This is a genomic window from Variovorax sp. J22R115 (assembly GCF_030317005.1).
In the GTDB taxonomy this organism is placed as follows: Bacteria; Pseudomonadota; Gammaproteobacteria; order Burkholderiales; family Burkholderiaceae_C; genus Variovorax.
Genome location: NZ_JASZYM010000006.1, coordinates 109829 through 165034 on the forward strand (window position 1 = coordinate 109829; position 55206 = coordinate 165034).

57 protein-coding genes (2 of these 57 only partly in view) are annotated in these 55206 nt (G+C 65.4%); 30 read left to right on the forward strand and 27 right to left on the reverse strand.

All coding sequences use genetic code 11. The annotated features are described in order from the left end of the window. The 4 genes from QTI04_RS12175 to QTI04_RS12190 all read left to right on the forward strand — a co-directional run. A protein-coding gene (locus QTI04_RS12175) for a phospholipase D family protein (RefSeq protein ID WP_286615899.1) crosses the window boundary here: on the forward strand, nt 1-402 show its 3' portion. 198 nt of this gene lie to the left of the window's left edge; 402 of the gene's 600 nt are visible here — the last part of the coding sequence; its start codon lies off the left edge, out of view; it ends in the stop codon at nt 400-402. A 13-nt stretch (nt 403-415) separates the two neighbouring features. Beyond that, nucleotides 416-1123: a TraX family protein gene (locus tag QTI04_RS12180; RefSeq protein ID WP_286615900.1), complete on the forward strand. Its 708-nt coding sequence runs from the start codon at nt 416-418 to the stop codon at nt 1121-1123. An 89-nt stretch (nt 1124-1212) separates the two neighbouring features. Further along, nucleotides 1213-1692: a hypothetical protein gene (locus QTI04_RS12185; protein WP_286615902.1), complete on the forward strand. Its 480-nt coding sequence runs from the start codon at nt 1213-1215 to the stop codon at nt 1690-1692. Further along, on the forward strand, nt 1689-2813 hold the full coding sequence (locus tag QTI04_RS12190) for a zeta toxin family protein (RefSeq protein WP_286615903.1): 1125 nt from the start codon (nt 1689-1691) through the stop codon (nt 2811-2813). Before QTI04_RS12185 ends, QTI04_RS12190 begins: the two co-directional genes overlap by 4 nt. 208 nt (nt 2814-3021) lie before the next feature. On the opposite strand, the gene QTI04_RS12195 is transcribed toward QTI04_RS12190, so the two are convergent. From QTI04_RS12195 to QTI04_RS12220, 6 genes are read right to left on the reverse strand one after another with little or no spacing between them, the layout of a single operon-like run. Further along, nucleotides 3022-7197, reverse strand: a complete 4176-nt coding sequence (locus tag QTI04_RS12195) for a PilC/PilY family type IV pilus protein (RefSeq protein ID WP_286615904.1) — start codon at nt 7195-7197, stop codon at nt 3022-3024. A gap of 17 nt (nt 7198-7214) precedes the next feature. After that, entirely contained in the window at nt 7215-7829 is a 615-nt protein-coding gene (locus QTI04_RS12200) for a hypothetical protein (protein WP_286615906.1), read from the reverse strand. Then, nucleotides 7826-9028, reverse strand: coding sequence for a PilW family protein (locus QTI04_RS12205; RefSeq protein ID WP_286615907.1), 1203 nt, complete (start codon nt 9026-9028; stop codon nt 7826-7828). Before QTI04_RS12205 ends, QTI04_RS12200 begins: the two co-directional genes overlap by 4 nt. Continuing rightward, nucleotides 9025-9417, reverse strand: a complete 393-nt coding sequence (gene pilV, locus QTI04_RS12210; protein ID WP_286615908.1) for a type IV pilus modification protein PilV — start codon at nt 9415-9417, stop codon at nt 9025-9027. The genes QTI04_RS12205 and pilV overlap by 4 nt, the downstream gene beginning before the upstream one ends. Further along, complete coding sequence (locus tag QTI04_RS12215; protein WP_286615909.1) at nt 9414-10040, reverse strand: prepilin-type N-terminal cleavage/methylation domain-containing protein; 627 nt, start codon at nt 10038-10040, stop codon at nt 9414-9416. The genes pilV and QTI04_RS12215 overlap by 4 nt, the downstream gene beginning before the upstream one ends. Then, nucleotides 10034-10501: a type IV pilin protein gene (locus tag QTI04_RS12220; RefSeq protein ID WP_286615911.1), complete on the reverse strand. Its 468-nt coding sequence runs from the start codon at nt 10499-10501 to the stop codon at nt 10034-10036. Before QTI04_RS12220 ends, QTI04_RS12215 begins: the two co-directional genes overlap by 7 nt. 628 nt (nt 10502-11129) lie before the next feature. Between QTI04_RS12220 and QTI04_RS12225 the strand changes: the two genes are divergently transcribed. Both QTI04_RS12225 and QTI04_RS12230 read left to right on the forward strand, forming a co-directional pair. Beyond that, nucleotides 11130-11483: an alpha/beta hydrolase gene (locus QTI04_RS12225; RefSeq protein ID WP_286615913.1), complete on the forward strand. Its 354-nt coding sequence runs from the start codon at nt 11130-11132 to the stop codon at nt 11481-11483. Between the two features lie 134 nt (nt 11484-11617). After that, nucleotides 11618-12955 carry an MFS family transporter gene (locus QTI04_RS12230; protein ID WP_286615914.1) on the forward strand — a complete coding sequence of 446 codons (1338 nt, stop codon included), beginning with the start codon at nt 11618-11620 and terminating at the stop codon, nt 12953-12955. A 23-nt stretch (nt 12956-12978) separates the two neighbouring features. On the opposite strand, the gene QTI04_RS12235 is transcribed toward QTI04_RS12230, so the two are convergent. After that, a complete protein-coding gene (locus QTI04_RS12235; RefSeq protein WP_286615916.1) occupies nt 12979-13710 on the reverse strand; it encodes a FadR/GntR family transcriptional regulator in 732 nt (243 codons plus the stop codon). Nucleotides 13711-13836: 126 nt separating this feature from the next. On the opposite strand from QTI04_RS12235, the gene QTI04_RS12240 reads away from it, so the two are divergent. The 4 genes from QTI04_RS12240 to QTI04_RS12255 all read left to right on the forward strand — a co-directional run bounded on the left by QTI04_RS12240 (nt 13837) and on the right by QTI04_RS12255 (nt 18213). After that, entirely contained in the window at nt 13837-15033 is a 1197-nt protein-coding gene (locus tag QTI04_RS12240) for a mandelate racemase/muconate lactonizing enzyme family protein (RefSeq protein WP_286615918.1), read from the forward strand. A 41-nt stretch (nt 15034-15074) separates the two neighbouring features. Beyond that, complete coding sequence (locus QTI04_RS12245; protein WP_286615920.1) at nt 15075-16031, forward strand: 2-hydroxyacid dehydrogenase; 957 nt, start codon at nt 15075-15077, stop codon at nt 16029-16031. Nucleotides 16032-16090: 59 nt separating this feature from the next. Beyond that, the gene (locus QTI04_RS12250) at nt 16091-17110 is read left to right on the forward strand and encodes a tripartite tricarboxylate transporter substrate binding protein (protein WP_286603149.1); all 1020 of its coding nucleotides are present in this window, start codon (nt 16091-16093) and stop codon (nt 17108-17110) included. A gap of 122 nt (nt 17111-17232) precedes the next feature. After that, nucleotides 17233-18213: a tripartite tricarboxylate transporter substrate binding protein gene (locus QTI04_RS12255; protein ID WP_286615922.1), complete on the forward strand. Its 981-nt coding sequence runs from the start codon at nt 17233-17235 to the stop codon at nt 18211-18213. A gap of 122 nt (nt 18214-18335) precedes the next feature. Here the strand turns inward: QTI04_RS12255 and QTI04_RS12260 are convergent, their stop codons facing one another. From QTI04_RS12260 to QTI04_RS12270, 3 genes are read right to left on the reverse strand one after another with little or no spacing between them, the layout of a single operon-like run. Continuing rightward, on the reverse strand, nt 18336-19088 hold the full coding sequence (locus tag QTI04_RS12260) for a GntR family transcriptional regulator (RefSeq protein ID WP_286603147.1): 753 nt from the start codon (nt 19086-19088) through the stop codon (nt 18336-18338). Nucleotides 19089-19140: 52 nt separating this feature from the next. Continuing rightward, nucleotides 19141-20133: a CoA ester lyase gene (locus tag QTI04_RS12265; protein ID WP_286603145.1), complete on the reverse strand. Its 993-nt coding sequence runs from the start codon at nt 20131-20133 to the stop codon at nt 19141-19143. A gap of 15 nt (nt 20134-20148) precedes the next feature. Then, the gene (locus QTI04_RS12270) at nt 20149-21213 is read right to left on the reverse strand and encodes a MaoC family dehydratase (RefSeq protein ID WP_286615924.1); all 1065 of its coding nucleotides are present in this window, start codon (nt 21211-21213) and stop codon (nt 20149-20151) included. A gap of 172 nt (nt 21214-21385) precedes the next feature. On the opposite strand from QTI04_RS12270, the gene QTI04_RS12275 reads away from it, so the two are divergent. Both QTI04_RS12275 and QTI04_RS12280 read left to right on the forward strand, forming a co-directional pair. Then, nucleotides 21386-22603 (forward strand): CaiB/BaiF CoA-transferase family protein, encoded by a 1218-nt coding sequence (locus QTI04_RS12275; protein WP_286615926.1) that lies wholly within the window; start codon nt 21386-21388, stop codon nt 22601-22603. A gap of 2 nt (nt 22604-22605) precedes the next feature. After that, complete coding sequence (locus QTI04_RS12280) at nt 22606-23673, forward strand: tripartite tricarboxylate transporter substrate-binding protein (RefSeq protein ID WP_336621884.1); 1068 nt, start codon at nt 22606-22608, stop codon at nt 23671-23673. Nucleotides 23674-23773: 100 nt separating this feature from the next. On the opposite strand, the gene QTI04_RS12285 is transcribed toward QTI04_RS12280, so the two are convergent. Beyond that, nucleotides 23774-24796 (reverse strand): fatty acid desaturase family protein, encoded by a 1023-nt coding sequence (locus QTI04_RS12285; RefSeq protein WP_286615927.1) that lies wholly within the window; start codon nt 24794-24796, stop codon nt 23774-23776. Nucleotides 24797-24858: 62 nt separating this feature from the next. Here QTI04_RS12285 and QTI04_RS12290 point away from each other — a divergent pair, with 62 nt between their 5' ends. Further along, entirely contained in the window at nt 24859-25890 is a 1032-nt protein-coding gene (locus QTI04_RS12290; protein WP_286615928.1) for a GlxA family transcriptional regulator, read from the forward strand. A gap of 405 nt (nt 25891-26295) precedes the next feature. Beyond that, complete coding sequence (locus tag QTI04_RS12295; RefSeq protein WP_286615929.1) at nt 26296-27930, forward strand: AMP-binding protein; 1635 nt, start codon at nt 26296-26298, stop codon at nt 27928-27930. 170 nt (nt 27931-28100) lie between these two features. Here QTI04_RS12295 and QTI04_RS12300 read toward each other — a convergent pair whose 3' ends face one another. Together QTI04_RS12300 and QTI04_RS12305 are read right to left on the reverse strand one after the other, a co-directional pair. Continuing rightward, the gene (locus tag QTI04_RS12300; protein WP_286616116.1) at nt 28101-28850 is read right to left on the reverse strand and encodes a Mut7-C RNAse domain-containing protein; all 750 of its coding nucleotides are present in this window, start codon (nt 28848-28850) and stop codon (nt 28101-28103) included. Between the two features lie 33 nt (nt 28851-28883). After that, nucleotides 28884-29363 (reverse strand): aminoacyl-tRNA deacylase, encoded by a 480-nt coding sequence (locus QTI04_RS12305; protein ID WP_286615930.1) that lies wholly within the window; start codon nt 29361-29363, stop codon nt 28884-28886. 161 nt (nt 29364-29524) lie between these two features. Between QTI04_RS12305 and QTI04_RS12310 the strand changes: the two genes are divergently transcribed. Both QTI04_RS12310 and QTI04_RS12315 read left to right on the forward strand, forming a co-directional pair. Then, nucleotides 29525-31108 carry an MFS transporter gene (locus QTI04_RS12310; protein WP_286615931.1) on the forward strand — a complete coding sequence of 528 codons (1584 nt, stop codon included), beginning with the start codon at nt 29525-29527 and terminating at the stop codon, nt 31106-31108. A gap of 115 nt (nt 31109-31223) precedes the next feature. After that, on the forward strand, nt 31224-31775 hold the full coding sequence (locus tag QTI04_RS12315; RefSeq protein WP_286603129.1) for an Rrf2 family transcriptional regulator: 552 nt from the start codon (nt 31224-31226) through the stop codon (nt 31773-31775). A gap of 47 nt (nt 31776-31822) precedes the next feature. Here the strand turns inward: QTI04_RS12315 and QTI04_RS12320 are convergent, their stop codons facing one another. Continuing rightward, nucleotides 31823-33043, reverse strand: a complete 1221-nt coding sequence (locus QTI04_RS12320) for an NnrS family protein (protein ID WP_286615932.1) — start codon at nt 33041-33043, stop codon at nt 31823-31825. Further along, nucleotides 33036-33440 carry a group III truncated hemoglobin gene (locus QTI04_RS12325; protein WP_286603125.1) on the reverse strand — a complete coding sequence of 135 codons (405 nt, stop codon included), beginning with the start codon at nt 33438-33440 and terminating at the stop codon, nt 33036-33038. The genes QTI04_RS12320 and QTI04_RS12325 overlap by 8 nt, the downstream gene beginning before the upstream one ends. A 167-nt stretch (nt 33441-33607) precedes the next feature. On the opposite strand from QTI04_RS12325, the gene QTI04_RS12330 reads away from it, so the two are divergent. Continuing rightward, complete coding sequence (locus tag QTI04_RS12330; RefSeq protein ID WP_286615933.1) at nt 33608-33937, forward strand: cupin domain-containing protein; 330 nt, start codon at nt 33608-33610, stop codon at nt 33935-33937. A 106-nt stretch (nt 33938-34043) separates the two neighbouring features. Here the strand turns inward: QTI04_RS12330 and QTI04_RS12335 are convergent, their stop codons facing one another. Continuing rightward, nucleotides 34044-34679: a tripartite tricarboxylate transporter permease gene (locus tag QTI04_RS12335; RefSeq protein ID WP_286616117.1), complete on the reverse strand. Its 636-nt coding sequence runs from the start codon at nt 34677-34679 to the stop codon at nt 34044-34046. Here QTI04_RS12335 and QTI04_RS12340 point away from each other — a divergent pair. Then, nucleotides 34623-34745 (forward strand): hypothetical protein, encoded by a 123-nt coding sequence (locus QTI04_RS12340; protein WP_286616129.1) that lies wholly within the window; start codon nt 34623-34625, stop codon nt 34743-34745. The genes QTI04_RS12335 and QTI04_RS12340 overlap by 57 nt on opposite strands. A gap of 557 nt (nt 34746-35302) precedes the next feature. On the opposite strand, the gene QTI04_RS12345 is transcribed toward QTI04_RS12340, so the two are convergent. Together QTI04_RS12345 and QTI04_RS12350 are read right to left on the reverse strand one after the other, a co-directional pair. Further along, nucleotides 35303-35548 carry a hypothetical protein gene (locus QTI04_RS12345; RefSeq protein ID WP_286615934.1) on the reverse strand — a complete coding sequence of 82 codons (246 nt, stop codon included), beginning with the start codon at nt 35546-35548 and terminating at the stop codon, nt 35303-35305. 474 nt (nt 35549-36022) lie between these two features. Next, a complete protein-coding gene (locus QTI04_RS12350; protein WP_286603118.1) occupies nt 36023-36184 on the reverse strand; it encodes a DUF1059 domain-containing protein in 162 nt (53 codons plus the stop codon). A gap of 347 nt (nt 36185-36531) precedes the next feature. Between QTI04_RS12350 and QTI04_RS12355 the strand changes: the two genes are divergently transcribed. Then, nucleotides 36532-37536 (forward strand): BTAD domain-containing putative transcriptional regulator, encoded by a 1005-nt coding sequence (locus QTI04_RS12355; RefSeq protein WP_286615935.1) that lies wholly within the window; start codon nt 36532-36534, stop codon nt 37534-37536. A 948-nt stretch (nt 37537-38484) separates the two neighbouring features. On the opposite strand, the gene QTI04_RS12360 is transcribed toward QTI04_RS12355, so the two are convergent. Next, nucleotides 38485-38871 carry a hypothetical protein gene (locus QTI04_RS12360; RefSeq protein ID WP_286615936.1) on the reverse strand — a complete coding sequence of 129 codons (387 nt, stop codon included), beginning with the start codon at nt 38869-38871 and terminating at the stop codon, nt 38485-38487. A 520-nt stretch (nt 38872-39391) separates the two neighbouring features. Between QTI04_RS12360 and QTI04_RS12365 the strand changes: the two genes are divergently transcribed. Further along, entirely contained in the window at nt 39392-40285 is an 894-nt protein-coding gene (locus QTI04_RS12365) for an ABC transporter substrate-binding protein (protein WP_286615937.1), read from the forward strand. A gap of 449 nt (nt 40286-40734) precedes the next feature. Next, the gene (locus QTI04_RS12370) at nt 40735-41478 is read left to right on the forward strand and encodes a redoxin domain-containing protein (protein ID WP_286615938.1); all 744 of its coding nucleotides are present in this window, start codon (nt 40735-40737) and stop codon (nt 41476-41478) included. A 759-nt stretch (nt 41479-42237) separates the two neighbouring features. On the opposite strand, the gene QTI04_RS12375 is transcribed toward QTI04_RS12370, so the two are convergent. After that, nucleotides 42238-42855: a hypothetical protein gene (locus QTI04_RS12375; RefSeq protein ID WP_286615939.1), complete on the reverse strand. Its 618-nt coding sequence runs from the start codon at nt 42853-42855 to the stop codon at nt 42238-42240. A 667-nt stretch (nt 42856-43522) separates the two neighbouring features. On the opposite strand from QTI04_RS12375, the gene QTI04_RS12380 reads away from it, so the two are divergent. The 5 genes from QTI04_RS12380 (at nt 43523) to QTI04_RS12400 (ending at nt 45540) form a co-directional block, all read left to right on the forward strand. Then, a complete protein-coding gene (locus QTI04_RS12380; protein ID WP_286602643.1) occupies nt 43523-43921 on the forward strand; it encodes a hypothetical protein in 399 nt (132 codons plus the stop codon). A 53-nt stretch (nt 43922-43974) separates the two neighbouring features. Continuing rightward, nucleotides 43975-44172, forward strand: coding sequence for a hypothetical protein (locus tag QTI04_RS12385; protein ID WP_286615940.1), 198 nt, complete (start codon nt 43975-43977; stop codon nt 44170-44172). Nucleotides 44173-44262: 90 nt separating this feature from the next. After that, the gene (locus QTI04_RS12390) at nt 44263-44508 is read left to right on the forward strand and encodes a hypothetical protein (RefSeq protein ID WP_286602638.1); all 246 of its coding nucleotides are present in this window, start codon (nt 44263-44265) and stop codon (nt 44506-44508) included. A 3-nt stretch (nt 44509-44511) separates the two neighbouring features. After that, nucleotides 44512-45060, forward strand: coding sequence for a hypothetical protein (locus tag QTI04_RS12395; protein WP_286615941.1), 549 nt, complete (start codon nt 44512-44514; stop codon nt 45058-45060). A 213-nt stretch (nt 45061-45273) separates the two neighbouring features. Then, nucleotides 45274-45540, forward strand: a complete 267-nt coding sequence (locus tag QTI04_RS12400) for a hypothetical protein (RefSeq protein WP_286602636.1) — start codon at nt 45274-45276, stop codon at nt 45538-45540. Here QTI04_RS12400 and QTI04_RS12405 read toward each other — a convergent pair. Then, complete coding sequence (locus QTI04_RS12405; protein ID WP_286615942.1) at nt 45537-45815, reverse strand: hypothetical protein; 279 nt, start codon at nt 45813-45815, stop codon at nt 45537-45539. The genes QTI04_RS12400 and QTI04_RS12405 overlap by 4 nt on opposite strands. Before the next feature lie 931 nt (nt 45816-46746). Here QTI04_RS12405 and QTI04_RS12410 point away from each other — a divergent pair. The 4 genes from QTI04_RS12410 (at nt 46747) to QTI04_RS12425 (ending at nt 49823) form a co-directional block, all read left to right on the forward strand. Continuing rightward, nucleotides 46747-47112 (forward strand): hypothetical protein, encoded by a 366-nt coding sequence (locus QTI04_RS12410; protein ID WP_286615943.1) that lies wholly within the window; start codon nt 46747-46749, stop codon nt 47110-47112. A gap of 392 nt (nt 47113-47504) precedes the next feature. After that, nucleotides 47505-48203, forward strand: a complete 699-nt coding sequence (locus QTI04_RS12415; protein WP_286615944.1) for an HAD-IA family hydrolase — start codon at nt 47505-47507, stop codon at nt 48201-48203. Continuing rightward, nucleotides 48200-49390: a M20 aminoacylase family protein gene (locus tag QTI04_RS12420; protein WP_286615945.1), complete on the forward strand. Its 1191-nt coding sequence runs from the start codon at nt 48200-48202 to the stop codon at nt 49388-49390. Before QTI04_RS12415 ends, QTI04_RS12420 begins: the two co-directional genes overlap by 4 nt. A gap of 79 nt (nt 49391-49469) precedes the next feature. Beyond that, nucleotides 49470-49823 carry a cupin domain-containing protein gene (locus tag QTI04_RS12425; RefSeq protein WP_286616118.1) on the forward strand — a complete coding sequence of 118 codons (354 nt, stop codon included), beginning with the start codon at nt 49470-49472 and terminating at the stop codon, nt 49821-49823. 19 nt (nt 49824-49842) lie between these two features. On the opposite strand, the gene QTI04_RS12430 is transcribed toward QTI04_RS12425, so the two are convergent. From QTI04_RS12430 to QTI04_RS12455, 6 genes are all read right to left on the reverse strand, one after another. Beyond that, a complete protein-coding gene (locus tag QTI04_RS12430; RefSeq protein WP_286615946.1) occupies nt 49843-51000 on the reverse strand; it encodes an FAD-binding oxidoreductase in 1158 nt (385 codons plus the stop codon). Continuing rightward, complete coding sequence (locus QTI04_RS12435) at nt 50997-52397, reverse strand: NAD(P)/FAD-dependent oxidoreductase (protein ID WP_286615947.1); 1401 nt, start codon at nt 52395-52397, stop codon at nt 50997-50999. The genes QTI04_RS12430 and QTI04_RS12435 overlap by 4 nt, the downstream gene beginning before the upstream one ends. Then, complete coding sequence (locus QTI04_RS12440) at nt 52394-52774, reverse strand: (2Fe-2S)-binding protein (protein WP_286615948.1); 381 nt, start codon at nt 52772-52774, stop codon at nt 52394-52396. Before QTI04_RS12440 ends, QTI04_RS12435 begins: the two co-directional genes overlap by 4 nt. Nucleotides 52775-52793: 19 nt before the next feature. Further along, the gene (locus QTI04_RS12445) at nt 52794-53288 is read right to left on the reverse strand and encodes an Lrp/AsnC family transcriptional regulator (RefSeq protein WP_286571728.1); all 495 of its coding nucleotides are present in this window, start codon (nt 53286-53288) and stop codon (nt 52794-52796) included. A 76-nt stretch (nt 53289-53364) separates the two neighbouring features. After that, complete coding sequence (locus QTI04_RS12450) at nt 53365-54768, reverse strand: aspartate aminotransferase family protein (protein ID WP_286616119.1); 1404 nt, start codon at nt 54766-54768, stop codon at nt 53365-53367. 182 nt (nt 54769-54950) lie between these two features. Next, on the reverse strand, nt 54951-55206 hold the final stretch of the coding sequence (locus tag QTI04_RS12455) for an aminotransferase class V-fold PLP-dependent enzyme (protein ID WP_286615949.1). The gene runs 932 nt beyond the window's last position; 256 of the gene's 1188 nt are visible here — the last part of the coding sequence; its start codon lies beyond the right edge, outside the window; its stop codon occupies nt 54951-54953.

The window sequence follows — 55206 nt, forward strand, 5'->3', positions numbered from 1 at the left end:
GAGACGATTCGCGGCGCGCGCACTTCCATCGTGGTGGCGGCCTATGCCTTCACGAGCCGTCCGATCGCCGTGGCCCTGCGCGACGCCCAGCGACGGGGCGTCCAGGTGCGGGTCGTTGTGGACGCAGGAGAAGCGCGCCACGGCGACACGGCGGCGCGCTTCCTGGCCAACGAGCGGGTCGCGGTGCGGCTGAACGCACGCTATGCACTGCAGCACAACAAGTTCATGGTCGTCGATGGGCGCACCGTGCAGACCGGCAGCTTCAACTACACGGCGTCCGCGGCGCAACGCAACGCGGAGAACGTGCTCGTGCTGCGCAACACCCCGGATGTCGCGGCGCAGTACGAAGCGCAGTGGCGTCGCCTGTGGGAGGAAGGCATCGATCTGCCGCCGGCGTACTGAGCGGAGGACGACATTGAACAAGACCCTGTCTCGGAACCCGTCGCCAGCGGATCAGCACCACGCCGGTCTGGCGATCGCCGGCGGCACCCTGGAAGCCCTGAAATGGGTGGCGCTCGCGTGCATGGCGCTCGATCATGTCAACAAGTACCTGTGGGGTCAGAGATTTGGGGTCGCGTTCGAACTCGGGAGACTCGCGATGCCGCTGTTCGGCTTCGTGCTGATGTACAACCTCGCCCGCCCGGGTGCCTGCCGGGACGGCCTGCATGCGCGGGTCGCACGGCGGTTGCTGGTGGCGGGCGCCTTGGCCGCACCGGCGTCGGTGGCGCTCATCGGCGGGTGGCCGCTGAACATCCTCTTCACGCTGCTGGCGGCCACCTGCATCGTCTGGCTGATCGAACGCGGCGGTGCGGTGCGGCGGGCATGGGCCGTGCTCGTTTTCGTGGCGGCGGGCGCGGTGGTCGAATTCTGGTGGTTCGGGCTGCTGAGTTGCCTCGGCGCGTGGGCCTTCTGCCGCAAACCGTCAGGGCTGCGGCTCGCGGCGTGGACGGCGGCCCTGTCGACGCTGTGGATCGTGAACCGAAGCTTTGCCGCGCTCGCCTGCCTGCCGCTCGTGTGGACGGCCTGCCGGGTGGAGATCCCGGTTCCCCGTCACCGCTGGGCCTTCTATGCCTTCTACCCCGCGCACTTGAGCGCCATCGCGCTGTGGGTTGAACTGAACTGAGAGGCGGCGCCATGGCCTTTCCGTGTTTCGCTGCGGGTCCTTGAGGGCGAGGCGGTGCACGCGCGCCGCCTGCTATAACTCGCGTCGCCATGGAAAACCCGATCATTCGTTTCCGCATCGACCCGCACATTGCGAAAGAGGTTCATCGGATGGCGGCGGAGATCGGGATGGAGCTGCCCGACGTCATGCGCGCGATGCTGACCAAGGCGGTGCGCAATCGGAGCTTCTCGATCGATCGCGAGCGGGACGCGCCGACGCGACTCGCCAGCGACCCGGTGGCGGGCGCCTACGAGCCTCGCTACTGGGATCCGCTGAAGCCGGCCCTGGAGGCGGAACTCGCACTCGCCCTGCTTCACCGCATCATCGCGAGGCTCACGACATCACTCGACGAGGGTCTGAGCCTCGAGCAGCCCGACCTTGCGGAATTGGAGCGCGTGCGCGACGAGCGCGATGCGGCGTGCCAGCGCCTGGCCGACTTCGATCCCAACGACCGCGGGGCCGTGCAGGGCATCCTGGCCCGGTTCGGCGCGTCGCTGCCGATCTCCGACCCTGACGGACCAGTGGAATGACCCGGCCCGAACGTCTCGGCGCGCAGGAGCGCGATCGCATCTACGTTCGCCGGATTCGGCCCGACCTGTTCGCAGGCAGCAGCGCCGCGACCACGCCCGTCGCGCTGATCGTGGCGGGCCAGCCCGGCGCAGGGGTGCCGACCGCGGCGTCCCGGCTGCGGCGTGAGCTTCTGAAGACGGCCGGGCCGGCAGTCCACCTTTGCGCCGATCGTCTGCGCGCCTACCACCCTGCCGATCGGACCGTCGAGGGCCCCAACGCATCGTGGCTGGAACTCGACGTCGCCGACTGGTTCGATCGCGCGATGCAGGACGCCCGCCAGCATCGCGTCCACCTGCTCATCGAGAACGAACTCGACGATGGCAAGGCGTCGTTGCCCAACCTGGCGGTCGCGCTGCGCAAGGCGGCGTACGTGGTGCAGACCGTGTTCGTCAGCACGGATCCGGCATGGAGCCGCATCCTGCTGCTCGCGCGCCACGACCTCGGACGCGGGCGCGGGTTGCCGTGCGCCGTCACGACGATACTGAAGCACGATGCTGCGGTCGCCCAGGTGCGCCTGGTCATGGGACAGCTCGAGGACCGCCGGGCGGTAGATGGACTGCGAATCATCGACGTCAAGGGCTTGCAGTTCTATGAGAACCGGCTGATCGACGGCGAGTGGGTGCGTGCCGCGCGCGCGCAGGCGACGCTGGACGTGGAGCGCGACCGCGTGCCCCCGCCGCGGGAGCTCGTGCAACTCGCCATGCGCTGGGAGACCCTGGTCCGGCGCCTGGTCAACGATCCCGCGGTGCCGCGCGACCTGGCGAGTCAGGTGCTGCGATGGCGAGATGAGGAGGTCGCGCGGTGCGACGCCACGCCGCCCGGTGCCCAGATGCTCCAGTGGGCGCGCGAGGGCGCCGCGTTCCGTGCGATGGAGCGGCGCGAATTCGAGAAGGAGTTCCCGCATCACGGTCGCGCGGTGAAATCGCTCGGTCTCGCGATCCTTGAAGCCGAGAAGTATCCGCAGCACGAAGGCACACGCCTGGTGCTTCACGCCCGCGAGAACATCGCCCAGCGCATCGAACGCGGGGACATGGCAAGAATCGCCGCCAGGGACAAGCCGCAGGAGCCACCGACGCGTTGACCCCAGGGTCGCGCGCGACGCTCCGGGCCAGTGCCGTGGTGACGGTGCAGGCAGCCGGTTTGCAGGTGAGCTGGAAGCTCGGGCCTATCAAGCCAGGCGCCGCAAGGCGGCCGCACGAAAGTGCCCGATCAGGAAAGCAGTCCATCGCGAGGCAGCGCGGCCCGCGACGCTGGTCGCGAACGCGCTCTGATCCGCCGCGCCGCGCCCGTCAATCGATCGTCGGCACCTCCCGCCAGTTCAAGAGGCGCACCCCCGGGTCGCCGCCGGGCTTGGTGTCGAACTTGCGGCGCTTGCCTTCCACGTCGCCCCCGATGACCTGGGCCTTGCCATCCACCCCGAGGAACTTCAGGTCGGTGATCGCGGCGGCGTTGAACGCGAGCGCCATCGGGGTCCCCTCCGGCGTCACCAAGGCCGATGCCCCGCTGCCGAACTTGATCGCATAGATGTTGCTCTGGCCCGCGGGACTGCACGCAGTGCCCGTGGTCAGCAGGGACGCGAAGGCCACGACGCCGTCGTGGGACGTCGCGTTCGAGATCATCCGCCAGCCGACGTTGTCCGTGCTGCCGAGTTCGATGTACCAGCCTGTCTTGCCCGTGAAGTTGATCGGCGTGGTGCTGACCAGGTCAGCGTTCGTGATGGACTTGAGGCCGGAACGCGACATGCCCGTGGTGGCGCCGAACAGGTTCGCCGTGCCGTCCTCGAACGCGTAGAAGGCCTGCGCCGCGCCAGACTTGATGTCGACCGTGTCCAGCAACTGGCCCGTGCCGAACATCACGTAGCGCTTGCGCGACTTGGGATCGATCTCGACCAGCGGTTGCGAGGTGATCGGCTGCGGATTGGAGGCGCCGTCGGTGACGCTCGCAAGCTTCACCGGCGCGGGGTAGGACCCCGTGGCACTGCGCTCGGCGCTGACGTCAAAGCGCCACACCTGCCCGTCGAGGTCGCCCGCATAGATCGCATCGGCCGTGCCATCCGTGAAGTCCTTGATGTAGGCGGTCGCCTGCGCCAGGCCAGCCGACGCGGTGGGCGTTCGCACCGACTCGAGCAGCGCGCCGTTGCGCGGGTTGACCAGGTACAGGTAGCCGTAGCCGTTGCTGTTGTTGTAGCCCGAGGTCAGCACCACCACCCAGCCGTACTTCTTGGTCTTGATGACATTGGGCGCGCCGTAGCTGTAGCCCATGGTGGTGTCGGTGAACTCCCAGAGCACCTTGTCCTTGACGATCGCCTCGGTGGTCATGCTGTCCGGGTCGGTGATGTCGATCGCGAAGAAGCTCTTGCCGCCCTTGCCGAGTCCGCCGATCAGCACGGAACGCCAGTCCGAGTTGTCCTTGCTGGTGGTGGTGAAGCTACCTCCCGCGTTGTTGAAGTCGATGTCGAAGGCTTGCGGCGTGGCGTTCACATAGAAGTGATGCTCATAGTTGGGGTTCCCGAGCTGGACCAGGCCATTGAGCGTCGACTGGCCCGTGGGTCCGGCGTACAGCGCGCTGGGCACATAGGCAAACTGCTCGGTGCCGGCCGACGCGTCGGTGAGGCCACCCTTGAAGGCATGCAGCATGCCGTCGTTCGCGCCCACATAGACCATCGTGGTGCGCGACGCCTTGGCAGCCTTGAAGGCCGCGTAGCCCGGGTTGATCGACTCCGAGTACCGCATCATCGGCGGGGCCACCGGCGTCACCTTGGCGTCCACGATGTCGCCCAGCAGCGCGTTGCGATGGCGATAGGGCAGTGCGCTGAGGGCCGAGGTCTTTTCCTTGCTGCGATCCCCGCGCAGGTAGTTGAGGAAGTCGGCGCGGTCGTCGCCGTTGGGCGAGTCCCACGGCGTGTTGAGCAGGTCGAACTGAGCGGTCGTCAGGGTTTCCTTGCGGAAGGGCTGGCCGACACGCGCGACGGGGTCCCATGTCACGACGCGACGCTTCACATCCCATCCGGTTCCGGCCAGCTGTGCTTCAAAGGCGCCCGCGCTGGTCCAGCGTGCTTCCACGCTGGGCGAACCGTCCTTGCCGAAAGTCATCTTGCCGGCGCTCAGCACGCCGGTCCAGCCATCGGAGTCGTACTGTGAGGCGTAGGAGTCCGCGCCCGACGACGACACCTGCACGGTCGACAGCGAGAACGACGTGGTGTACGCCTTGATGGCATTCGCGATGCTGGCGAAGGCGCGCGTCAGGCCGTCGACCATCGTGTCGGGCCGACCCGCGGTGAAGTAGTTGTCGGGGCGTGGCTGGACGGTGTTGGTCCGGGTGTCGGTGAGGGTGTCCGCGCTGGTCGCCCACCAGTTCTGCTGGATGTCCGGCGGCTCGGCGGCATAGGGCTTGAAGTCGTCCGGTACCTTGAGACCGCCGAACTTCGCGGCGAGATAGAACTGGTTGTTGGCCTGGAAGTCCTGCTCCAGCACGTCGACCCAGTAGGTCTGCACCGTTTGCATGCCCTTCGTCTGGGGCGAACCCGTGTCGTCCGGACGGATGTCCACGGTGTTCGCGTCGTAGGCCAGGCCCGCGATGTACGCGGAGTTGTTGCGGCCGCTGTAGTCGCTGCTGCTGCCGATGCTGCCCACGCCCTGGAGCGCGCCGACCTTGTTGGTGGCCGTCACCGCGTTGACGAGGTCCGGGTCCGAAGTGAACTCTGCAGGCGCTCCCGGCTCGCGGACCCTGAAGTCCGAGTTGCCAGGGACGTTCTTGTCGACGTGGGTGTAGATGTCCCCGATGCCCAGCACGAAGTTCCGCTGGCACGAGTACTGGATCGGGTCCTTCTTCTTCCAGTCGGTGATCACCGGAAAGCCGTCGAGCAACCGCCTCTTCGTGGCCGTGTCGGTGGAATTCAGGTTGCTCCACGCCGAGACGTTCCCAAGGTACTTGAAGTAGCGCAGGACCGCGTAGTACATCTCGCTGACCGGGTCGTAGTCCTTGTAGTTGCCCGGAAGCAGCTGGCCGAACTTGTTCAGGTAGTTCACGACGCCGCTGTCCGAGATGGCGATGCCAGTCAGGCCGGCCGTCGCATCGGCATCTTCCTTGTTGGGGTTCTGGATGAATCTGCCGGTGGTGGGATCCCATTCGTTCTCGGGATTGGTCGTGTCGGGCAAGCCGGGAACGGGCTCTTTCGGGCCGACGAACTTCTGGCGCGCGCGCATGACGCCGCCGTCGCGCTGGTCGCTGCTGTCGTTCAGGTAGCCGAAGGCGCTGAAGCGCATGCGTTGCGAGTACTGCTGGATCAGCCCCTCGGGCTTCCAGTTCGAGCCGTACGGCTTGCAGTTGCTCTCGACACCGCCCGGAGCCGATGGATCGCACACCTGGTTGCGCATCGTGAAGTCGGCGCTGGAGGACGCGCCGATGTCGGAAGTGAACGACTTGACGCTGGCCGCGGAGGGCCGCCGCCATCCGAACTGCATGACGGCGCCGCCGGCGTTTTCGTAGTACTCGATCTTGACGTCGAAGGGCTGGCCGGCTGTCAGCGGGACCGTGGCATCGTAGTCCGTCGGACCCTGGTCCTTCCAGCCATCGATGACCTGCGTGCCGTTGATCCACAGGCGCACGCCGTCGTCGCCCCTGACCCGGAAGATGTAGTCGCCGGTCTCGGGCGCCACGTAGCTGCCCGTGAAGCGCGCGGAGAAACTATCGGCGTTGATCCCGGCGACGGGACGATCGCTGCCCCAATCGTGGTCGGCGCTGTCGTTGCTCACGGTCACGGGCGTGCCCGACAGATCCTTGCTGTTGAAGTAGTCGGCCCGGAGCGCGCCCGCCGTGGTCACCAGGCGCATCGCGAAGCCGCGATTGCGCACCTGGACCGTGAGCCTGGAAGCGGCGTCGTACGGCGTTGCGCCCGCGATCTCGCTCGGCGTGAGGTCGCGGTCGTCGAACAGGCCGCGATCCCCGTGCCAGCCCTTTTCGAGGATGGTGGTTTCGACACCGTCGAGCACTTCGTCGACGACGCGCCGGCCGCCGGTCATGGCCCAGCGGAACGGGTCGATCGTGGCGGTCGCGGCCCAGTTGAGGAAGTTGCCGCTCCACATGGCATCGAGCGCGCCGCCGATGCATTTGCGGCCGGTCGCCACGCCCGTCGGCTTGAAGTAGCTCGAATCGCCCCTGAACACGCCGTCACCGTTGGCGGGAATGACCGGGTTGGCCGTCGCGACCTTGGTGTAGGTGTAGCACTTGTTCGGATCGAAATAGCCCAGGTACTTGCTGGCGCTGCTGTAGTTGGCCGTGTGCGCCGTTCTCGATGCAGTGGGCCATTCGACCGACAGCGCCAGTGCGAGATTGCCCGGAACGTTCGAGGTGGCGAACACGGGCTGGTCCGTCAGGCTCACGGCGCCGGCGAAGCTGTGCGCTCCGAGCAGCGCAGCGAGCGCGAGCACGCGTGCGACGCCCATGCAAGGCAATAAATTTTTCATGAACGCCTGCTCTCTTGTCATGTCTGGGGCTTGGTGAAGGACGACTGCAGGAAGACCTGTGTGTCGCGAGGGCCATCGACGCGCACGCTCAGGCGGTAGATCAACGTGGCAGGCGGCGGCAGATCCTCGCGGGCGCGCTGGCTGCTGCCGCCGGTGACCTGGGTGTTCAGCGGCGCGTAGACGCAGCCCTTGGGCCCGAGCGTGGCCGCCGCGCCCACGTCACTGCACAGGCGGTCGATCACATACCAGATCGTCACCTTGTCGACGGCGTTCTCGATCTTGGTCGTGGCCACGGCACCGTAGGCCTCCGTGCTCAGCAACGCCTGCGGAATGCCCCGGGCGTTGGTGGGCAGTGTCTTGGCGCTGTAGTTCAGGGCCTGGTTGCTGTCGATGTCGGCCGTGGCGCCTGCGAGGCCGCCCGTTCTGAACTCCGTCAGGACCTTCTGGGCCGCCTGCTCGCCGCGATTGACCAGGTCGCGCTTGAAGGCCAGGTTGCCCGCACTGAACAGCGAGGCATTCATCGAGCGGACCACCGCCACACCGCCGGCCAGCAGCACGACCAGGATGATCAGGCAGAACAGGAGCACGACGCCGCGCTCGCGCGGCCTCGGCAGTGGCGAGGGGAGTTTCATAGTTTGGGGAGCAACAGAACGTTGCGCAGCGGGATGGTGAAATCGACCACGCGATGGCGGTAGTGCTGGTCGTCGTCGCTGAGGGTCACGGTCTGGTGCAGCGCCGTTTCGGTCAGATCGCCGAACAGCTTGAGGGCGGTCGGTGCCACCTTTTCGCCGCTGTCCTTCGCCTTCTCGTAGTGGCTGGTGCGCAGGACCAGCGCAATCCGCACCGCTGCGATGCTGCGGGCCGTGAGCGGCGTGCTCATGACGTTCGCGATCGCGTAGTCGCCCGTGGGCGCGACCCATTTCGTGAACGCGCCGGTGGCCGGATCGACCAGCCCGTAGATCGCCTGCATGCGCACGACGCCTTCGGCGATGGCCTGGGCATCGTCGTTGCCGCCGCTTCGGAGCAGGTCATAGCTGAACAGGGTGCGATTGGCGCCGACACCGAACAGCTGGAATTGCACGTTGTTGGCGACCGCATTGCCGAGCGGCGACAGGTAGGCAGCTCCGCTGCCGGCCAGGGTGGCCAGTGCGCCGCCCCCGGCCGTGTAGTAGGTGCTGCCCAGTGGCAGCAGTTCGTTGTCGGCTTCGTCCTTGAAGCCGGGGCTGGCGGCGGAGACCTGTTCGAGCAGGCAGTCGGTGGTCCCGCTCTGGCTGACCAGCGCCAGGTCGTCCTGCTTCATGCCGATGGTGTTGTCCAGGCGCAGGATGTTGGCGCTGGCCCCGCTGGACCGGATGATGCGCGGAACGTCGCCTGCGGCCGCGTTGCCGCCCATCACGACCAGCACGTCCGACAGTGCGTCGGTGCCTTGTCCACTCGCGATCATCAGCGGCGCGACGCGCAGATTGGCGCTGCCCGCGGCACCGCCGAGGAACTTGTCGAAGGGCACCGGAAAGGCTGCGGCGCGTGGAAGGATCGCCGCCGCACCGCGCGCCGCAGTGAGCTTGCAGCCGAAGACGCCGCCAAGGTCCCACGACTGCGCAAAGCCCGAGCCCGCGCTGCGGACCGCGCGGTCGAGCAGGTAGGCGGCATAGGAGCCGGACTGGCCCATGTCGTTGGTGCTGGTGGTCGAGCGCTTCGTCGCCTCCCCGAAGGTCACGGCGCTGGTGACCGCCAGCGTGACGATCAGGCCGATGACGACGGACACCATCAGTTCGATCAGCGTCAGGCCGCGCTGGCGACCTCTCGAATCGGTCAGGATGCTTCTGGTCATGGCAGTACCACGCGGGTGACGAGGCGGGCCGGCGGGTCCGACGCCGGTTTCGAGGGCGCTCGCCAGGTGATCGAGACATCGGCGGCACTGCCGTCGATCACCACCTCGCCCTGGCCGGAGGCGAGTGCTTTCGCCACGCGCGCCTTCCACGGTGTCAGCGATGCCTCGGGCACGGTCAGCGAGCTGTTGAGCCACATCAAGGTGGCCGCTTCGTTCGCGAGCATCGCGGCGCGGTTGCGGTCCTCGGCATCGGTCGAGAACGTGATGGCGCGCGCCTGCAGGCCGATCAGGCCGAGGATGCCGAATGAAAAAATCAGGATCGCCACCAGCACTTCGAGCAAGGCAATGCCTGTCTGCTGGCGATTGCGGGGAGGGATCTTGGCGTTCATGGTGGGCAACCGTCGGGGTGGGTGGCATCCAGCGTCTTCGCCGGATCGCATAGACGGACCTGGCCGCCGAGAGCGACATTCACTTGCAGCGGCCGGTCGGCGCCCAAGTTCAGGTCGCTGTAGGTGACGCCGTAGGTCTGAACGGGAGGTGCGGAAGTCGGCAGGCTGCAGGTGCCGGCGTTTTCACCGGGGTTGTCGTTGGCGACCACCCTGCCGAGCGAGTTGAAGCAGATCGAGGCCGGACCCGTGATGCTGATGGTCGAGCCGAGGTCGGTCAGGACGCCGGACTCGATGAAGGCGCTGGTCTCGTCGGCCATCATGCTCGGCACGGTCTTGATGACCCAGTTCTTGCCGTTGCGCTTGGCCGTGTAGGTCGTACTGGTGGCCTTGTCGTCGGTCAGCGAGAAGACCACCTGACGGCTTCGGCGCAGCGATTCGGTCTGAGCCAGGCGCAGGCCGTCCTGCAGCGAGTCGCTGACGGTGCGCAAGCGGCTGTTGCGGATCCACGCGCTCATCGAGGGCATCGCCAGTCCGACAAGGATCGTCAACACCACCATCGTGACGAGCATCTCGATGAGCGTGAAGCCTGCGACGCGCCCGGCAACGCGGCGGCGCGTCAGCACGTCTGCCCCTTCTTCAGGATCCAGGCGGAGTCGCAGGTGTTCCAGCCCGAGCCAGAGGGAACGCCGGTGGTCTTGCGCACATTCGCCTGGTCGATCGTGTAGATCGCGCCACTGACGGGTCCGCTGCCCGTCGCCGTGACGGTGTAGGCGGTGTCGGTCAACCCGTCGCTGCAGCTGAGCACGAAGTTGCCGAAGGTGCGCGCCGCTGCGGAAGCCGAACAAGGCGAGAGAAAGGTGGTGCCGACGTCCTTGTAGGTCCGGTTGTCCTGGTAGTGGCGCTCCATGTTGGCGCGCAGGGTGGCCATGGCATTGGTCGCATCCACCACCTGCCCGCGCCTCACGTAGTCCGAATAGGCTGGAATGGCGATGGCGGCAAGGATGCCCACGATGGCCACGGTGATCAGGACTTCGATCAGCGTGAAGCCGGCCGATCGGCTTCGTTCTTGCGCAGTGTTTGGCACTTGTTGACCTTTGAATCAGACGAACGGATTAATACAAAAGGTGACCGAGTGTCACAAGATGTGTATTTTTGTGTACTACCGTTCGTCGGCTGCTTCGAACCGTCCGTCCGCGCTGGACGGCCGCCTACACGTCAAAAGGTCGGGCAGGTGAAGGCGCCGTTCACTGGGCCGAAGAAGGGCTCAGCGGCCGCGACGAGAGATACAGAGTGTTTGCGCCCACTTCGTGCAGAAGTTCCACCGGATGGCGCCCGCCGGGAATAGCGTTCCTCCGGGACAAGGTGCCCAAGGTCACTCGATCCTCATCCTTGATTTGACGGGGCTGCGTTCACCGCTCCGAACGGGAAGCGAGCGGCCATGAAGGCCTCGCGTGCGGCCACTTCGAGCGCTGCGTGCCCACGCCCCGCGCCTTGCCGCGCAGCGAGTGAAAGACTGACACCACGGGGACTTCAACTGGGGCGCGACGGCCCAATGCTTGCGGCCCGAGCCTTCGAGGCCCCGTGTGCCCGGTCAGACATCGTTTCCGTTTCGTGAACATGCTGGTTCCGGTTGACAAGGGTTTTCCCCTAGTCCCCCATGAGAGACTTCTTGTCATGGGTTCGTGCCCGGAACAACATCCAAAGGAAGCACCATGAAGACCTCGAAGATCCTCGCTGCAATGGCTCTGTCCACTCTCGTCATCGCTGGCGCTCACGCGGAGACCTACGAGGGTGTGCACCCCCTGACGTCGTCTGCCAGCCGCGCCGATGTCGCGCGCGAAGCCGTTGCCGCAGCGCACGCGGGCAACGTGTACGGCGATGCCGCTGGCACGGGCGCCAACGCCGAGCCCTTTACCTCGACCGCAAGCCGCGCAGAAGTTCGCGCTCAGGCCGTCGCCAAGGCGAGCGAAAACCGCGACAGTCTCGACCGCCGATCCTTCTACCGCGACCAGGTGCCGGCCCAATTCAATTCGGGCCCGTCCCTCACGCGGCAAGCCTCGCGCTGATCGACCGTTCTCGCGGTCGCGCCTGAGCGTTTCGCGCACCTGTCGCGGCGCCGGCAGACCACGCCGACGCGCACGATGCTGCAACACATCTGGCGCCCGGATAGCACGCAGATATTCAGAGAGTCGCCTTTTCAATGAGCACAGTCACGTCCGCCGCAGGGTCGGTACCCGGCGATTCCGCCACATCCCACCGGCCCTACACCAGCGAAGAGAAGCGGCATCGCATCTTCGCGATCATGGCGGCCTCCTCGGGCAACCTGGTCGAGTGGTTCGACTTCTACGTCTACGCCTTCAGCGCGCTGTACTTCGCGCCGTCCTTCTTTCCCAAGTCCGACCCGACCGCGCAGTTGCTCAACACGGCAGGCGTGTTCGCCGCCGGCTTCCTGATGCGGCCGATCGGCGGCTGGCTCTTCGGCCGCGTGGCCGACAAGTACGGCCGCAGGACATCGATGCTGATCTCGGTCACGATGATGTGTGCCGGCTCGCTCGCCATCGCCTGCCTTCCCACCTACGCGGCCATCGGCGCGTGGGCGCCCTTCCTGCTGCTGGTCTGCCGCCTGTTCCAGGGCCTCTCGGTGGGTGGCGAATACGGCACCACGGCCACCTACATGAGCGAGGTGGCGCTGCGCGGACAGCGCGGCTTCTTCTCGTCGTTCCAGTACGTGACGCTCATCGGCGGCCAGTTGCTGGCGGTGCTGGTGATCGTGATCCTCGAGCAATTGCTGAGCGAAGCCGAGCTCAAGGCCTGGGGCTGGCGCATTCCCTTCGTGATCGGCGCCGTCGCGGCGGTGGTCGCGCTCTTCCTGCGTCGCACGCTGCACGAGACTCAGACCGCGGAGTCGCGCGCCAACAAGGAGGCGGGCAGCCTGGCGGGGATCTTCAAGCATCACAGGGCGGCCTTCTTCACGGTGCTGGGCTACACGGCCGGCGGCTCGCTGATCTTCTACACCTTCACGACCTACATGCAGAAGTACCTGGTCAACACGGTGGGCCTGCCGATCAAGACCACGAGCTACGTGATGACCTTCGCGCTCTTCGTCTACATGTGCATGCAACCGGTGTTCGGCGCGCTGTCCGACCGCATCGGGCGGCGCAACAACATGCTGCTGTTCGGTGGTTTGGGTGCTCTGATGACGGTGCCGATCCTCACCTTGCTGCAGGGCGTGACGAGCCCGGTGGTCGCCTTCTTGCTGATCATCCTGGCGCTCGCGATCGTGAGCTTCTACACCTCCATCAGCGGCATCGTGAAGGCCGAGATGTTCCCGCCCGAAGTGCGCGCGCTCGGAGTGGGCCTGGCGTATGCCGTGGCCAATGCGCTGTTCGGTGGCTCCGCCGAGTACGTGGCGCTGGGCCTCAAGTCGCTGGGCCACGAGTCGGCGTTCTACTGGTACGTGACCGGGATGATGGTGCTGGCCTTCGTCGTGGCCTTTCGGCTGCCGCGGCAGGCGAGCTACCTGCACCACGATCACTGAAAGCGGACCTTCGGGTCGGCGAGTCAGTGGCCGAACAGTCGCGCGATGCCCCCGCGTAGATGCGCCTCCATGGCCTGCCGCGCGGCTGCGGTGTCCTGTTGCTCGATGGCCTGCTCCACGGCTGCGTGCTCCTGACACACGCCGGTCCGTCGCTGCCCCTGCGGCCGCCCCGAGAGACTGCGTGAGAGTCCGATGCTGAAGCGGGTCTGCGGTGCCAGGGCGTTCATCGTCATGCCGAAGAAGCGGTTGCCACAGGCTTGGGCCACCGCGTCGTGGAAGGCGATGTCTTCTGCCACGGCATCGCTTCCGTCTGCAAGGGCCTGCTCAAAGCGCTCGCGGCACAGCCGGATGTGGTGCATCTGATCGGTGGTGCGCGCCAGCGCCGCGCGGGCGGCGGCTTCGCCTTCCATGAAGCACCGGAACTCCAGAAAGGCGCGGATGTCGGCGATGTTCTCGAGCGTGCTGAGCGAGATGGGCTTGGCCTGAGGCAGCGCATCCGTGACGAAAGTGCCCGAGCCCTTGCGCGCGTAGACACGCCCCTCGTCGCGAAGGCGCGCCAGCGCCTGGCGCAGCACCGGGCGCGACACGCCAAGGCGCTGTGACAGAGCCGTTTCACCGGGCAGGCGTGCGCGCGGCTCGAAGCCCGGCGTGCCCAGCAGTTGCATCAGGTCCTCGTAGACCTTGTCTCCCAGCAACCGGTCCGCGCCGTGTGCGTGCGTGGCCAAATCCGTGGCGTCTGAAACGGGTGCTTTCATATAACAGCTCTTTACAGGGTAATCGGCGAGACAGAGGGAACTCTCGGGTGCGGACAATTCACTTCAGGCGCAGATTCCTCGATGAACTCCCAGATTTCTCTCCAAAGATATAAAAAGCTGTAAATCATGTCAACCATCCGCTGCCTCCGTACCTACCGTCTGCCGGACCGGCCCAGCCTGATCTGGCTCGAGCTGGAGACCAGCGATGGCCTGGTCGGCCTGGGGGAGACCTTTCGCGGTGCGGCCTCGGTCGAGACCTGCCTGCACGAGGAACTCGCGCCCTGGCTGCTGGGGCGCGATGCGAGGCACATCGAGGGCATCTCGCGCCACCTGCTCACGCCCTACGTCGGCTTCAACAGTTCCGGTGTGGAGGTGCGTTCGGCCAGTGCCGTCGACATCGCGTTGTGGGACCTGGCGGGCCAGCGCCAGGGCGTGCCCGTCTACGAGGCGCTCGGCGGTGGCGCGCGCCTGAGCGTACCCGTCTACAACACCTGCGCGGGCTACAGCTTCAACACCGCCGGCAAGCGTCGCGACATCGGCACGGACGACCAGTCCCAGGGGCCCTACGACGACCAGGTGGCCTTCATGCGCGACGCCGGCACGCTCGCGCGCAGCCTGCTCGACGAAGGCTACAAGGCCATGAAGATCTGGCCCTTCGACATCTATGCGCCCGCCAGCGGCGGCCACCTGATCACCCTGCCCGACCTGGAAAAGGGCCTGCAGCCGTTCCGCCAGATCCGCGAGGCGGTCGGCAATCGCATCGAAGTGATGTGCGAACTGCACAGCCTGTTCGGCGGCCACTCGGCCTTGCGCATCTGCCAGGCGCTGGAGGAATACAACGTGTTCTGGGTCGAGGATCCGCTGTGCAAGATGGACGACGCCGCCGGTCTCGCCGACCTGCGGCGGCGCACGCGCGTGCCGGTGTGCGGCAGCGAAACGCTGGGCGGCCTGCGCCCCTTCCGCGACCTGCTGGCCGCCGACGCGCTGGACGTGGTGATGCTGGACCTGGCCTGGTGCGGCGGCTTCACCGAAGGGCGCAAGATCGCAGGGCTGGCCCAGGCCTACAACCGGCCGCTGGCGCCGCACGACTGCACCGGCCCCATCACCCTGATGGCGGGGCTGCACATGGCACTGCATGCGCCGACGGCCATCTACCAGGAGGTGGTGCGCGCCACGCTGGCCACCTGGTACCGCGACATCGTCACCGACCTGCCGGTGATCCGCGAGGGCATGGCCCAGCCGCCCGTGGCGCCCGGGATCGGGACCCGCCTGCAGGACGCCTTCAAGCAGCGGTCGGATCTCATCGTCCGCGAAAGCCGCTAGCGACATTGCCAGGTCGTGCCACCTCTTCTACACAAGACTCCATGCATACCCAGATCGTCGGACTCCATGCGCCGAACGCGCCCCGCTTGCGCGAGCTTCTCGGCCCCGGGCACGAGGTCGAGGCGCTGCAGGGCTTCCCCGCGTCCGGCCCCATTCAGGCGGACGTCGTCATCAGCAACAGCGTCAGCGCCGACGAGGCCGCGCGCCTGCGCTGCCGGCTGCTGCACGTGCCCGGCGCCGGATCGGAACAGATCGCTTGCCCGGCGCTGCCTTCGGGAACCACGGTGTGCAATGTGCACGGCCACGAAGTCCCGATCGCCGAGTTCACGCTGCATGCCGTCCTGGAGCACTTCCTGCAACTCTGGCAGTACCCGGCGCGCCTTGACGCGGCGGCTTGGGCCGAGGCCTATGCCAGCCGCGCTCAGCACGACGAGGCCGATGGCAAGACCGTCGCCATCCTGGGTTTCGGCCACATCGGGCAAGAGATCGCGCGGCGCGCGCGGGCCTTCGGCATGCACGTGATCGCCGTCACGCGCAGCGGCAAGCAGGGATCGGCGGAACTGGCCGACGCGTACGTTCCCGTGTCGACGCTGGACGATGTGCTTCCCCGGGTCCACTGCCTGGTGCTCTGCTGCCCGCTGGACGACAGCACCCGCGGCCTCATCGGTGCGCGCCAGCTCGCACTGCTGCCCGCGCGGTCGCTGCTGGTCAACGTGGCGCGTGCGGAGGTGGTGGACGAGCAGGCACTGTACGAAGCCCTGCGCGACAAGCCCCTGGCGCGGGCCGTCCTCGACGTCTGGTACCAGTACCCGAAGAAGGACCAGGCGGTGAATCCATCACGCTGGCCGCTGCACGAGCTCCCCAACGTACGCGCCACGCCGCACATCTCGGCCATGACGCCGGCCCTGCTCGACCGCCGCTACCGCTTCATGGCGCAGAACATCGAGCGCCTGCAGCAGGGGCAGCCGCTCTTGAACGTGATCTACCGAGTCCCCTGACCGCTTCCCACCCGCTCGCAGCCACGCGAACGCCCCGTCACACATCAACGGAGATGCCCATGAAAGCCGAGACTTCAATCACCCTGTCCGCCCCCGCCAGGGCCCGACGCGCCCTGCTCGGCATGGCCGCGGCGGCCATGCTGGCGGGTGGCACGTGCCTGCCGGTCCATGCGCAAGACGCGGCGAGCTACCCGAGCAGGATGATCCGCATCACGGTGCCCAACCCGGCGGGCGGCACCTCCGACGTGCTGGGTCGCCTGCTGGCCAAGGAGTTGGGCGAGATGCTCAAGCAGCCGGTGATCGTGGAGAACAAGGCCGGCGGCAATGGCAACATCGGCGCGGCGTTCGTGGCCAAGTCCGCCCCGGACGGCTACAACCTGTTGCTGCTGGACATGAGTGTGCTGACCATCGGCCCGAGCGTGTCGCCGCAAACCACCTACAACCCCCAGAAGGACCTGACGCCGATCGCGATTCCGGCCTATTCGCCGCACCTGCTGGTGGTACGAAACGATCTCCCCGTGAAGAACCTGGACGAACTCGCCGCCTACGCCAAGAAGAGCGGCAAGCCGCCGAGCTTCGGCACGCCGCTGGCCTCCATCAGCCAGCTCGCGGGCATCCTGCTCGCGCAGGACCGCGGCTTCGAGTTCAATATCATCGGCTACAAGGGTGGCGCCCAGGCCCTGGCCGACCTCGCGGGCGGCCAGATCGACAGCGCGATGGCGAGCGTGGTCGCCACCAACCAGCTGGTGAAGGGCGGCAAGGTCAAGGCCATTGCAGTCACGAGCGCCAAGCCGTTTGCGGCGACTCCCGGTGTGCCGACCGTGGCCTCGCAGATCCCCAACTTCGTCACGGGTTCCTGGCAGGGACTGCTGGCGCCCGCCAACACACCGCCTGCCGTGCTCGACAAGCTGCAGGACGCCGTGCAGCGCATCGTGACGCGCCCCGAATTCGCCAAGCAGCTGCAGGAGCTCGGCTCCGAGCCCTCGGCCATGAACCGCCAGCAGATCGCGGAATGGATGCGTACCGAGACCCAGCGCTGGGGCAAGGTGGTCAAGGACAACAACATCAAGGCGGAGTAGGTCGCGACGCAACGGTCGCCGGCATTCGTCCCCGGATGTCGGTCGTCAGTCTGCAGTCGAGCGAGACCGATGGAGGCAGCCTACGGTGGCCATCCCGTCACCGTCATCCACAGGAGAGTCTCATGAAGAATCAGGTGACCGCAGTCGTGGCGGCGTGCGCTCTTGCGCTGGGGGCAGCAATGGGTCCGTCGGCCCACGCGCAGGCCTGGCCCCAGAAAGCAGTGACGATCGTCGTGCCTTTTCCCGCCGGCGGTGCGACAGACATGCTGGCGCGTGCCCTCTCCGCGAAGATGCAAGCGAACCTGGGCAAGTCCTTCGTCGTTGACAATCGTGCAGGTGCCGGTGGCACCATCGGCGCCGCCCAGGTGGCACGCGCCCCCGCCGATGGCTACACGCTACTGGTCGCATCGCTGGCGCCCTTCGCGGTGGCGCCGCATTTGATCAAGAGTCTGCCTTTCGATCCTCGCAAGGACTTCGATCTGCTCACGGTCGCTGTTCAAGCGCCAAACGTACTGGTAGTGCCGGCCGCCTCGCCGCACAAGACGCTGGCGGATGTGCTCTCCTCCGAGAAGGCCCATCCTGGCCGCATGACCTTCGCGTCGTCTGGCAATGGTGCTTCCGACCATCTCACAGCGGAGCTGATGTGGCAGCGCACCGGCACCACCGGGGTCCATGTGCCTTACAAAGGCGGTGCGCCTGCGATCTCCGACCTGCTGGGCAATCAGGTGGACGCTTCGTTCCAGAACGTCAACGCGGTGCTGTCGCAGATCAACGCCGGCAAGCTGCGCGCATTGGCCACCACTGGCGACAAGCGCTCGCCGGTGCTACCTGATGTGCCGACACTGACGGAGGCTGGCGTAAAAGACCTGAGCGTGTACTCGTGGCAAGGCGTAGCAGCGCCGAAGGGCCTGCCACCAGACGTGAAACAAAGGATCCACGCCGCATTGATCGCCGCGCCCGGCGATGCAGATGTGAAGAAGAAGTTCGCCGAACTCGGGCTCGAAGTCGTCGGCAACACCCCCGAGCAATTCGCCGCCTTCCAACTGATCGAGTACGCGCGGTGGAAGAAGGTGATCGAGACCGGGAAGATCACCGCAGACTGAGCCAAAGGCTGAAGCAGGCCAGAGAGATCAACGCCACAAGATCCGTCTTCCCTATTGCCTGCATCGTGGCCCTGGTCGCCGGTGACGTGCAAGGGGCGGCACCTTGCCCGAACTTCGGCCAATCAGGTTCCGCGACGAGTACGCCGGAGTTGCGTCAGCAAGCTCCGGCGCTCGGCCGGATACACGGTCTCGCTGATCTCGAGCAACTCGTTCTTGATGTTCTTGTAGTGCCGCAGGACGCGCAATCCTGCAGAGTCTTTCGGAATCTGCAACGCGGCGGCCACGGCAGCATCGATCAAGACAGCGTCCGCGATCTGCAGCACGTCCGTGATCGATTCACCGCAGCGCCCTTCGATCATCGAACTGATGAGGACCTGGGGTTGCTGCAGGACCTCATCTCGTATCGCGGCGAAGCGCCTGTCCACGTAGAAGTTGGCTACCGCCAAGGGCTTCCCATCGCGTGTGTCGACGCGAAATCCGCTGAACACGAGCCAGTTGCTGCCCATCGGCGCCTGCAACCGGCGGGCGCTGTTTCGGTCCAGCGTGATCTCCTTGACGGCCTCGATCTGGCGAACCTCGCTCGCGGCAACGCGAACGAGGTCCTCGATCGAGTCGACCGTCTGGACGTAATGCGTCGCGGCATCGACGTTTTCCACCCGGGTGCCGATCGACTTCTTGCGAGAGACATAGCCTCGCTCCTGCAGGATGTCGAGTGCGGCACGAACCGTCTGCCGGCTGACACCGTACTGCTGCGCCATGGCGACCTCGGTCGGCAACAGACTGCCCACCGCGTAGCGGCGTCCGGTGATCTCTTCGGTCAACCTTCTGGCAAGGTCGACGTACAGGGAGGAAGCTGGACTGGCAGACTTGGGCATCGGAAAGGCAGGCTAGGTCCGGACATTGTAAAGGCCCGTCCCGCAGCGAGCCTCAGGCGAAAAACTGCTCGGCTGCTGCCTTGGACAAGGTCATGCCGGTGGCCTTGGCTTTTTCCAGGACGACCCAGAAGTAGCGATAGGTGGCCCGGTCATGCAACTCACCCTTGTACTGCGTCGGCCCCCAGTCCGCCTTCTGGGCGGCCACCAGGATCTCGGACGCATCGGCGACCTCTTCGTAGGCAGGCTGCATGGCTTCGACGATGGGCTTGATCTGCGCGGGATAGATGCTCCACATCCGCAGGAATCCAAACTCGCCGCGCGCACGCGCCGCGTCCTGCCGTACCACCTCGGCATCCTTGAGGTTCAGGCACACGTTGTGGGCGGGCACGACACCATTGGCAAGGGCAGCGGCCGCAACCTCGGCCTTGGCACGGGCGATCAGCCGGTGCTCGAACTGGCCAGGGCTGCGCATTTGGGACGCTGCGATGGCGCCGTGGTGTCCGCTCACGAAGTCCATCAGCCCGAAGTCGAGGACTTCCAGGTTCGGGATGGTCGCGATCTGCGCGACGTCGCGCAAGGCGCCGTGCGTTTCCACCAGGATGTGGAGCGGGATCGTGCGCTCCAGTCCGAGGCGGCGGGCGGTGTCCTGCACGTAGGCCGCCGCCGTCTCGGCTTGCGCGAACGAGGTTGCCTTCGGAACGGTGATGTAGGCGATGTCGCGGCCGGCCTTCGCCAGCAGAATGTCCACGTCTTCCTTCCACGAGGGGTGCGAAGGATCATGGATGCGCACGCCGATCCGCTTGAAGACGTTGTGCGGCGACGCCACCGCGTCGGCGACCATGTTCGCATGCGCGACCTCCTCGCCCGCGGGCGCTCCGTCCTCGCAGTCGGCCGTGATGTCGAAGATCGGGCCGTAGTCGGTCTGCAGCGCAAGCGCCTTGTCGATCAGTTTCTTGCTGCCAGCGAAGTGTTCGCAGGCAGCGAGCACGGGGAACGGCTTTTCGCCGGCGAACAGTGCGTCCTTGGGATGTACGAGCTTTTCCATGGTTCTTCCTTGGGTTCAGGGTTGCTTTTTCGGGATGGCGACGGTGTAGTCGAGGTCCAGCACGACCTCGCTGGGGAAACGGGGTTTCGGGACGCCGGGTTCGGGTAGTGCGATGGCGCCGGCAGTGCCGATGTTCTTGGCACCGATGGTGCGCAGGCGCAAGGCGCCGACTTCGCCGGCGAGGGCATAGGTGTCCACGACCTGCGTCACGCAGGAGAGCGTGTCACCGGCGAACACCGGTGCCACGTGGCTCCCGCCGTTGAGGGCGAGCATGCCAAGGCAGTTCTCCAGCCCGTCGTAGGCCAAGGATCTGCAGAGCGAGATCACGTGCCCGCCGTAGACCAGGCGTTGGCCCGCGGGACTCTGCGCCATCAGGTGGGCGTCGAAATGCGCCTTGGCCGTGTTCTGGTAGAGACGCGCCGCGATGCTGTGGTCACTGTCGTTGACCGTCATGGAGCCCACGTGGTCGATCCGTTCACCCACGGCGTAGTCTTCCCAAAGGTCATCGAACCCGGTGACGCCGGTGACGTACCTCGTCTGTGTGAACTCGGGGACCACCAGACGCGACGGGTCGACATGCGTGGGTAGCGGCGGCATTGGCGTCGCCTGTGCAGCGACGCCGTCCGTCTGTCGCTTGTGCACCATGACCCATCGCACATAGGTCAGGACAGCCTCCCCTGCCTGATTCGTCGCGGTGGACCGCACGTAGACCACGCCGTTCTTGCCGTTCGAGTTCTCCTTGGTAGCCAGCACCTCGCTGGTCACTGTCAGGGTGTCGCCGGCATACACGGGCTGCAGGAAACGAGCATCGGCGTAGCCCAGATTGGCGACGGCGTTGAGCGACAGCTCGGGGACTGTCTTGCCGAAGACGACGTTGAACACCAGCAGGTCTTCCATCGGCGCGGAGCGAAGGCCAAGCGCCACCGCCGTGGTGGCCGCGGTATTCAAGGCGGACCGGCTGCCGGTCAGACCGATGTAGAGGCTGCGATCGCCCTCGCCCAGGGTTCGGGGAACGCCGTGCCGAAGGACTTGCCCCGGCTTGAAGTCCTCGAAGAAGTTGCCGCTCCTGCTTTTCGACATGTCAGGGTTTCCTTCTAAAAAATGTGAGTTGCTGGCTTGTAGGTACGTACCTAGTGGCGATATGATACATCAAACGACGTCTTTGTACGTACCTAGATAGTAGGTTATCTCGGCACGCTACAAGCGTCACTACGCCGCACGCGCGGTCCACGTACGTACCAAGGAGATGGAAATGTTCAGTTCAGGTGCACTATCGGATGTCAGGGTCATCGACCTCACGCAAATGCTTGCAGGGCCTTTCTGCACGCAGGTCCTGGCCGACCACGGCGCCCAGGTCGTCAAGGTCGAGCCGCCCGAGGGCGAGGGGATGCGACGCACGGGCCCCTTCCTGCCGGACGACGAGTTCCGGTCGTTCGGCGGGTATTTCCAAAGCGTCAACCGGAACAAGGGCTCGATTGCACTGGACCTGAAACATCCCGAGGGCCGGCAGGTGCTGAAGGAACTGGTGTCTTCCGCAGACGTGCTGGTCGAGAATTTCCGCGGCGGCGTGATGGAGCGACTCGGTCTTTCATACGAAGAGCTCTCGGCGATCAATCCTGCCCTCGTGTATGCCACCGTGCGCGGCTTTGGCGATCGACGCAGCGGTGAAAGTCCTTACTACGAATGGCCCGCCTACGACGTGGTTGCACAGGCAATGGGCGGCATCATGGGCATTACCGGACCCGACGAGCACTCGCCGACCAAGATCGGCCCTGGCGTCGGCGATACCGTGCCTGCGCTGATGCTCGCCATCGGCATCCTCTCCGCGGTGCATCACGCACGCAGGACGGGCGAAGGTCAGTTCGTCGACGTGTCGATGGTCGACTGCATCCTGGCGCTGACCGAGCGCATCGTCTACCAGCGCTCGTACCAGGGCGTCGCTCCGAGGCCAGAGGGCAACAAGCACCCGTTGCTCTGCCCCTTCGGGCTGTTCGAGGCGAAGGATGGATGGGTGTCGATCGCCTGCGCGACCGACGCGCTATGGCGCAAGTTGGCCCATGCGATGGAACGCCCCGATCTGGCGGAAGCACCCGAATGCGCGACCAACGCTGCGCGGGTGCAGCATGCGGACCTGGTCATCGGGGCATTGCAGGCCTTCACCAGGCAAAGAACCAAGGACGAACTCAAGGCGATCCTGGGCGGGCAAGTCCCGTTCGGACCGGTCTACACCGCGGCGGACGTGTTTGGGGACGCGCACTTCCAGGTGCGCAACATGTTGGTGGAGGTCGACCACCCCGGCAGCGAGCGTCGGGTCACCATTGCCGGCGTGCCGATCAAGCTCAGTCGAACGCCAGGCGGCATCGCGCGAAGAGCGCCGATGGTCGGCGAAGACACGGACCGAGTCCTGCGGAGTATCGGCATGCCGGTCGACCGCATTCGCGAGCTCCGTGCAACGGGTGTGGTGGGCTGAGCATGAGCAAGTACCCGCGCATCGCCGCATTCAATCCCGATTCAAACAACCTCGACAAACAGGACATTCGCACCATGCTCGCTAGCTATTCACTGACGACCCGGCGTTCCTTCGCGCTCTTGTCACTCGCCTTCGCCGCTGCGGGACCCACGATCGCAGCACCCTATCCGGAACGCGCCGTGACCTGGGTCGTACCGTTTGCTGCTGGAGGTCCCGCCGACGCTCTGGCCCGGAACATCGCCGAGAAGGTTGCCGAGAAACTGGGGCGACCCATCATCATCGACAACGTGGGCGGCGCAGGCGGCACCATCGGCGCGGCCAAGGTCGCCCGGGCGCCGAAGGACGGCTACACGTTCCTGCTTGGTCATGTCGGCCAGATGGCAGCGGCGCCTTCGCTCTACAAGAAGCTTCCATACGATCCGATGAAGGACTTCGAACCAGTGCTCAGGCTGCCCGACACACCGCTGCTCCTGCTTGTTGGAGTCAACTCACCTTACAAGACCGCCCAGCAACTGGTGGCGGCGGCAAAGGCAAAGCCTGGCACCATCAATTTCGGCAACGCAGGCATTGGGTCCACATCCCATCTGGTGGGCGCGCTGTTCGCTCAACGCGCGGGTATCGAAGTGACTTCTGTTTCCTACAAGGGCGCAGCACCGGCCATGGTGGACGTGGTGTCAGGTCAGGTCGATGCAATGTTCGACCAGAGCAATACCGCGCTGGCACAGGTCCTGGGTGGCCGCGTGCGAGCCATCGTCCAGACGGGGGCAAGGCGCTTGCCGCAGTTCGCCGACGTGCCCACAGTCGCGGAAGCAACCATCCCCGGTTTCTCTGCGGTGACCTGGTATGGCCTCTACGCGCCGGAGGGCACTCCTGCGTCCGTGCGAGCGGCCATGTACAGCGCCTATCGGAAGGCTCTCGACGAGCCCGCCTTGCGCAGCCGCCTGGTCGCACAGGGCATCCAGCTGCTGCCAGATGAAGAGTACAGCGCCGACGCGCTGAGGAAGCTCACTGCGGACGAAAGCAGCCGATGGAAGGGTGTGATTGGCCGGGCGAGAATCGTTGCCGAGTAGGTGGTCGGTCGGCCATGCGCTTCGATTCCTGGGGCGATCACATGGCGTCCGGCCTGAGACGAGTGCCGTGGCACGCAGCCCTCGTCGTCGACCGACAGTGCTAGTCAATTTTCAGCACAGAAACGATGTCGGGACGCCGCTTGCCGACGAGGCTCCTTATGACCTCGGCATAGCCTCCAGCCACGTGGGCTTGCTCCAAGGCGCCCTTGTCCCGCAGCAGCTGGTGCAGGCGCCGGAGGTTGTACGAGGGCACAGTCGGTGCCAGATGGTGCTCGACGTGGTAGTTGACGAAGTTGGGCGCAAACAGCATGCGCTCCCACCACCCCGCATGCACCGTCCGGGTGTTGGACCAGATGTCTTGGCTCATGGTGCCGGGCAGCGCGCCATGTTCGGCGGCGTTGCGAACGCGGCTGACCAGCATGTAGACGGTCAGCCAAGTGGCTGGCCACAGCAGATAGGCGATCGGGTGACCACCAGCCCACAGCAGGGCGAGCGCCGCCGTGTGCACCAGCAGGATGCGGCGGGCGTTCCACAGCAGGTGGCGCACGCTGCGCTTTCCCGGACCACCGCCACCCACTGCTGTGGGTTCGACACTCTGCTTCTTGTAGGCGTAGCCGAAGCGCAGCTTTTCGGGCTCGGCATGGGCGTACAGCACGACCAGCGTGGCCGCCGCCTTCAGGCCAGTCAGGCCGATCAGATCGCGCAAGACTTTGCGCGCCAACGAGGCCCGGCTCACCGGGTAGCCACGGTAGTTGGGCAGGTCCGGATCGTCGACGGTGCCGGTCTTCACATGGTGGGTCATGTGATAGCTGCGATAGACCGACAGGTCGGCGAAAACCGGCGCGGCGCACAGCCACTGCCCGATCCAGTCGTTCAACGGGCGTGAGGGCGTGAAGGAGCGATGCGCGCACTCGTGCATCAGGATGCCCAGTCCCAGCTGGCGACCGGCCAGCACGAGCATGGCCAGCGCCACGGTCGCAACGCCCGGCCAGGCGACGACGACGGCAAAGCTGGCCACGATCAGGCTCCAGTTGACCAACAGCATCCAGATGGCCTTCCAGTTGGACTTGCGCTGCAAGTTCAGCAGCTCTTCGCGGTTCAGCAGCTTGCGTACGTCATTCATGGGTCCATCCAATGTCGATCTCGATGCCTGATTGAAGCAGAGCAAGCGCAGAATCTGTTGTCATGAAACGCCAGATACATGACATGAACGCAGGCGCGCCCGCCGGCCCGGTGCGCGCTGCCATCGTGCTTCCAGACCGGCCCTGGGCAGGCTCGGTGCTGTTGGTGCGCGACCTGCTCCAAGCCGCCGGCACCTTGGCGACGCGCAGTGACGACATTGCCGCAAGCGCGCTGTTCGACGTGCGCCTGGTCGCGCGCAGCAGATCACCGGTCATCAGCTTCGGGGGTCTGCCACTCGCGCCGGACCTGACGCTGAAGCGAAGCGGCGACTTCCGCGTGGTGGTCGTTCCCGCCCAGTTCGCGCCAGCGGCCGAGACGACCGAAGACGATGCAGCGTACGGCCGATGGCTGCGACAGCAGCACGCGCGTGGCGCATTGCTGATGAGCTTCGGCGGCGCGCTTCTGCTGGCCAAGTCAGGCTTGCTCGATGGGCGGGCGGCCACCGGTCTGCTGAGCGAACGAGCAATCATCCAGCGCCGTTTTCCAACGATCCGCTACCAGCCCTCACGCAGGATCGTGGCCGCACCGGACATCGTCACGGTCTGCGGCATCGGCCCCACGGTCGACGCCTGTGCCCACCTGATCGAGCGATTCTTCGGTATGCCGCGCGCCCGTCGCTTTCTGCGTCATACCAGCACCGAGGCGCTACCTGCCGACAACAAGCTCGCGCTGTGGAGCGCGCCGTACAAGGCCCACGGTGACGCGCAGGTGCTGGCGGTGCAGGAGGTGCTCGAGCGCGAGTTGGATCCGGTGCCGAGCCTGGCCGCGCTGGCGCAGCACGTCGGCTTGAGCGAGCGCAGCCTGTCGCGCCGCTTTGCCGACGCCGTCGGATTCAATGTGCGCCAGTACGTGGCGAACCTGCGGCTGGAACACGCCGACCATCTGCTCGCTTCGACACGTCTGCCGCTGGCGCATGTGGCGCGCGAGTGCGGCTATTCGAGCGCCAGCGCCCTGAGTCGGGCCTTTGCCAAGATGCGCGGCAAGGCGCCCCGTCGCCACCGACTCGATCATGCGGCCTGGCATCAGCGATGTTGATCCGGCGCCCCGCCGCATCCAGCGGAGCGATCGCGATGTGAACCACTGACGCTGCACTACAGGGATATTTCATTCCCTCATCGTCTTGACGCGAGTCGACTCGCGCATGGGCCGTTTCGGCTTGGAGGATTGGCAGAGATTGACCCGAATCTGTCGGAGTGCAACCTAGGCGTGAACCCCCCGGATGTCTACATTCGATCTCCACCGATGCAGTGCCGACTTGAGCGCCGCCAAGTCACTGGAGACAACGCGAACGACACCATGGATGCGTTGCGCCCAGCGACCGTCGACGCCGCGAACGACCGGGTCGCGCATCGTCGCTAGACAGCAGGCATTGCGGCAATGTTCGCGAACGTCGAGACCTTCGAACCTACTTCAAATCATCAAGCCATTAAGGAGACAAAGATGAATCAACGCCCCTGGGTCCAGTCGTACGGCGACATTGCGCCGCACATCAACCCCGACGCTCACGGCTCGATCGTCGAGTTGCTCGAGCAGGCCATGGTGCGCTACGCCGACAAGACCGCTTTCCGCTCGTTCGGCCAGAGCCTGAGCTTCCGCGATGTCGACAGGTTGTCCGCACGCTTCGCAAGCTATCTGCAACGCGAGCTCGGCGTGCGCAAGGGCGACCGCATCGCGGTGATGATGCCCAACCTGGCAGCCTTCCCGGTCGTCTTCCTGGGCATCGCACGCCTGGGTGCGGTGCAGGTCAACGTCAATCCGCTCTACACACCGCGGGAACTCGCGCACCAGCTCAACGATGCGGGCGTGCAGATCATTGTCCTGTTCAATGGATCCACGCCGACGCTCGCCGAGGTGGTCGAGCAAAGCCCCGTCGTGCACATCATCACGGTCAGCCCCGGCGACGCTTTGCCGAAGCCGCTGCCCGGGCCCGCGCCCGATGCGAGGCTCGGCGCCGTCATGCCTCTGTCGGACATCCTGAACGAAGACAAGTCGTCCGACTACCAGGCCCCGGCGATCACCGGCGACGACCTGCTGTTCCTGCAGTACACCGGCGGCACGACCGGCCTGTCGAAGGGCGCCTGCCTGTCGCATCGCAACTTGGTGGCCAACACCGAGCAGTACAAGGCCTTCATGCACTCGACCATACTGCCGGGCGATGAAGTGGTGGTGACGGCCCTGCCGCTCTATCACATCTTTGCGCTGATGGTGAACTTCATCAGCTACTTCTCCGTCGGGGCCGAGAACTGGCTGGTGGCCAATCCGCGCGACATGGACGGCCTGATCGACACGCTCAAGCAGTCCCGCATGACGGTGTTCACGGGCGTCAACACGCTCTATGCGGGCCTGGCCGCGCACCCACGCCTGAAAGAAGTGGACTTCTCGAATCTGCGCCTGTCCGCCGGCGGTGGCGCAGCCGTGATCGAAGCCACGGCCGCACGCTGGAAGGACCTCACGGGCTGCCTGATTCTCGAGGGTTACGGACTTTCGGAAACGAGCCCGGTACTGTCGATCAACCCGCCGTCCGTCGGCAAGTTCTCCAACACGACGGGGTTGCCGTTGCCCTCGACGGACATCAAGCTGATCGACGACGCGGGCCGCGAGGTCACCCTGGGCGAGCCCGGCGAGATCTGCGCTCGCGGGCCGCAGGTGATGAGCGGCTACTGGCAACAGCCCGAGGCCAACGCGGCCGCCTTCACGGCCGACGGGTACTTTCGCACCGGCGATGTCGGCGTCCTGGACGAGCAAGGATTCCTGAAGATCGTCGACCGCATCAAGGACATGATCATCGTCTCCGGATTCAACGTCTACCCGAACGAGATCGAATCAGTCGCGACCGCATGCCCCGGCGTGGCCGAGTGCGCGTGCGTGGGCGTGCCGGATGAGAAAACGGGCGAGGCCTTGCGCCTGTTCGTCGTGCAGGCGCCGGGCGCGAGGCTGACCGAGCAGGATGTCATCGACCATTGCCGCGCATCGCTGGCCGGCTACAAGGTCCCCAAGCTCGTGCGCATCGTCGAGGCCCTTCCCAAGTCCACCGTGGGGAAGATCCTTAGGCGCGAGTTGCGGGACGTCGCCTAGCGCAACCACCAACGGGCGCACGTCTTTGGGTGCGGTCGGCCCACGCTGCTGATGACGGGCGCGCCGGCTCGCCCCCGTGGTCGCGCCGATCAGTGCGGGTGTGAATGCCTGTGACTTCAGCGGCGCGAGTTGCAGAAGGTCTGCGCGCGGTCCTCCGCTTCCGGTCGATGTCATCCTTGCGCCGGCGTCACCAACTCGTCCACCATGGCGCGCATTCGCTGCCAATGCGAGCCCTCCCAGAAGACGCGCCTGCATGCATCGCATGTGCTGAAACGCTGGTAGCGTTCCCGCACCCTCTCCGGTAAGGACGAGGCGACCAGCGACTTGTCGATCTCGTGCAAGGGCGTGTTGCAGTCCAGGCATCGGGTGAACGGCCGCGCGCCGCGCGCGAGGTCGAGTCGATCAAAGACCTCGCGCAACTGTTGCGCGGACCGCAGCGCACGCACGTAGCAGCCATGCGTGATGCCCCGGCGCTTGAGCAGTTCTCGATCTCTCGTGAGCACGATGCGACCTTGCGCGCCAGCGATACGCTCGATCTCATCGTCGCGAAAGCGGTTGTCGTACAGCGTATCGAACCCGGTCATGCGCAGCAGGTGCGCGAGGCCACCCATATGCGCGTCAGCGACGAAACGGGTCACGCGCAATGCGCGCTCGCGCACGCGCAGCAGCGGCGTGATGTCGAGGGCTTCGAACTGTGGAAAGACCGCTACCCTGTCGCCGTCGTGCAGCAAGGTCTCGAAGCCGACCGACTCGCCGTTGACCAGCACCAGGTCGACCTCGGTATGCGGAACGCCGAGCGCCTCGATCATGTGCTTGGTGGTCGCCATTCGTGCGCACCGGCAAGAGAACTCGCGCCCTCGCCGCTCACGCGCGAGGAAGTCATTCAACTCCTCGTAGAACCGGAAGGTCGCGGTGACCATCACTGCCGGTCCCAGTGCGCCCGTCACGCGCCTTCAGAGCTCCGGCGTCTTGGAGAAGCTCCCGTGCGGCTGGCCACGCATCAGCGCACGGAACTGATCGTGCGACATCCGCAGCAGCCGCTCGTGATCGCCACCTTCCATGTAAACGACGTCATTGCTTTCAAGTTCGTCATCGACGATGGTCGGCAGCCCCCATGCCATTCCCACGGGCGGTATCGCGCCGGGGGCGCAGTCATCAAACAGCGCTGCAATCCGGGCCTCGCCGGCCAGCTTCAGTCTGTGGCGACCGACAAAGCGGGAGAACTCACCGAGCATGACCATCCTGTCGGCGGGAACGACGGCCATCACGCAGCCGTCGTCGTCCTCGAGGATGACCGATTTGGCCAGTTGACACGGGCTGACGTTGGCGCAGTGGGCGGTCTCCAGGCTGCTATGGCTGTGTCCGTGCATGGAGACCTCATAGCGTGCACCACGCTGGTCGAGATAGCTGGACAGATGGGAAGGAATGGACATGGCAATCCCCCTTGTGCGCGAATACGGCGAGGTCGCCGTCCCGTGAGTTTGCACCTGCCGGCGGGGGATCGCAAATTCCTGGAGGCAACCGGCCACAGGCTCCGCGCAGGCTCAGCGGAAACCACCAGACGCTCAGCCCATAATCGGGCAAAGCCCCTTCGATGTCCGTCGCATCCCACTCCCTCTGGTCCCCCCTGCGTCTGCCCGCGTTCCGCGGCCTGTGGGCCGGCAGTGCCATCTATTTCACCGGGAACGCCATGCAGGTCATGGCGGCTTCGTGGCTCATGGTCGAGCTCACGGGCTCCTCTTTCCTCGCAGCGCTGGTGCAGACGGCCGTGTTCCTGCCAATGTTCCTGCTGGCACTGCCCGCAGGCGTGCTGGCCGACATCACCGACCGCCGGCGGCTGATCCTGAATGCGCTGGCCGTTCAGGTGGCCATCATCCTTGTCCTGTCCCTGCTGACATTGACAGGGTGGGCGGGACCTGGGACCTTGTTGCTGTTCACCTTTTCCGCCGGCTGCTGCACGGCGCTGCTGTCGCCCGCGTGGAACACCAGCCTGGCGGACACCGTGCCGCGCGAGGACATGCCGCAAGCCATCACGGCGATGTCTATCGCCTGGAACAGTGCACGGGCTTTGGGGCCGTCAATCGCGGGCTTCGTCTTCGCATGGCTCGGTGCGGGTTGGGTGTTCGTGATGGCGGCAGTGAGCGCACTGGTGATGATGCAGGCACTGCGGCGCTGGCCTCCTGCGCCCCATGCGCAATCCCCCCTGCCGGCGGAGCGCCTCTGGAGCGGCACCGTTGCGGGGCTGCGCTATGCAAGGCACTCGCCGATGATCCTGGCTCAGTTGCTGCGCACCGTGGCCTACAGCGGTGCCGGCTCGGCACTGTGGGCGCTGTTGCCGGCCATCGCGGCGCAACAACTCAAATTGGGCGCCACCGGATTCGGGATCCTCATGGGATGCTTGGGTACGGGCGCGGTCGCGGCGGGCCTGGTGCTGGGCAGGTTGCGTGCGCGCATGGGGCTGGAGCGCCTCGTCGCAATGGGGTGCCTGGTTTTCGCGGCCGTGATGCTCATCGCTGCGTTCGTGCGCCTACCGGTCGTGGTCTTCGTGTCGCTTGCTGTCGGCGGCGCAGCCTGGATGGCGGTCATGGCCACCTTCAACACCGCCACGCAGTCCAGCGCGCCGCCCTGGGTCCGTTCGCGCGCCGTGGCACTGCACACGCTCAGCGCGCTCGGTTCGTTCGCCATCGGTTCGGCGTTTTGGGGCGCGCTTTCCGGCATTGCCGGGTTGGCGATTGCCTTGAGCATCGCCGCCCTGGCCATGACAGCAGGCCTGTTGCTCGCCCGCTGGCTGCCGTTGCGGATGGGCGATTCGCAGGAGGTCACACCCGTCACTCTCTGGAAAGACCTTTTCATCAAGGATCAGCCTCTTCCGGGAGACGGCCCGGTGTCGGTGGAGATCTGCTACTGCATCCGCGCCGGCGAGGCAGAGGAATTCTTGAATGCCGTCACCCAGCTGCGCGCCTCGCGGCGCCGCGACGGCGCCACGCTATGGCGCGTTTATCGAGACCTTGGCGATCCGTCGCGGTATATCGAGCGCTTCATCGTCGCCTCTTGGGCAGAATACTTGCACCAGCGCGCTCGGGCCACGCTGGCCGACGAGGAAGTGGAGGCTCGTGTGCGGGTGTTCTTGCGCGATGGCGAGGCGGTGACGACCCAACACTACATCGCCGAGCGGTGATACCGAATTCCCGAATCGCCGGCCGAGCTGCCGGGCACTGCTCGCAATTCCACGAATCGGACTGGAAGCCGCCGCGACCGAGAGCAGGTCTAAAGCAATAGCTAAAATCGTTGTTATGCGCCTGACCCTCTTCACCGACTATTCGCTGCGTGTCCTGCTGGTCCTGGCCACCCGTACCGAATCGCTGGTCACCATTGCCGATCTCACCCAGGCCTACGGCATTTCGCAGGCGCACCTCATGAAAGTCACTCACATCCTGGGCAAGACCGGATGGGTTGAGACTGTGCGCGGGCGCAACGGGGGAATGAGACTGGCAATGCATCCGTCCAAGATCAAGATCGGGACGGTCGTTCGTCAACTCGAGAGCGACTTTGCCGTAGTGGAATGCTTCGGCGCCGGCAACCAGTGCGTTCTGACAGGCGGGTGCGAACTGGCGTCAGTCCTGGCCCGCGCGACTCAGGCGTTCCTCGATGAACTGGATCGCTACAGTTTGGCGGACCTGGCCAATGCCAGTCCCGCGCTCCTTGGGCTTCCCTTGTGGCAGGAAGTGACGTGGCGATCGAAGGTCAAGGATCCCACGGTGGCGATCGTGCCGGGCAAGACGGACGAGTTGTTGCGGCATTCGCCCGGCAAGCTTCCGGCACGCAAGCGGGCACGGGCGGCCTGATTCGGGTCGCGCACTTTTTTTCGGTGCGCGCAGTCAGGAGTCTGCGTTCAGCGCGAAGTGCGCAGCGCCGCAGGCGCGACGGCCCTGTCGGCGCGCGGGCGGATCATCATCGGAAAGAAGCGCCACAGGTAGAGCACGAAAGCCAGCAGCCACGCGGCTGCCGACGCATGCAGCGCGTCAGGCGCGATGTCCGTGGGCAGCAGCGCCACCAGGCGCAGTGCCGCAGCCAGGATCACCAGCGCATAGCTGATCACCATGGCGTGGTCCGTTTGCAGCGGACGGCCCAGATGACCGAGCGCGGTGCGGGTCACCATGCCGATGATGAGCACCGAGAACCCTGCCACGCCGATGACATGCACAGGCCACGCGGCGCGCACGATCCAGCCCATGGCGTGCGCTGCAGCCACGAGCAGTCCTGCCCCGAGCGCCGCATAGCCAACGTAGAGGATCCAGAGCAGTGGCGTGCGCCGCGTCGCCCACGGCCTCCAGGCCAGCACCTGAAACAGCGCGATACAGCCTGCCGCCGCCAGTGCGGCCGCCGTGACGGTGGGAACCCGCAGCAGGCTGCCAAACACTGCAATCACGCCAGCGCCGATCTGCCATTGGCCGCTGCGGGTATGCATCGGAATCGTGAGTCCCGGAATGGCGCGCATGGCAAAGAAGGGAATCACGCGGCGCGCCACCAACAGTGCGATCACGGCCATGCACAGCAAGCCCGCGTTGAGTCGCTGCAGCAGAAGAGCGTAGTCGCCTTGCAGGGCCGCCAGGAGGTAGAGTGCATCAGCCATGCCGAGTCCCAGCACGAGCAGCGGCAGGCCGTAGTTGCGGCGGTTGCGCGCACCCACAATGGCTCTGCCCAATGCCGCTGCCGCCCAAGCGAAGAAGGCGAGTTCGCTGCAGGCGGCGACCCAGAACGCCAGCGCGCCGGGCACCAGGTAGTCGATGCGCGCGGCCGACCACAGCGCGAGGAGGATGCCGAGTGGGAGCCCCCGCAACGGATTGACTCCGGTCCAGTTGCTCGCGGCTGTCAACAAAAAACCTACGGCAATGGTGGCGATGAAGGCCCAGAGCATCTCATGCGCGTGCCACAGAACGCCGGGCAAGGTCGCCGCGAGGAGCTGCGGCGCGTACACCCAGAGCGCGATGGAGAACGCGGCCCAGAAGCAGCCGGCCAGGTACAACGGTCGAAACCCGAGTTCAAGAAATGCCTGCCATTGCGGCGACGCCCGCGTGCCTCCGGGTTCGGTGATGTGGAGCAGGTCAGTCATGCCGCAGGTCCGTCGGTGCAGTCCGCGGGCGGCGGCTCATCTGATAGCCGTACCAGAGGCTTTGGGCAATGCGCTGTGCCAGGTCGTACGCGTATTCGCCCATGGCCCGATTGGGTTGTGCGGAGGCCTCCTCGCGAAACAAGCGCAGCCAGCGCTCGAACAACTCGGCGCTCAGGTCGGACAGGGCCACATGCTTGGGCATGGGCGTGCCGTTGAAACGACGCGTGCCGCGCAAAATCGATGACCAGAAGTCCACCAGCTTCGCGAGATGGTGGTCCCAGTCTTTGATGTGGGCGTTGAAGATCGGCCCGAGCATTTCGTCTTGGCGCACCTTGACATAGAAGCCATGCACCATGTCTGCGATTTCCTGTTCGGTGCAAAGGTCGGGCGAGCGCAAGTGCTTCTCCAGTGATCAAGGCTGAGACGGCTTGCAGACAAGGCCGTCCACGACAGGGTTGCTCGGTTTGATTGAAGTCATAAGATTACTATAAAATGAATCTTATACGCGACGGGCGGTCTTGTATAGCGTGTCGCGATCATTCATCTCAACATTGGGAACACGTCATGGCTTTGAAGCACGCTCGACTGCTGGAGGTGATCGATCTTCATGCTTCCGATGAAGAACGGGGTACGTCGGTAAGCAGCAGCCTACTCAAGACGGACCACCTGCAATTGATGCAGGTGGTCCTGCCCGCGGGAGCAGGCCTGCCCGAGCATCAGGTCGCCGGCGAGACCACCATCCAGTGCCTTGTCGGGGAGGCGAAAGTGGTCACGCCGCGGCGAACCTGTCAGCTTGCTGTCGGCCAGTTGGTGGCCCTTCCAGGAGGGGAACCGCACGCCGTACAGGCGATTCGCGATGCAACGCTGCTGGTGACAGTGTTGCGCGATCGCTAGCCAACGGCCATGCCCTCGTAGTTCGCGACGAGGCCGAATTTCACATCGAGAGCCGCGTTCTGGGGGCAGTCGTCCAGCGCGTGGCATCGAGTGCGCAGCCGTGAGCTCATCCGACCTCCTCGACGAAGGCTTCCTCGCGCTTGGATCGGATCGAAGGAGACAGCACGATCACCATCAGCAAGAGGGCGGCGATCAGCAGTCCCAGCGAAATCGGGCGTGTGACGAACACGCTCCAGTCGCCACGCGAGAGCAGGAGGGCCCGCCGCAGGTTCTCTTCCATCATCGGCCCGAGGATCAGGCCGAGCAACAGCGGAGCAGGTTCGCAGCCGAGCTTGATGAAGGCGTAGCCCACCACGCCGAAGATCGCGACCAGCCAGATGTCGAACACGTTGTTGTTGGTCGAGTACACGCCGATGGCGCAGAACAGCACGATCGCGGGAAACAGCCACTTGTACGGGATGGTCAGCAGCTTGACCCATAGGCCGATCAGCGGCAGGTTGAGGATCACGAGCATCAGGTTGCCGATCCACATCGACGCGATCAGGCCCCAGAACAGTTCGGGGTTGCTGGTCATCACCTGCGGACCGGGCTGGATGTTGTGGATGGTCATCGCGCCGACCATCAGCGCCATCACGGGGTTCGGTGGAATTCCAAGGGTCAGCATCGGGATGAAGGAGGTAGCCAGGTGGAGGTTCATCTGCTGCCGGCAGGCCGCAAGAAGCTCGAGGTCCTCGCGGCCCACCTCGAGGAGCATGTCGCCGACCTGGCGGAGGTGGTGGCGTTCGCGCGCCGCACCCAGCTTTCCTGAGGGCCGCGGTCGGCCGCGGATTCAACCGGTCGTTCGGAACCGTTCCTTCATCGAGCCGCTGGCAACAATGATGAAGCCTGGAGCGTGCGAATCCAAGGCTAAGGTGTCTTGACGTGGTACGAACGAAGCCCGCTACCTCGAGGGCTGTTGTACAAGATGAAGTTCATTGCCGGCAGGGTCAAGAAGCGTAGCGAGAATTCCGCCCCAGTCCTGTCGCTCCGGAAGCCCGCTGAAGGCAACGCCGGGCGACGAAAGCTCCATATGCTTTGACTGGATGTCTGCGATGTCGAAAGATGGCCCTGTGCAGCGCCCCACAAGGTCTCAGTCCTCCGCCGGAGCATCCGCATCGACGTGCTCGACCACCAAACTCATGGGTCCCGCGTCAAACACGCACGAGCCATGATCCGCGTCCGTCGGTCTTGAGTCACAGGCTGACCTGGACTCCTCAGGTCCATCTCCCCATATCCGCTTTCCGGAGTCGCAGACATCGATCCTTCCGGGTGAACCATTTCAGGACGCGCATCTCCGCAGTCGCGAGGGCGCGTTGGAGGGGTTGCCTAGTACGCAGCCAATTCCGCGACGAGGAATTCGATGAAGACCCGCAGTCGCGAGGGCAGACCGAAGGCGTGCAGTGCCTGCACCGGGACCAGTAGCAGCGGAACGTCGGGCAGGACAGGCACGAGTCGGCCGGCTTCGATGTCCTCTTGAAGCGCGAAGCGCATCATCTGCACGATGCCAAGACCATTGAGCGCCGCAATCCGGATCGGGCGGGGTGGGCGCGGGCAATCCGTTCGGGCGATCAAGCGCCCTTTTTCAGGATCTCCGCCATGCGCTCGCCGATCAGAGCGCAGGTGGCCATGGTTACGACACCGGGGATGCGCGGCATGATGGAACTGTCGGCACGTGTGGCGCCAATTTCATTGGCGTAGTATCGCCTTCACATTGAAATGAGAGGGCTGAGCGGCGATTAATGAGGACTCGAAGGAAAGCTCCCGCTCGGCCAGCCGTCCTCAACAACGTCCGAAATCGAAGATCCACAACGTCGCGCTCCGTGGCTGCAGGCCTTGCTCCCACGTCATCTCCGGAAGGCCGCGTTCTGCCACATTTGCCCCAGTGTCGCCAGATGGGAGGAATTGGCGTCTGATGTTTGCGAATATTTGCAAGCTGCGCGCTTACCGGCCGTCGACCACACCCTCTTCCCGAGGGGCGGGCACGGGTGGCGCACGAACCGAGCAACGCCGCAGGCCAAAGTCGCAGCGCGTCCTGTTCGCCAAGGCCTAATCGTCTTCCTCTGCCATGCCTAGAATGTCCTCGTTCGAGAGCCGCGCCAACAGCTCTGGGTGATCACGAGATAGATGTTCCTTGACGGCCGCGAGGAGTTCTTCATCGCTGTTGCCACGAACGACCTCTCCGCATTCGCAGTTGATGACCTTTCGCATGGCGATCTCCTTTCATTGAACATGGAGGCATTGTGGCCGGCCAGGAAATCCATAACCTTGGCGAAACCTTGGCGCCCAGTCCTGCGACGAGGATTCAACTTTGCGGCCGCCTCACCGTGCGAATTGAGGGCCGAAGGATCGAAGATGACCTCCCCGGTCGCCAGGGACGGCTGCTGTTCGTTTACTTGGCGGCGCACCGTGCGCGCCCGTCATCACGGGCCGAACTCATATCGGCCCTTTGGCCAAGCCGGCCGCCGACGGCGAGCGACACGGCGCTCAGCGCTCTGCTAACGAAGCTCAGGTCGGCCCTCGGCCCAGGAATAGTTGGCGGAAAGCCGGACGTTCGGATGACGCTGCCATCAGATGCCTGGGTCGATCTCGAAGCGGCTACCGAGGGCCTGCATCGCGCGACCTCTGCGGTTTCCCAGCAGGATTGGGCTCGGGCCTGGGGGCCCTCCAGGGTTGCGCTTCATATTGCCCAAAGGGGCTTCCATCAAGATCACGACGCCCCTTGGGTGGAAGACATCCGAAGGAGGCTCGAAGACGTGTTGGTTCGAGCGCACGAGTGCGTCGCAGCGATCGGACTTGGACTGTCCGGGTCGGAACTTGCGTCGGCCGAGCGCTCCGCCCGCGCTTTGATCAAACTGGCGCCGTACAGGGAGAGCGGTTATCGGTACCTCATGGAGGTTCTCGCGACCCAAGGGAACGTCGCTGAAGCGCTGTTGACCTATGAACAGTTGCGGCGACTGCTCAGAGAGGAACTGGGCGCATCGCCGGGCCACGCGACGGAGACGCTTCACAGGCAGCTGCTGCAGGGGCATGGCGTGTCGCGGGGAGCGCTGGTCCGAGAGCTGCAAACTGTGCTGTTCACCGACATCGTCTCTTCAACGGAGCGCCTTGCGGCCTTGGGTGATCACGCCTGGCGAGAGCTCTTGGCGGAACATCATGCGATCGTGCGTCAAGAACTCGCACGCTTCGATGGCCGCGAAATCGACACGGCGGGGGACGGCTTCCTGATCGCACTGGACAACCCGGCCGAAGCTATGGGCTGCGCCTGCGCGATCATCAAAAGCGTGTCGGTTCTGGGCATCACCATCAGGGCTGGCGTCCATACGGGCGAGTGTGAAGTGATGGACGGAAGGATCAGCGGCATCGCCGTTCATGTGGGGGCGCGGATTGCTGCGTTGGCCGGTCCCAACGAGTTGCTCGTATCGTCGACCGTCAAGGACCTTACCGCGGGCTCTGGCATCGGATTTGAGGATCGGGGCGCGCATACGCTTCGTGGCGTGCCTGGCACATGGCGAACCTTTGCGGTCGATCTCGATTCGGTCCCGCGGCGTTCGGAACCGTAGCGTTTGGGCGCGGGCCCCCGCGGCGAGTGCACCAACCCAAGGCCGATCAACTCAACGTTGCCGGCGCCAGCCAGCGAGGCCATCCGCTGAGCGTCAGCCGCCGCGAATGTGAAGCCGCCTCGGACTTCAATCTTTTGTCAACAGCCTTGCGTTCGCTGAGAGAGGTTCGCGCTAGCGGCATCAAAGTCAGCTTCCGATGCAGAAGGTGAAGTTCGGGCCGCGAGGTCGAAGGTCACGAGCGGGCCCTGAACGCCATTTCGCGACATTGGGGAGCAGCCGTTCAAGTGCGACGTGGTCCTGGTTGTCCGTTGCCTCCAACGTACCGACCGCTGTCGCCTACCCGGATTTCCTCGATGATGCCGGCGAAGGTCAAGTTCTAGAGTAGACCGGCCGGTCGCCGAGGAAAGCGCGGATGTCAGCTATCGGCGATCTCCGTCGTTCGCCAGAGAAATACGACTGGCTGCAACCAGTCTTTCTGCGACATTCCGACCGCATCCTCGTGCATGGTTCGAGTTCGGTAAGCGCGCGTTACCGCGCGCCTGAGTACGCCCATGCCAGGTCGTACGCACGCAGGAAGGCGCACACGCTTGTGTGCAAGATTTGTCACGAACTTGGCCTCGTGGGCCATTTGCGAGCACTCATGGCCGAGCACTCCTCAGCTGGCCGGCCTCCTGACCGCACCGTCTTGACGGACGCTTGGCGCAGTCAAAGCGTCAGGCCTGCCAGCGATGCGGCAGCAGATCTTGGATGCGACTCGCACGCTGTCCGCCGTGTCGCAGGGCCACGGTGGCCGCCGCTTGGCTGCGCGGCTGCAGCGGCTACCAACTAACGCGCGAGCCGGTATCTGTGAGGCAGGTGTGCGCCAGTATGTTTCCCGCGGCATCGGTGATCTGACCATTTACCGCGCCTGTGAAACTGTTTTCATCCGCGGACAAGGTGCACGTTCCCTTAGACTTCTGCATGCCGACGAGCGTCCCATCGGGGCTGAAGCGATAGAGCACCAACGTAATGGTGTAGGTCCGATGGGGACTCGCGCTTCCAGGTTCCCATTGAAGGGCTTGTCAAGGCAGGAGGAGAATTACTTCCATATGAAGCCGTGCCTCCGACGTTGAACGTGGACAATCCCTTAAAGCTGGCAAGCGCGATGCCGTTGTTGCAGTCTCTGACTGTCGCCGTCGACTCCCAAACTCCGACGATGGCCTCCTGGCCTTTCTCTCCTTTTTCTTTGTGACGGTCGTCATCTGCGGCGAAAGCGTTGCCGTGGATCAGCAGCATCGTTACAGCGAGCGAAACGTTCACACGGGTGAACGTATAGAGGGCACCGGGTTTGGTCATGGGCCGACTCCTCGAGTTAGGTCGCCGGATTTCAAACCTTCATCGCGAGTCTTTCAAGACGTCTCAGGGCTGTTACGGCCCTGGCTCAGGTTGCTGGACGAGCACGCCCCTTGTGGCGCCGCCACGGCATCCGCAGAGCGACCGGTGTCCTCCACACCTTTGCGTCGATCCCGCCCGAGAATCACAGGATCCGACGCGATGTGAGTCGTGGCAATTGTTCTCGTTGTCACACAAATGGGGCATGTTGTTGTGTGCAGCCTCCGCCCCACCTACATTTCGGGAATCACTTGGTGATCAGCGGAGGCCTTCACGGGCCATGGCTGAACCAAACGTCGGTGGTCTGGAGGGCTCATCGATGAGGCGAAAGGGTTTTCTGCAAAGAAGTGCATGCGGGCGCGCGGTCGGTCTAGGAGCCCCCGGGAGGCGTGCCTTGCTTCGCGCGGGAATCGGCTGGGCACTTCCGACTCTTCCCGCTCTCCGCGCCTTTTCGCAAGTCAAAGACAAGACGCTTCGTCTTGGCATGCTGTCGTTCGAGGATTCCGCAGAATCGATCCCGATCCTCAACGAATTCATGGCGGAATTGGCCCGCCGTGGCTACCGTGAAGACGTCAACCTGAAGATCGTCCGCCGCAACGCCGCATTGGACGGGCGCAACTTTGACCGCATGGCGCTCGATCTCGTCGAACAGAGGCCGGACTTGATCGTCACCACGGCCGGAACTGCCAGTGTCCAAGCGGCAAAGAGGGCGACATCGACGATCCCCATCGTGATGCTCAGCTCCGTCGAGCCGGTCCGCGATGGCCTTGTCTCCAGCCTGGCGCGGCCCGGCGGAAATCTGACAGGCAACTCGCTGAATGGCATCGAGCTGCTTGTGAAGCGGCTGCAGCTCATCGCGGACATCGTGCGGCCAAAGCGGATCGGCTACCTCGGCATTCAGCGATCGGCATTCATGCGTCACTTCGATGAGTATATGGCGGCCATTGCCTCCGCCGCGCAGGCCCACGGCGCGGAGCTGCAGACCTTCATCCCCAACTCGCTCGATGAACTGCCGGCGGTCTTCGCGGATATGAAGCGGCGCGAAGTCCAAGCCCTCCTCATCGACAACCCGGCCGTCTTCTACATGAACGCAAGCCGCATTGCGCGCATGGTGGTTGGCGAGCGAATACCGGCTATCGCGGAAGGTCGAGCCTGGGCCACTTCCGGTGTACTCATCACCTACGGAATCGACTACTTGGACCTCGCCCGCAAGGCCGTGGCTTACGTGGATCGGATCGCCAAGGGGGCAAAGCCGCAGGATCTGCCCGTCGAACAGGCGACGAGGTTCGAGTTGGTGATCAACATGAAGACAGCCAACGCGCTGGGCGTCGAGATACCACAGAGGATCTTGCTGCTTGCCAACGAAGTCCTTCGTTGAAATGAGATTGCACCGATGGCTCATGCCAACGCGGCAACTCCTACGGTCATGTTGGCCGCCGCGCAGCCGTTGCAACCGCGTCGGACTGCGCCTGACGCACCGCGCGTATCGCATGAGCAAACTCTCTGCTCGCTTCGTCCCATCAAGACCCTGAACTCGACCGCTCCGCCTCAGGAGCCCTTCGTGACCTCTGATCTTCCGACCTGAGGCGGCTGAGGGCCACATCCAGGCGCCCTGCATGACATCTGGGCCGTTCGTGGCCGTTGGTCACCGGGTTCTGAGCTTCGCCCCCCGCAGTCATTGTCGGGCTCGCTTCGACTTCCTCGACGAGGAACACAACCCCAGGTGACCGCCACCGGCCACATTGGCATCGGCAGTCCGTCGTCACACGTTTCCCGATCGCGCGCCTTTCCTCGAGCGCGGAAGCCTCCCTTGTTCAGCACGCTCTGATGGCTTACCCTGCCATCGACCGTGGACAGATCGGGGGTCGTATGAGTGCCTCTTTGCGCGTGCTACAGCCTGGCGAGTCGGCGCCCGAACTCACACTTCCGAGAGTGAACCAGCAAGGCGTGGTCTCGCTGGCCGAGTTCCGCGCGATGGGCCGTAGCGTTCTGATCGCATTTATGAGAGGCTTGCACTGCCCATTCTCACGGCGTCAGATTTCGATGCTGACGTCAATCAAGGCGCGGCTTGAGGCCGAGCACGCGGAGATCGTTGTCGTCGTCAACACGACGCTTGAGCGAGCGAGGTTGTACTTCCAGTATTGGCCCACGGAGGTGGTAGTAGCTGCCGACCCAGGGGTGGAGAGCCATCGATCGTTCGGTCTCGGTGAAACCGCAATCCTTCCGGACGACACTGATCCGTCCATCCTCAGATGGCCGCAGACAGCCACCATGGCCGAAGTTCTAAAGTACCGCGTTACCGGGCACCCTGAACTGCCAGAGCCGATGAATATCATCGCCGCGATGAAGACACTCAATGCGAAGGATGGCTTTCAGATGACAGAGGCGGACTTTCACTCTGCCAGGGCGCATCCTGCACTGGCGATTGGCCAATTTCTCCTTGATGCGTCTGGGATCGTTCGGTGGACATTCGCCGAAATGCCTGACAGCCTCAGTCAGATGGGGCGAGCACCTCACGAGCGCGATGTTGTCGCTGCGGCACGAACAGCCCGGTCCACCTGTCGACCGTGACAAGTTACTTGCCGCCCCTGCGTCGGTTCGACGGCAAATGTGGGGCTCTCAACGCCTAACGTCGCCTTCGCAGCAGCGATTGCCGTCCTTCACGCTCATTCGCCGAACTCACGCTGTCAGCCCGATTCCAGTCGTCCGGATGCCGACGAGCCGCCGGTATCGACGGCCGATCCCGAGGCATTGCAGTCATAGCCCCTGCTTGCCCTCTGGCAACCGTGCCCTCGAAGTATCGAACGACCGCTCTGTTCGCCATGGAAATGGGAGTTCGGGCCCTTCGCGGAAGTCGCGGCCTTCGGGAAAGCAGACGTTCGAGACGACCCCCCGGCTTCGGGCCCCATTGCGGGCTTACAGCAGACGTCGAGCTGTCCGAAAGCCGTCGTTGGGTGTGAGATCCCGACCAGCCAAGAACTTTGAAAAAAGGCGGGCCGCGCAATTTGAAAGCGTTGAAAGCGACGCTCGCAAGGTGTCGATTTGCCTGGGTGACCGAGTGCGACAACCTTGGCGGAGATGTCCAGGTGGGCCGCATCGACGTTGGGTTTCGGCCGTCTCAACATCGACGCCGCCGATGTGGTCGGCGAACTGCGTGCCCGAGCCGCTGCTGCTGTCCCCCGCGAAGCCACGGCCACTGCTATGCGGATCAAGTGCTCGAGATATTCCGGTCGCGCGGGCTAAAAGGGTACAAGGCGCTCACGCTGGGCAAAGTCGCCTATCTGGGCGAGCCCTGCTGCCTCATTTCGGGGAGGAGAGGACGCAGCGATCTCAGCAGATCCAGCGTGATGTCTCCTTGCAAGGTGCAGTAAAGCCTGGTGCGGCCGGGCTCCTCGCTGCGCTCGGCCGCCAGGACGCGGTTGACCGTGTTGGGTCGCTTCGGAAGCACGCCCAACGGCATTGCCGGCAGCTTCCACTCGTTGGCTGGATCACGGTTGTTGCGGGCCTCGCCCGGGTCCAGGCCCCGTCCCGGCTGGAGAGTTTCAGATGCAACGGGAGCAGCCGATTGAGCCTCACGGCCACGCGTTCCGGTTTGCCTTCGACCTCGAAACCCCAGCGGATGAAGGTGCCCAGGGGCGGCACCGTGGCCGCATCTTCGCGCCAGGCCAGCAGGCGCAGGCCCTCCACCTCGATCGGTTGCGCGAACTCCTGGACGCCGTCTTGGCGCACGCCCGCCCACGGATTCCTGACCTTCGGCGTTGCGTGGGGTCCCTTGCGCGTCAATTCGATCGCCGAGCCGAACGGCGTCGGGTCCGCCGCGAGTAAAGCGAAGAACGACGCGTCACAGCGCGCGAACTTCTGCATCGCATCGACCGGCGACAGGGCTTTCAGCCCGGCGGCGAACGCCGGGCCGACAGAAGAGGCGACGGCCAGAACGGCGATGAACAAAAGAGTCCGCATGCCTAGACATATAGCTGTTCGCTACCCACTTGTGATGCGTGTTCCGCCTGAAGCTGCGGGGGGTCCTGTCCTACTGTGCGTGCCTTGAGCCTGCGAATGCCATCAGCCACGGCCAGATTGACGAGCGCACGGGCGCCAATGTGCTCGATTCTGCGGTGCTGCAGGTGAACGGGGCGTGAATTCGAGCGCGCCGACGGGTCCGTGCAGACATGGTGAATCGCTGGTCCTGTTCGCCGACCACGGCCACGCTGATACACCAGATGGGGCCTCTCGGCGGGCCGGGTAGCCACTCGTTAGCGATGGAGGGGACGCGGGCTTCAGCTGCACCCTTGTCAACCCGTTCGGGTCGAAGATGGGCTGATTGAGACCGGCGTTCCGAAGAGAGCCGGCTTGTTGCCCCGAAGGAAGGTCAGCTATCGGGTGGAACACGACTGATCCGTGAGCGGCTCCTTGTGGCCGGGTCCTGCTGTCGTCTGCGCAGAGGCTACTACCGGTTCAGAGCATTCCGCGCACCCAATCCTGGGCGTGGAAGTCAGGGTCGGTTAGCTCCTCGCCGTGGCGAAAACGCCGCTTCATTCTGACTCTTATACTGTATGACCATACAGTATCGATAACATCGAAAATAGCCGGCTGGCACACCTCCGAGGATGAAACCATGTCCATCAGGATCGCCGCCGCCGCGCTGGTCGCAATAGCCGCTTTTGCCTTGTTCAACGCCAGCGCCCAGAAGGTCACCGCAGCACCGGCAGGATGCGACACCGAACGTTTCACGGTGCTCGAAAAGAACACGCGCGTTGACGGCACTCGCATCTATCTCACAGCCTCCGTGCGCAACGACAACCCTGTCGGATGCGCCGTCAAGATGCAGGTGTCGGTGCTGGATAGGACCGGCAAGATCGTCGACACCGAGCGGCTTAAGCTCGAAAGCATCGCTGCGGGCGCAACGCGGAACTTCTCGATCCGTCTGCCCGGCGGCTTGAGCAAGGCCGGCGCGGGTGGCTCGTACATGGTCGAGCCGATCGAATCGCGCATTCTGACGCGCGGCCCACGATGAGCCACCTCTCGGCCCCCGGTGGTGCTCTCTGTCGAGCCTCGATTTGCGGCACTATGGAAATCACCGTGCAGCCAAATTCCGATCGGGTGGGTCCCCTGCGCCACCTCTTCGTCTTCGTCGACGAGCCGGACCCGACGGTGTCCACCTGGGACGTTTGCGAGATCAGGGAGGGAAGTGAATGGATTTATCTCTTGAGCAGCGTGGACTCCCTTGCGACATGGATCGAGGCTTGGCGCGCCGGCAGTTGCTGATCCTTGTCGACGACATGTACGCGCGACCGCGCTCAACGGGCGGAGCAGCTTAAGCGATTCGATAACATCGCAATCACTTCAAGGATTGCGATGAGCCACCTGCGTCACCTCAGCGTCTTCGTGGACGAGCCCGAGCCTGGGCACTTCTATTGGGTGCTGCACGAGTCCACCGAGGACGCCAGCGTTTGGGTGGACATCGAGTCGAGCCCGGAACCTTTTGAAAGTTGGACAAGGGCTTTCGGGGAAGGGGTCGTCGCTCTCTACAGGCACACACCGGACGAGCGCATCGGCCCCCGAACCGGCGGTGAAGACGAAGATGCAGCGCCGGTGGGCTGACGCATGGGAACCGAAGCACTGAGCGGTGAACATCGATTGCATTGGCTGCTTGGGCGGCTGGTGCATGCCCATGCGCGGCTGGACCTCAATATCGGCTTGCAACTAAAATGGCTTGGGCCGTACCGCGGTGTCGAAGTCGAAGACCTCTTATCTGCGAGCGAGCCTTTCAAGAAGCGAGTAAAGAAACTCCGCCCGCTCGTTTTCGAGATGTGGGGCCACAGCAATCCCGCGGCGCGCGAAGCGTTCGAGCACTGGTTCGAGCGCGTAGAGCGCGCACGTGCCTTGCGGAACGACTACGCGCATGGCCGCTGGGGCCCGGTCAGCATTCGCGAGCCGAATCTGTTCGCGTTCGTCGCGCTGTCATGGGAATTCGATCCCGACAAGATTGCACCGGAGGTCCGGATCACCCTCGACGAGTTCGAGGCTCAGATCAAGGAGATTGAGTTGCTAGGACACGACTTCATGCGACTGCAAAAGAAATTTGAAGCTGAAGGTCGCTGGTCAAAGGCATGGGAAGACGAACACGCCCGGAAGACGAGCGCAGTAGGCTGATTCGTTTCCGCGATCTCGCTTTGAGGTGCTTGCGAAGTGCTCCGCTCACCTGGCAGAGCGTGGCGATTCTGCCGTTCGCTCAAGGGGACGCCTACAGGTGTCCCTAACCTGCATGCGGCTCGAACAGCACTACCGTTGGCGCACCCTGTGGCTCGGCAAGTAGATCGTTGAACCCGGACGGAAGCGTCAAGAAACGCTGGGAGCCGTGAAGCCATGACCATCCGCGAACCCTTGTCCGTCACGCGCCTGCGCAAATCACCCTCGGCCGACGCGAAGATTCTGCTGGCCTATATCGACGCCCTGGTCGACGAGGTCGAGCGCCTCGAAATTCCCCTGACCCTGAGCCGCGAGGCGATCTTCGAAGCCGTCGGCATGCCGACCGACACGATCGGCGGAGAGCCTGCCTGGGTACTCGGCGGGCGCGACCTCGTCCGGTTGGCCCACGCCATCCTCGAAGCCGCGATGAAGGAGCGGGCCTAAGCTCCCCCGGCGCGCGTGACGGTATGGGTCACCTCCCAGCCGCCCGCGCCGTCGTCCACCACAACGATCGAGAGCACATCGCGCCGGAATCCGTCCGCGAAGGCCACGTGTGTGAACTCGCCCCAGGCGTTGGATCGCCCGTCTTTCGATACGGTGCCCCTGTCGAAGCCCCACGGCTCATCCTTGATCTCGGGGTTGGTCGCCCGATGCTGGAGCACCGCCGTGGCTGCCGGACCGGCAGCGGCGAACTTGTCCTCGGAGTCGTACGCATACATGCAGCAAGTGTCGGCCTCCTGACGCGCAAAGACAAACGGCACCCAAAGGTGCCGCCCGCCTGCCTGCAGCCAAACGCATGTGCGGTGTGTTCGTCTGGTCATCGGCTGACCCGCTGGGGGTTGCGCAAACGCCCGGTCGCGCCGGACGCGCAGGCCAATGGTAGTTCGAGCCAGCGCGAAGCGGTCGGGGTCCGACCGGCGGCACCGGCAGCCCCACCACGTGCCCGCCAGGGCGCCTGACGATCTAAGCCTTGGCCTTGGCCGCGCGCGTGACGGTGTGGGTGACCGTCCAGCCGCCCGCGCCGTCCTCGGCCAACCGGGCCGATCGCGCCGAAGGTCAGCTGTCAGGCACGGCCGCGAATTGGTGCTCGCGGGCCAGAAGCGGAAGTACGATTCTGACGTCTAACGACCATGTCCTCTAAGAGAAATCCTGCTCGTATCCTCCTTGCCATCCTTGGGCTCGCCATCGCAGCTTTGGCGGGCTACCGCTTGGTGGATGCGGCCTTGCAGGCGTCCTCGACCGGCATGGTCATGCTTGGCGACCCCCGTCCGAGTCTCCCCGGTCGCCGGGGGCTGCAATTCCCTGCACCGTGGCGGGAAGCCTGGTCCTTCTTTGCAGGATGGGGAGTGGTTGGCCTTGGTGGACTGTGCTTCGTGATGGCGGCGGTCAGGCGCATTGGGTGGGTGCTGCTCGCTCCGCCTGCATTCTTGGTCGGCTTCGTCTTGATTGCAGGCGCAACCGTGCTTGCTTCTGTCGGTGGTGCCCTCCTGCTATTTGGCACATGGGTAGGGGGAAGCATTGCGGCAGTGTTGGTTGGTATCTGGTGGTCAAACCGTGACTGGCGGCGCGTGGACGCTGCCCCGGATCTGAACGACAGACCCAGGTGACGTGGAGGTCACAGGTCGGCCACCAGCAGACGTTGAGGTGTCGATGACTTTGAAATGCCAGCGCGAGGGATTCGCTCAAACGCGCGATGCGTTAGTTTGGGTTGGAGCCTACGCTCCGGACTTCAAGTTCGGCTTGACGCTCGCGGACGTGTTCGCGGGCCTGGAGCACGGCTACGAATCAGTCCGTGCGCTACTCAAAGACCCAGAACGGATTGCCCAGTGGGAAGCATCCCGGAGCAAGCTCAAAGCGGCACACGAGCTGTTCAAGGCGGGCGACGTCCATCGGGGGAAGCTCACGCTTCAGGAAGCCGAAGAGGCGTTCACCAGCCTTCGAAGAATCAAGGGCAAGACGCCGACCCGTCAAGAACTTGGCGACACCGAGCATGGTGGAAATGAACTTGACGAGTGACCGCTTTGCGCCGAGAGCAAGGTCTGCATAGGGCCCTGCCCTGCCTGTCGTGAGCGACCGGCGCACGGCGGGTCTACAGCGGTTGCGGTCGTTCCCTGCCACTTGGTGAATTCACGGTGTGGGAACGACTGCGGTCATCCACGTGCCAGGCAGATCACAGCATCGATGGCCGCTGTCAAGGCATTGCAGACCTGGCCCGTCGCCGACGCGCCGATACCTTGATCCATCCTGGTCCAGCAGGAGCGATGGAAGAAGATGCCGGCGCGGCGTTGACAACGAAATCCTATGCCGCGGCAGAGACCCAATTCGGGTCGGACGTGCAGGATGCGACACCTATGCTCTCCTGTCACGACGTTCGTCCTTCGCCATTCCCGTCATCACCGGAGCTTCACATGTCCCTGCAAGATTTCAAGGTTCTCACGTTCGACGTCGTCGGCACGCTGATTGATTTCGAGGGCGGCATGCTCGCGTACCTACGCTCTGCCGCGCCCGGGGACCGCGTGACCGACGAGGACTTCCTGGCCGCCTACCGCCGCGCGCGCGCCGACGGCAAGGCCGGATGGTATCCCGACGACCTAGAGCGCTGCTGGCACGCCATCGCACCGGGGCTGGGCTTGCCTGACACCGACGCGATCGCGCAAGGCCTGCGCGACTCGGTAGCGCAGTGGCCGGCATTTCCGGACTCGGTGAAAGCGTTGAGGCGGCTTGGCAAGCGCTTCAAGCTGGTGACGATGACCAACGCACAGCAATGGGCGCTGGCCCATTTCGATAAGACACTGGGCTCGCCCTTCGACATGCTGCTGAGCTGCGACGACGCGCTGTGCGAGAAGCCCGACGCCCGCTACTTCGCCTATGCCCGCGGCCGCTTTGAAGGCGCCTGGGGCTACAAGCAGGCCGACAACCTGCATGTGGCGCAAAGCCAGTACCACGACATCGGCATTTCCAGGCAACTCGGCATCACCACCTGCTGGATCGAGCGGCGCCATGCGCAGAAGGGTTCGGGCGGCACGATCGAATCCGGGCACACGAAGCCCGACTACCACTTCCACACGCTGGCCGAACTGGCCGATGCCGTCGAGGCCGGGCGTTGACGCTTCAGTCCATCGCCGCGCCGATCGAGGACCTGCTGCCCGATCTGATCGCACTGCGACGCGACCTGCACGCGCATCCGGAACTCGCATTCGAGGAGCGGCGCACGGCCGGCGTCGTGGCGAGCGCACTGCGGCTCCTCGGCCTCGAAGTCCATGAAGGCATGGGCGGCACCGGCGTGGTCGGCACGCTGCGCGGCGGCAGCGGCGCGCGAAGCGTCGGCCTGCGCGCCGACATGGACGCGCTACCGATGGTCGAGCTGGGGGGCACGGCCCATGCCAGCCGCAACCAGGGCGTCCACCACGGCTGCGGCCACGATGGCCACACCAGCATGCTGATCGGCGCGGCGCGCCAGCTCGCACGCACGCGGCGCTTCGACGGCACGGTGCACTTCATCTTCCAGCCGGCCGAGGAAGGCAAGGGCGGCGCTCGCGCGATGATCGAGGACGGCCTGTTCGAACGCTTCCCCTGCGACGCGGTCTATGCGCTGCACAATTGGCCCGACCTGCCGCTGGGACGGGCGCAGACGCGGGCCGGCCCGATTATGGCCGCGGCCGACCGCTTCGACATCGTGCTGCGTGGACGCGGCGGCCATGCCGCGCAGCCGCATCACACGCCCGATGTCATCCTCGCCGCGAGCCAACTGGTTGCACAGCTGCACACCATCGTCTCGCGCCGCATCGATCCGGGTGAATCGGCGGTGCTCTCGGTCACGCGCATCGACGGCGGCCACAGCCACAACGTGCTGCCGGCGGAGGTATCGATCACCGGCACCGTGCGCAGCTTCGACCTGGCGTCGCAGGATCGCATCGAGGCCGCGCTGCGCGCCACAGTCGAAGGCGTGGCGTTGGTCCACGGCATCCAGGCGGAGGTCGGCTACGTACGCTACTACCCTGCCACGGTCAATACGCCATCCGAGGCCGCGCTCGCGCTCGCCGCCGCCGAGGCCGTCGGCCTGCAAGCCGACACGGCGACGCGCGCGGCCTTCACCTCGGAGGACTTCGCCTTCATGCTTCAGCGCCGTCCTGGCGCCTACCTCTGGCTGGGGCAAGGCCGTGGCGATCCGGGGCCGGACGGCGAACGCGCGCTGCACCACCCCCGCTACGACTTCAATGACGACGCATTGCCGCTGGGGGTGCGCTGGTTCTGCGAAGTGGCTGAACGGGCGCTCAGGCCGAACGTGCGCTGAGGCATTGACCCGCCCGTCTGCGCGCACCGCGTGCCGCATCACCGGCCCTTCCGGATCCTCCACCTTCTTCTTCATCACCATGAGCATCACCGTTCTGCACCAATCGGCCACCATCGGCGGCCTGCACGACCAGGGCACGCCGGCGCGGCCGCTGACCCAGCCGCCCTGCCGCCTGCGCGGCATCGACGTCGAGCTCGCGGGCGCGGGCGACAACAACAGCGGCCTGTGGGAATGCGAGCCAGGCCGGTTCGAGCGCCAACTGCCCAACGCCGAGGTCATGCACATCCTCGCGGGCGCCTGCACCTTCACGCCGACCGGCGGCGCGCCTCTCCAGATCCGCGCGGGCGACACGCTGTTCTTCCCCGCACACACCAGCGGCGAATGGCACGTGCACGAGACGCTGCGGAAGGTCTTCGTCGTGATGGCCCTGTAGAACTCTGCAAGCGGCCCCTTCAGGCCGCCTGCTTCGTCAACTCGGAAGCGAACCGCCCGATCGAGAAACTCTCGATCGGTGTCGAGGTGCGCCCCGTGGCGATCAGCTCGGCCATCGTCTCGCCCACGCCGGGACTGATCGCGAAGCCCTCGCCGTTGAAGCCGAAGGCGTAGTGCAGGCCGGGCACGCGGGTGCTGGGCCCGATCACCGGTTGCCAGTCGCCGGTGTAGCCCTCGATGCCGCTCCACACGCGGATCAGTTGAACGTGCTCGAAGGCCGGCACGAAGCGGCGCAGTTCGCGCAACTGGCGCAGCACGTTGTCCGGCTTCACATAGGCGCGGACCGAGTCCGTATCGGCCGGCCCCTTGAGTCCCCCGCCGAAGACAATGTTGCCGCGTGCGATCTGCCGGAAGTACAGGCCCTCGTGCTCGACCGGCGAGGACACGCCGACCGATGGGCCGAGGGCATAGGGCAACGGTTCGGTCACTCCCATCTGCGGTCCGCGCGCATCCATCGGCACGGCCTCGCCGAACTGTTCGGCCATGCGGTTCGACCAGGCGCCGCAGGCGACCAGCAGCTGCGGCGCGCTATAGCGCCGGCCGTCCGTCGCGTGCGCGACGAAGCCCGCACCGTCGCGCTCGACGTGCATGACCTCGGCGTGCTCGACGATGTTCGCGCCGGCGCGCCGGGCCGCGCGCGCGAAGGCCGGACCGGCCAGGCGCGGATTGGCATGACCGTCGTTCGGCGAGAGCGAGCCGCTCACGACCTCGGGCGCGAAGATGCCCCAGCGCCGGCGCAACTGCTCGGCGCTGAACAGTTCAAGGTCCAGGCCCAGCGGCTTCACGTCCCGCACGTGCTGTTCCAGCACCGCGGCCTGCTTCTCGGTGTAGCACACGCGCAGGTGGCCGTAGGGTACGAATTCCAGGTCCTCGCCCAGCAGCGTCTTCACTTGCCCCCACACAGCGCGCGCGCGGTTGGCCAGCGGCATCTGCGTCAGCGCGCGGCCCTGCCGGCGGACATTGCCGAAGTTGGTGCCGCTGGCCTGGCGGCCCACCAGCTCGCGCTCGAGCAGCGTGACCGAGAGGCCATGATGGCGGCGCAGGAAGAAGGCGGCGGTAGTGCCCATCAGGCCACCGCCCAGCACCAGCACATCGGTGTCATGCGTTGTCCGGTTCATGCGCTTGCCTCCCTCGTGTTCATCATCAGCGGCTTGACGGGTGCCTGCGAGCGCAGACGGCCGACGAGCTCCACGGGCACGCCGCTGGCCTGCGCGACGATTTCCGCCGATGCATGGCCGCAGAAGCGCCCCTGGCAGCGGCCCATGCCGACGCGGCTGAAGGCCTTGGCGCGATTCACTTCGCGGCTGTCCATCTCGTTGACGCAGCGCCGCAGTTCGCCCGCGGTCACGGCTTCGCAGCGGCACACCACCGCATCGTCGGGCAGCGCCGCGGCCAGTGCATGCGGCCATGGAAAGGCGCGCGCCAGGCCGTCGCGGAAGCGGTCCATCTGCGCCAGCGTGCGCCGCAGCGCGGCGGATTCGGCGTTGTAGAGGCTGTGGCCCTTCGCATGGCCGAGATCGGCCAGTGCCGCGAGCCCCGCCAGCCGACCCGCGGCCTCGGCGCCATCGGCACCGAGGATGCGGGCGCCGTCCCCTGCGAGGTACACGCCGCGCGTGCTGCTGCGTCCGTCGGCGTCGATGCGCGGCAGCCACTGCCGGCTCACCGGTTCGAAGTCGAACTCGCAGCGCGCGAGGTCGGCGAGTTGCGTCTCGGCGCGCAGGTGCCAGCCCAGGCCGACCGCATCGCATTCGAAACGGTGCTCGTGGCCCTGCGCGTCACGCACTGCGACGGCCTGCACGCCGCGGGTGTCGTCGCCATCGATGCGCAGCGGCGTGACGCCCTGCAGCACCGTCACGCCGGCTCCGCGCAGGCCGCGGATCAGCGCCAGGCCGCGCAGCGCCAGGCGCGGGCGCGCGAGCAGCCCGGTCACGGCGCCCCAGGGCTTGGTGGCCGGCGCGGTGTCGAGCACCGCCGCGACCTGCGCGCCGGCCTGCAGGTACTGCGACGCCACCAGGTACAGCAGCGGACCGCTGCCGAGGAAGACGACGCGCGAGCCGATCGCGCAGGCCTGCGCCTTCAATGCAATCTGGGAGGCGCCCAGGCTGTAGCAGCCGGCGCGATGCCAACCTGGCACGGGCATCAAGCGGTCGGTGGCGCCGGCGCACACCAGCAGGGCATCGAAGGGCAGCGTCTGCGGTTCGCCGTCGCGCGCGAGGTGCAGCGCACCCTCGCTCAGGTTCCAGGCCAGCGTGTCGCTGCGGTAGTCGATGCGATCGCGCAGCGCGTCGAAGTCGCGATGCAGCGCTTGCGCCTTCTCGGCCTCGGTGCCGTAGAGCTTGGCGTAGGGTCGCTTGAAGCCTTCGGGCTGGCGGCGATAGATCTGGCCGCCATCGCGTCGGCCCTCGTCGACCACGACGGGCCTCAGGCCGGCCTGCACCAGGGCTTGCGCAGCGCGCACGCCGGCGGGGCCGGCGCCGACCACGACGATCCGCGGTGCCGAATGCGGTGTGCTCATGCCTCGGCTTCCAAGGCGTGGCGCGCCAGCGACTGGCGCAGATCGAGGGTGGCCGGCCAGTGGTCGGCGGGCGAACGCGTGAGCACTGACATGCCCGCCACGACCGCCGTGGAGCAGGCCCGCAGGCGCTCGCCGGCCGGTGTCCACACCCAGCAGTCCTGGCAGGCGCCCATCAGGCAGAAGCCGGCGCGCGGCCCGTCGCCGAACTCGCTGTCGCGCACGCGCCGGCCGTGGGTCAGCAGCGCCACCAGCAGCGTGTCGCCGGCCAGCGCGGTGGCTGGCTGGCCATCGATCTGCAGCGTGAGCGAAGGTCGGTCGGTTTCTGCCAGCCGCACGAAGCGGGCGGGCGACTGGGAGTGGGGCGTGGATTCGTGCATGGACGAGACGAAGGCGCGGTCAGCGCTGGTGGGGAAACAGCCGTTCAATGGGACAGTGCGTCTTGATGAACGGCGACTTGATGACGATGTAGCTGAAGTACTTCGCAATGCCGATGTTGCGTTCGAGCAGTTCCTCGATCACTTCCTGGTAGTGGTTGACGCCGCGCGTCAGGAAGCGGAGCAGGTAGTCGTAGCCGCCGCTGACCAGGTGGCATTCGAGCACCTCGTCGACCTCGCGGATGGCCGCCTCGAAGCGCACGAAATCCTCGCGGTGATGGTCCGACAGCGTGACCTCGGTGAACACCGTCAGCGTGTCGCCGAGCTTCTCGAGCCGCAGGTGCGCGCCGTAGCCGGCGATGTAGCCGGCCTGCTCGAGCCGCTTCACGCGGATCAAGCAGGGGCTGGGCGACAGTCCCACCGCATCCGCCAGGTCCACATTGGTCATGCGGCCGTTCTTCTGCAGTTGGGCCAGGATGCGCAGGTCGAGTCGATCGATCTTGAATGCTTCTGTCATGGCGGTGCCGGAAGTCGAAGAGAGCCCGATTCTGCGTCGGTCCGGGCGTGATGTTGGCGGTGTGTGGGTCTTTCTCTCAGGCCGCCAGCGCCGCGCGAACGTCCGGCGCCTCGAGCACTTCGTCCAGCGTCTTCTTCAGCCGCGCGAACAGTTGCGCGAACTCGTCTTCGGTGTAGGTGAGCGCCGGTGCAAACCCGAGGATGTGATCGGCGAACGAACGGAACACCAGGCCGTTGCGGTAGCCGGCGGCGAAGATGCGGTCGGACAGCCCGAGCGCCGAATCGAAGCCGCGCTTGCTCGCCTTGTCGCTCACCAGTTCGAGCGCGCCCAGCAGGCCGCGGTGACGCGCATCGCCCACCAGCGGATGCACGCGCAGCGCGTCGAGCCCGGCCGCGAAGTGCGCCGCGCCGCGCTGGCCGTTGGCGAGCACGCCGCCGTCCTCGTAGAGGCGCAGCACCTCGAGCGCCACCGCGGCACTGACCGGGTGCGCCGAATAGGTCGCGCCGTGTCCGATCGATGCGCCCGCCGGTGCGCCGTCGGCGATGCCGGCGTAGACCTTCTCCGACATCATGGTCGCGCCCATCGGCACGTAGCCGGCGGTGAGGCCCTTGGCCATGGTCATCAGGTCGGGCTCCACGCCCTCGGCCTCGCACGCAAACATGGGGCCGGTGCGGCCGAAGCCCGTGATGACCTCGTCGACGACGAAGAGGATGTCGAGCTCGCGCGCGGCCTCGCGCATGGCCTTCAACCAGCCCTTGGGCGGCACGATGACGCCGCCCGAGCCCTGGATCGGCTCGCAGAAGAAGGCGGCCACATTGTCCGCACCCAGCTCGGCGACCTTGGCGCGCAGTGCCGCCACCGATGCGGCGATCAGTGCCTGCGGATCGGCGGCTGCCGGATGACGGTAGGCGTTGGGGGACGGGATGTAGTGCTGCGTGGGCAGCGGCAGATCGAAGCCGCGATGGAAGGCCGGCAGCGCGGTCAGCCCCGCGCCCGTGGACGAGGAACCGTGGTAGCCGCGCTCGAGCGCGATGAACTGCTTCTTCGAGGGTTTGCCGATCGCGTTGTAGTACTGCACGATGAACCGCACGGCGGCATCGACCGCCTCGGAGCCGCCGAGCGTGAGGTACACGCGGGTCAGCGATGCCGGCGTGAGCTGGACGAGCTTTTCCGCCAGCCGAATCGCGGGCTCGCTGCTGAAATGGAAGTAGCCGGTCGCATACGGAAGGCGGCGCATCTGCTCGGCCGCGGCCTGCACCACGCTCTCCTGCCCGTAACCCACGTTCACGCACCACAGGCCCGCGAAGGCGTCGAGCAGTTCGTGGCCGTTGCTGTCGGTCAGCCACGCGCCGCGGCCCGCGGCGAGCACAGTGGGGCCGCGCTGCTCGTGCACGCGCCAGGGCGAGACGGGGTGGATCAAGTGAGCGCGGTCGATCGCGTCGAGCGCGGCTTGGTTGGGCAGTGCGGTGGGATGCGTCATGGCGGTGTTGGATGGAGCGAAGCGGAGGAAGCTTTCGATGGCCATCAGCTTAGGCGGCGCGCCGCGTAGCGTGGTGCTGCTTTGGGCGCGCTGCGCGAAGCAGGCTGCGGTTGTGCGCTTCGCCACAGCAGATCGTGCCGTGAGACTTCCGCGGCAAGGAAGCGCCCGCGTCGGATGCGGCTCTAGCCGAGCACGCGGTCCAGCGCTTCCACGAATCGCTTTAACTCGGATTTCCGGGTGTAGACATGCGGCGAAACTCTCAAGCCCTCGATCGGCCCCATGCGGCGGTACTTCACATGCACCTGGTGCCTGTCGCGCAATTCCTGCTCGACGTGCCTCATGTCGGCGCCGGCAATCGAGAACAGGCTGACCGCCGCGAGCCGCTCGTCGTCGACCGGCGTGTGCAGCCTGAAACCTCGAATGCCACGAGCCAGTGCC

What these genes read in the sequence shown, in the direction of transcription:
- QTI04_RS12290 (WP_286615928.1), top strand. Translation starts at nt 24,859, where the DNA reads ATGAAACGCCAGATACATGACATGAACGCAGGCGCGCCCGCCGGCCCG.
- QTI04_RS12380 (WP_286602643.1), top strand. Translation starts at nt 43,523, where the DNA reads ATGTCCATCAGGATCGCCGCCGCCGCGCTGGTCGCAATAGCCGCTTTT.
- QTI04_RS12400 (WP_286602636.1), top strand. Translation starts at nt 45,274, where the DNA reads ATGACCATCCGCGAACCCTTGTCCGTCACGCGCCTGCGCAAATCACCC.
- QTI04_RS12255 (WP_286615922.1), top strand. Translation starts at nt 17,233, where the DNA reads ATGAAGAATCAGGTGACCGCAGTCGTGGCGGCGTGCGCTCTTGCGCTG.
- QTI04_RS12435 (WP_286615947.1), bottom strand. Translation starts at nt 52,397, where the DNA reads ATGAGCACACCGCATTCGGCACCGCGGATCGTCGTGGTCGGCGCCGGC.
- QTI04_RS12330 (WP_286615933.1), top strand. Translation starts at nt 33,608, where the DNA reads ATGGCTTTGAAGCACGCTCGACTGCTGGAGGTGATCGATCTTCATGCT.
- QTI04_RS12195 (WP_286615904.1), bottom strand. Translation starts at nt 7,197, where the DNA reads ATGAAAAATTTATTGCCTTGCATGGGCGTCGCACGCGTGCTCGCGCTC.
- QTI04_RS12355 (WP_286615935.1), top strand. Translation starts at nt 36,532, where the DNA reads ATGACGCTGCCATCAGATGCCTGGGTCGATCTCGAAGCGGCTACCGAG.
- QTI04_RS12260 (WP_286603147.1), bottom strand. Translation starts at nt 19,088, where the DNA reads ATGCCCAAGTCTGCCAGTCCAGCTTCCTCCCTGTACGTCGACCTTGCC.
- QTI04_RS12300 (WP_286616116.1), bottom strand. Translation starts at nt 28,850, where the DNA reads ATGGTCACCGCGACCTTCCGGTTCTACGAGGAGTTGAATGACTTCCTC.
- QTI04_RS12275 (WP_286615926.1), top strand. Translation starts at nt 21,386, where the DNA reads ATGTTCAGTTCAGGTGCACTATCGGATGTCAGGGTCATCGACCTCACG.
- QTI04_RS12245 (WP_286615920.1), top strand. Translation starts at nt 15,075, where the DNA reads ATGCATACCCAGATCGTCGGACTCCATGCGCCGAACGCGCCCCGCTTG.
- QTI04_RS12250 (WP_286603149.1), top strand. Translation starts at nt 16,091, where the DNA reads ATGAAAGCCGAGACTTCAATCACCCTGTCCGCCCCCGCCAGGGCCCGA.
- QTI04_RS12395 (WP_286615941.1), top strand. Translation starts at nt 44,512, where the DNA reads ATGGGAACCGAAGCACTGAGCGGTGAACATCGATTGCATTGGCTGCTT.
- QTI04_RS12200 (WP_286615906.1), bottom strand. Translation starts at nt 7,829, where the DNA reads ATGAAACTCCCCTCGCCACTGCCGAGGCCGCGCGAGCGCGGCGTCGTG.
- QTI04_RS12440 (WP_286615948.1), bottom strand. Translation starts at nt 52,774, where the DNA reads ATGCACGAATCCACGCCCCACTCCCAGTCGCCCGCCCGCTTCGTGCGG.
- QTI04_RS12365 (WP_286615937.1), top strand. Translation starts at nt 39,392, where the DNA reads ATGCTGTCGTTCGAGGATTCCGCAGAATCGATCCCGATCCTCAACGAA.
- QTI04_RS12185 (WP_286615902.1), top strand. Translation starts at nt 1,213, where the DNA reads ATGGAAAACCCGATCATTCGTTTCCGCATCGACCCGCACATTGCGAAA.
- QTI04_RS12350 (WP_286603118.1), bottom strand. Translation starts at nt 36,184, where the DNA reads ATGCGAAAGGTCATCAACTGCGAATGCGGAGAGGTCGTTCGTGGCAAC.
- QTI04_RS12235 (WP_286615916.1), bottom strand. Translation starts at nt 13,710, where the DNA reads ATGAAAGCACCCGTTTCAGACGCCACGGATTTGGCCACGCACGCACAC.
- QTI04_RS12415 (WP_286615944.1), top strand. Translation starts at nt 47,505, where the DNA reads ATGTCCCTGCAAGATTTCAAGGTTCTCACGTTCGACGTCGTCGGCACG.
- QTI04_RS12310 (WP_286615931.1), top strand. Translation starts at nt 29,525, where the DNA reads ATGTCCGTCGCATCCCACTCCCTCTGGTCCCCCCTGCGTCTGCCCGCG.
- QTI04_RS12370 (WP_286615938.1), top strand. Translation starts at nt 40,735, where the DNA reads ATGGCTTACCCTGCCATCGACCGTGGACAGATCGGGGGTCGTATGAGT.
- QTI04_RS12270 (WP_286615924.1), bottom strand. Translation starts at nt 21,213, where the DNA reads ATGTCGAAAAGCAGGAGCGGCAACTTCTTCGAGGACTTCAAGCCGGGG.
- QTI04_RS12265 (WP_286603145.1), bottom strand. Translation starts at nt 20,133, where the DNA reads ATGGAAAAGCTCGTACATCCCAAGGACGCACTGTTCGCCGGCGAAAAG.
- QTI04_RS12410 (WP_286615943.1), top strand. Translation starts at nt 46,747, where the DNA reads ATGACTTTGAAATGCCAGCGCGAGGGATTCGCTCAAACGCGCGATGCG.
- QTI04_RS12280 (WP_336621884.1), top strand. Translation starts at nt 22,606, where the DNA reads ATGAGCAAGTACCCGCGCATCGCCGCATTCAATCCCGATTCAAACAAC.
- QTI04_RS12295 (WP_286615929.1), top strand. Translation starts at nt 26,296, where the DNA reads ATGAATCAACGCCCCTGGGTCCAGTCGTACGGCGACATTGCGCCGCAC.
- QTI04_RS12425 (WP_286616118.1), top strand. Translation starts at nt 49,470, where the DNA reads ATGAGCATCACCGTTCTGCACCAATCGGCCACCATCGGCGGCCTGCAC.
- QTI04_RS12205 (WP_286615907.1), bottom strand. Translation starts at nt 9,028, where the DNA reads ATGACCAGAAGCATCCTGACCGATTCGAGAGGTCGCCAGCGCGGCCTG.
- QTI04_RS12390 (WP_286602638.1), top strand. Translation starts at nt 44,263, where the DNA reads ATGAGCCACCTGCGTCACCTCAGCGTCTTCGTGGACGAGCCCGAGCCT.
- QTI04_RS12225 (WP_286615913.1), top strand. Translation starts at nt 11,130, where the DNA reads ATGAAGACCTCGAAGATCCTCGCTGCAATGGCTCTGTCCACTCTCGTC.
- QTI04_RS12450 (WP_286616119.1), bottom strand. Translation starts at nt 54,768, where the DNA reads ATGACGCATCCCACCGCACTGCCCAACCAAGCCGCGCTCGACGCGATC.
- QTI04_RS12385 (WP_286615940.1), top strand. Translation starts at nt 43,975, where the DNA reads ATGGAAATCACCGTGCAGCCAAATTCCGATCGGGTGGGTCCCCTGCGC.
- QTI04_RS12320 (WP_286615932.1), bottom strand. Translation starts at nt 33,043, where the DNA reads ATGACTGACCTGCTCCACATCACCGAACCCGGAGGCACGCGGGCGTCG.
- QTI04_RS12445 (WP_286571728.1), bottom strand. Translation starts at nt 53,288, where the DNA reads ATGACAGAAGCATTCAAGATCGATCGACTCGACCTGCGCATCCTGGCC.
- QTI04_RS12360 (WP_286615936.1), bottom strand. Translation starts at nt 38,871, where the DNA reads ATGACCAAACCCGGTGCCCTCTATACGTTCACCCGTGTGAACGTTTCG.
- QTI04_RS12190 (WP_286615903.1), top strand. Translation starts at nt 1,689, where the DNA reads ATGACCCGGCCCGAACGTCTCGGCGCGCAGGAGCGCGATCGCATCTAC.
- pilV (WP_286615908.1), bottom strand. Translation starts at nt 9,417, where the DNA reads ATGAACGCCAAGATCCCTCCCCGCAATCGCCAGCAGACAGGCATTGCC.
- QTI04_RS12230 (WP_286615914.1), top strand. Translation starts at nt 11,618, where the DNA reads ATGAGCACAGTCACGTCCGCCGCAGGGTCGGTACCCGGCGATTCCGCC.
- QTI04_RS12305 (WP_286615930.1), bottom strand. Translation starts at nt 29,363, where the DNA reads ATGTCCATTCCTTCCCATCTGTCCAGCTATCTCGACCAGCGTGGTGCA.
- QTI04_RS12430 (WP_286615946.1), bottom strand. Translation starts at nt 51,000, where the DNA reads ATGAACCGGACAACGCATGACACCGATGTGCTGGTGCTGGGCGGTGGC.
- QTI04_RS12240 (WP_286615918.1), top strand. Translation starts at nt 13,837, where the DNA reads ATGTCAACCATCCGCTGCCTCCGTACCTACCGTCTGCCGGACCGGCCC.
- QTI04_RS12315 (WP_286603129.1), top strand. Translation starts at nt 31,224, where the DNA reads ATGCGCCTGACCCTCTTCACCGACTATTCGCTGCGTGTCCTGCTGGTC.
- QTI04_RS12405 (WP_286615942.1), bottom strand. Translation starts at nt 45,815, where the DNA reads ATGTATGCGTACGACTCCGAGGACAAGTTCGCCGCTGCCGGTCCGGCA.
- QTI04_RS12285 (WP_286615927.1), bottom strand. Translation starts at nt 24,796, where the DNA reads ATGAATGACGTACGCAAGCTGCTGAACCGCGAAGAGCTGCTGAACTTG.